At 66.8% G+C, this 54271-nt stretch carries 63 protein-coding genes and 1 tRNA gene (2 of these 64 cut by a window edge); 28 read left to right on the plus strand and 36 right to left on the minus strand.

Going from position 1 to position 54271, the window contains the following annotated elements; all coding sequences use genetic code 11:
- From sctV to KUD94_RS10180, 9 genes are all read right to left on the minus strand, one after another.
- On the minus strand, positions 1–452 hold the beginning of the coding sequence (gene sctV, locus KUD94_RS10140) for a type III secretion system export apparatus subunit SctV (RefSeq protein ID WP_218239266.1). It extends 1642 nt beyond the left edge of the window; only the first 452 of its 2094 coding nucleotides appear in the window; its start codon is at positions 450–452; its stop codon lies off the left edge, out of view.
- 29 nt (positions 453–481) lie between these two features.
- Positions 482–916, minus strand: a complete 435-nt coding sequence (locus tag KUD94_RS10145) for a hypothetical protein (protein ID WP_255568712.1) — start codon at positions 914–916, stop codon at positions 482–484.
- Positions 917–920: 4 nt separating this feature from the next.
- A complete protein-coding gene (locus KUD94_RS10150; RefSeq protein WP_218237100.1) occupies positions 921–1340 on the minus strand; it encodes a hypothetical protein in 420 nt (139 codons plus the stop codon).
- 249 nt (positions 1341–1589) lie between these two features.
- Positions 1590–2039, minus strand: a complete 450-nt coding sequence (locus KUD94_RS10155; RefSeq protein ID WP_218237101.1) for a type III secretion system chaperone — start codon at positions 2037–2039, stop codon at positions 1590–1592.
- 2 nt (positions 2040–2041) lie between these two features.
- Positions 2042–4597: an inositol phosphate phosphatase SopB gene (locus KUD94_RS10160; protein ID WP_218237102.1), complete on the minus strand. Its 2556-nt coding sequence runs from the start codon at positions 4595–4597 to the stop codon at positions 2042–2044.
- A gap of 235 nt (positions 4598–4832) precedes the next feature.
- Complete coding sequence (locus tag KUD94_RS10165) at positions 4833–5213, minus strand: CesT family type III secretion system chaperone (RefSeq protein WP_218237103.1); 381 nt, start codon at positions 5211–5213, stop codon at positions 4833–4835.
- 3 nt (positions 5214–5216) lie between these two features.
- The gene (gene sctW, locus KUD94_RS10170) at positions 5217–6329 is read right to left on the minus strand and encodes a type III secretion system gatekeeper subunit SctW (RefSeq protein ID WP_218237104.1); all 1113 of its coding nucleotides are present in this window, start codon (positions 6327–6329) and stop codon (positions 5217–5219) included.
- A 109-nt stretch (positions 6330–6438) separates the two neighbouring features.
- A complete protein-coding gene (locus KUD94_RS10175) occupies positions 6439–6921 on the minus strand; it encodes a type III secretion system chaperone (protein WP_218237105.1) in 483 nt (160 codons plus the stop codon).
- A 35-nt stretch (positions 6922–6956) separates the two neighbouring features.
- Complete coding sequence (locus KUD94_RS10180) at positions 6957–8972, minus strand: hypothetical protein (RefSeq protein ID WP_218237106.1); 2016 nt, start codon at positions 8970–8972, stop codon at positions 6957–6959.
- Positions 8973–8984: 12 nt separating this feature from the next.
- Between KUD94_RS10180 and KUD94_RS10185 the strand changes: the two genes are divergently transcribed.
- From KUD94_RS10185 to KUD94_RS10315, 27 genes are all read left to right on the plus strand, one after another.
- Positions 8985–9470 carry a hypothetical protein gene (locus tag KUD94_RS10185; protein WP_218237107.1) on the plus strand — a complete coding sequence of 162 codons (486 nt, stop codon included), beginning with the start codon at positions 8985–8987 and terminating at the stop codon, positions 9468–9470.
- A gap of 284 nt (positions 9471–9754) precedes the next feature.
- Positions 9755–10048, plus strand: coding sequence for a hypothetical protein (locus tag KUD94_RS10190; RefSeq protein ID WP_218237108.1), 294 nt, complete (start codon positions 9755–9757; stop codon positions 10046–10048).
- Positions 10049–10171: 123 nt separating this feature from the next.
- A complete protein-coding gene (locus KUD94_RS10195; protein WP_218239321.1) occupies positions 10172–10771 on the plus strand; it encodes a hypothetical protein in 600 nt (199 codons plus the stop codon).
- A gap of 30 nt (positions 10772–10801) precedes the next feature.
- A complete protein-coding gene (locus tag KUD94_RS10200; protein WP_218237109.1) occupies positions 10802–11293 on the plus strand; it encodes a SycD/LcrH family type III secretion system chaperone in 492 nt (163 codons plus the stop codon).
- Positions 11294–11331: 38 nt separating this feature from the next.
- Positions 11332–12231: a type III secretion system translocon subunit SctB gene (gene sctB, locus KUD94_RS10205; protein ID WP_218237110.1), complete on the plus strand. Its 900-nt coding sequence runs from the start codon at positions 11332–11334 to the stop codon at positions 12229–12231.
- 17 nt (positions 12232–12248) lie between these two features.
- A complete protein-coding gene (gene sctE, locus KUD94_RS10210; protein ID WP_218237111.1) occupies positions 12249–13475 on the plus strand; it encodes a type III secretion system translocon subunit SctE in 1227 nt (408 codons plus the stop codon).
- A 23-nt stretch (positions 13476–13498) separates the two neighbouring features.
- Positions 13499–13975 (plus strand): tetratricopeptide repeat protein, encoded by a 477-nt coding sequence (locus KUD94_RS14850; RefSeq protein WP_218237112.1) that lies wholly within the window; start codon positions 13499–13501, stop codon positions 13973–13975.
- 36 nt (positions 13976–14011) lie between these two features.
- A complete protein-coding gene (locus tag KUD94_RS10220; RefSeq protein ID WP_255568715.1) occupies positions 14012–14452 on the plus strand; it encodes a hypothetical protein in 441 nt (146 codons plus the stop codon).
- Between the two features lie 38 nt (positions 14453–14490).
- A complete protein-coding gene (sctI, locus tag KUD94_RS10225; RefSeq protein WP_218237113.1) occupies positions 14491–14925 on the plus strand; it encodes a type III secretion system inner rod subunit SctI in 435 nt (144 codons plus the stop codon).
- Positions 14922–15761: a type III secretion system inner membrane ring lipoprotein SctJ gene (sctJ, locus tag KUD94_RS10230; RefSeq protein ID WP_218237114.1), complete on the plus strand. Its 840-nt coding sequence runs from the start codon at positions 14922–14924 to the stop codon at positions 15759–15761. Before sctI ends, sctJ begins: the two co-directional genes overlap by 4 nt.
- A gap of 86 nt (positions 15762–15847) precedes the next feature.
- Positions 15848–16549 (plus strand): hypothetical protein, encoded by a 702-nt coding sequence (locus tag KUD94_RS10235; RefSeq protein WP_218237115.1) that lies wholly within the window; start codon positions 15848–15850, stop codon positions 16547–16549.
- The gene (locus tag KUD94_RS10240) at positions 16519–17160 is read left to right on the plus strand and encodes an HrpE/YscL family type III secretion apparatus protein (RefSeq protein WP_218237116.1); all 642 of its coding nucleotides are present in this window, start codon (positions 16519–16521) and stop codon (positions 17158–17160) included. The genes KUD94_RS10235 and KUD94_RS10240 overlap by 31 nt, the downstream gene beginning before the upstream one ends.
- Positions 17157–18542, plus strand: coding sequence for a type III secretion system ATPase SctN (gene sctN, locus KUD94_RS10245; protein ID WP_218237117.1), 1386 nt, complete (start codon positions 17157–17159; stop codon positions 18540–18542). The genes KUD94_RS10240 and sctN overlap by 4 nt, the downstream gene beginning before the upstream one ends.
- A complete protein-coding gene (locus KUD94_RS10250; RefSeq protein WP_218237118.1) occupies positions 18539–19048 on the plus strand; it encodes a YscO family type III secretion system apparatus protein in 510 nt (169 codons plus the stop codon). Before sctN ends, KUD94_RS10250 begins: the two co-directional genes overlap by 4 nt.
- Entirely contained in the window at positions 19045–19650 is a 606-nt protein-coding gene (locus KUD94_RS10255) for a hypothetical protein (RefSeq protein ID WP_218237119.1), read from the plus strand. The genes KUD94_RS10250 and KUD94_RS10255 overlap by 4 nt, the downstream gene beginning before the upstream one ends.
- Positions 19651–19664: 14 nt before the next feature.
- Positions 19665–20783, plus strand: coding sequence for a type III secretion system cytoplasmic ring protein SctQ (gene sctQ / locus KUD94_RS10260; RefSeq protein ID WP_218237120.1), 1119 nt, complete (start codon positions 19665–19667; stop codon positions 20781–20783).
- A gap of 22 nt (positions 20784–20805) precedes the next feature.
- Positions 20806–21456: a type III secretion system export apparatus subunit SctR gene (gene sctR, locus KUD94_RS10265; protein ID WP_218237121.1), complete on the plus strand. Its 651-nt coding sequence runs from the start codon at positions 20806–20808 to the stop codon at positions 21454–21456.
- A 78-nt stretch (positions 21457–21534) separates the two neighbouring features.
- Complete coding sequence (gene sctS, locus KUD94_RS10270) at positions 21535–21804, plus strand: type III secretion system export apparatus subunit SctS (protein ID WP_146912749.1); 270 nt, start codon at positions 21535–21537, stop codon at positions 21802–21804.
- 24 nt (positions 21805–21828) lie between these two features.
- The gene (gene sctT, locus KUD94_RS10275; protein WP_218237122.1) at positions 21829–22629 is read left to right on the plus strand and encodes a type III secretion system export apparatus subunit SctT; all 801 of its coding nucleotides are present in this window, start codon (positions 21829–21831) and stop codon (positions 22627–22629) included.
- Complete coding sequence (gene sctU / locus KUD94_RS10280; protein ID WP_218239269.1) at positions 22626–23672, plus strand: type III secretion system export apparatus subunit SctU; 1047 nt, start codon at positions 22626–22628, stop codon at positions 23670–23672. Before sctT ends, sctU begins: the two co-directional genes overlap by 4 nt.
- 67 nt (positions 23673–23739) lie before the next feature.
- Positions 23740–24147, plus strand: a complete 408-nt coding sequence (locus KUD94_RS10285) for a hypothetical protein (protein WP_218237123.1) — start codon at positions 23740–23742, stop codon at positions 24145–24147.
- Positions 24148–24158: 11 nt separating this feature from the next.
- Positions 24159–26093: a type III secretion system outer membrane ring subunit SctC gene (sctC, locus tag KUD94_RS10290; RefSeq protein WP_218237124.1), complete on the plus strand. Its 1935-nt coding sequence runs from the start codon at positions 24159–24161 to the stop codon at positions 26091–26093.
- A gap of 1 nt (position 26094) precedes the next feature.
- Positions 26095–28839 (plus strand): MFS transporter, encoded by a 2745-nt coding sequence (locus KUD94_RS10295; RefSeq protein ID WP_218237125.1) that lies wholly within the window; start codon positions 26095–26097, stop codon positions 28837–28839.
- The gene (locus KUD94_RS10300) at positions 28826–29863 is read left to right on the plus strand and encodes an ABC transporter substrate-binding protein (RefSeq protein ID WP_218237126.1); all 1038 of its coding nucleotides are present in this window, start codon (positions 28826–28828) and stop codon (positions 29861–29863) included. Before KUD94_RS10295 ends, KUD94_RS10300 begins: the two co-directional genes overlap by 14 nt.
- Positions 29860–30618 (plus strand): hypothetical protein, encoded by a 759-nt coding sequence (locus KUD94_RS10305; protein WP_218237127.1) that lies wholly within the window; start codon positions 29860–29862, stop codon positions 30616–30618. The genes KUD94_RS10300 and KUD94_RS10305 overlap by 4 nt, the downstream gene beginning before the upstream one ends.
- On the plus strand, positions 30615–31808 hold the full coding sequence (locus KUD94_RS10310; protein ID WP_218237128.1) for a hypothetical protein: 1194 nt from the start codon (positions 30615–30617) through the stop codon (positions 31806–31808). The genes KUD94_RS10305 and KUD94_RS10310 overlap by 4 nt, the downstream gene beginning before the upstream one ends.
- Positions 31798–33870 (plus strand): PP2C family protein-serine/threonine phosphatase, encoded by a 2073-nt coding sequence (locus KUD94_RS10315; protein WP_218237129.1) that lies wholly within the window; start codon positions 31798–31800, stop codon positions 33868–33870. The genes KUD94_RS10310 and KUD94_RS10315 overlap by 11 nt, the downstream gene beginning before the upstream one ends.
- A 112-nt stretch (positions 33871–33982) precedes the next feature.
- On the opposite strand, the gene KUD94_RS10320 is transcribed toward KUD94_RS10315, so the two are convergent.
- The 27 genes from KUD94_RS10320 to KUD94_RS10450 form a co-directional block, all read right to left on the minus strand.
- Entirely contained in the window at positions 33983–34582 is a 600-nt protein-coding gene (locus tag KUD94_RS10320; protein WP_218237130.1) for a hemerythrin domain-containing protein, read from the minus strand.
- 479 nt (positions 34583–35061) lie between these two features.
- Positions 35062–35138 (minus strand) — tRNA-Met (locus KUD94_RS10325).
- 25 nt (positions 35139–35163) lie between these two features.
- A complete protein-coding gene (gene rplQ, locus KUD94_RS10330; RefSeq protein WP_218237131.1) occupies positions 35164–35553 on the minus strand; it encodes a 50S ribosomal protein L17 in 390 nt (129 codons plus the stop codon).
- A 91-nt stretch (positions 35554–35644) separates the two neighbouring features.
- A complete protein-coding gene (gene rpoA / locus KUD94_RS10335; RefSeq protein WP_218237132.1) occupies positions 35645–36637 on the minus strand; it encodes a DNA-directed RNA polymerase subunit alpha in 993 nt (330 codons plus the stop codon).
- A 112-nt stretch (positions 36638–36749) separates the two neighbouring features.
- Positions 36750–37373, minus strand: coding sequence for a 30S ribosomal protein S4 (gene rpsD / locus KUD94_RS10340; protein ID WP_146912738.1), 624 nt, complete (start codon positions 37371–37373; stop codon positions 36750–36752).
- Between the two features lie 95 nt (positions 37374–37468).
- Positions 37469–37873, minus strand: a complete 405-nt coding sequence (gene rpsK, locus KUD94_RS10345; RefSeq protein ID WP_218237133.1) for a 30S ribosomal protein S11 — start codon at positions 37871–37873, stop codon at positions 37469–37471.
- 17 nt (positions 37874–37890) lie between these two features.
- Positions 37891–38256 carry a 30S ribosomal protein S13 gene (gene rpsM / locus KUD94_RS10350; RefSeq protein WP_146912736.1) on the minus strand — a complete coding sequence of 122 codons (366 nt, stop codon included), beginning with the start codon at positions 38254–38256 and terminating at the stop codon, positions 37891–37893.
- A gap of 21 nt (positions 38257–38277) precedes the next feature.
- Positions 38278–38391, minus strand: coding sequence for a 50S ribosomal protein L36 (rpmJ, locus tag KUD94_RS10355; protein WP_003050535.1), 114 nt, complete (start codon positions 38389–38391; stop codon positions 38278–38280).
- A gap of 125 nt (positions 38392–38516) precedes the next feature.
- Positions 38517–39836 (minus strand): preprotein translocase subunit SecY, encoded by a 1320-nt coding sequence (gene secY / locus KUD94_RS10360; RefSeq protein ID WP_146912735.1) that lies wholly within the window; start codon positions 39834–39836, stop codon positions 38517–38519.
- Positions 39837–39852: 16 nt separating this feature from the next.
- The gene (gene rplO, locus KUD94_RS10365; protein WP_218237134.1) at positions 39853–40284 is read right to left on the minus strand and encodes a 50S ribosomal protein L15; all 432 of its coding nucleotides are present in this window, start codon (positions 40282–40284) and stop codon (positions 39853–39855) included.
- A gap of 10 nt (positions 40285–40294) precedes the next feature.
- The gene (rpmD, locus tag KUD94_RS10370) at positions 40295–40477 is read right to left on the minus strand and encodes a 50S ribosomal protein L30 (RefSeq protein ID WP_218237135.1); all 183 of its coding nucleotides are present in this window, start codon (positions 40475–40477) and stop codon (positions 40295–40297) included.
- A gap of 26 nt (positions 40478–40503) precedes the next feature.
- Positions 40504–41025: a 30S ribosomal protein S5 gene (rpsE, locus tag KUD94_RS10375; protein ID WP_218237136.1), complete on the minus strand. Its 522-nt coding sequence runs from the start codon at positions 41023–41025 to the stop codon at positions 40504–40506.
- A gap of 12 nt (positions 41026–41037) precedes the next feature.
- Positions 41038–41403: a 50S ribosomal protein L18 gene (rplR, locus tag KUD94_RS10380; RefSeq protein ID WP_218237137.1), complete on the minus strand. Its 366-nt coding sequence runs from the start codon at positions 41401–41403 to the stop codon at positions 41038–41040.
- Between the two features lie 14 nt (positions 41404–41417).
- On the minus strand, positions 41418–41951 hold the full coding sequence (rplF, locus tag KUD94_RS10385; RefSeq protein WP_218237138.1) for a 50S ribosomal protein L6: 534 nt from the start codon (positions 41949–41951) through the stop codon (positions 41418–41420).
- Positions 41952–41973: 22 nt separating this feature from the next.
- Positions 41974–42369, minus strand: a complete 396-nt coding sequence (rpsH, locus tag KUD94_RS10390) for a 30S ribosomal protein S8 (RefSeq protein ID WP_218237139.1) — start codon at positions 42367–42369, stop codon at positions 41974–41976.
- A gap of 20 nt (positions 42370–42389) precedes the next feature.
- Positions 42390–42695, minus strand: a complete 306-nt coding sequence (gene rpsN / locus KUD94_RS10395) for a 30S ribosomal protein S14 (protein ID WP_218237140.1) — start codon at positions 42693–42695, stop codon at positions 42390–42392.
- Positions 42696–42703: 8 nt separating this feature from the next.
- A complete protein-coding gene (gene rplE, locus KUD94_RS10400) occupies positions 42704–43243 on the minus strand; it encodes a 50S ribosomal protein L5 (protein ID WP_218237141.1) in 540 nt (179 codons plus the stop codon).
- A gap of 11 nt (positions 43244–43254) precedes the next feature.
- Positions 43255–43575, minus strand: a complete 321-nt coding sequence (rplX, locus tag KUD94_RS10405; RefSeq protein WP_218237142.1) for a 50S ribosomal protein L24 — start codon at positions 43573–43575, stop codon at positions 43255–43257.
- Positions 43576–43587: 12 nt separating this feature from the next.
- Positions 43588–43956, minus strand: coding sequence for a 50S ribosomal protein L14 (gene rplN / locus KUD94_RS10410; protein ID WP_146912725.1), 369 nt, complete (start codon positions 43954–43956; stop codon positions 43588–43590).
- A 172-nt stretch (positions 43957–44128) separates the two neighbouring features.
- Positions 44129–45829 (minus strand): methyl-accepting chemotaxis protein, encoded by a 1701-nt coding sequence (locus KUD94_RS14855; protein WP_218237143.1) that lies wholly within the window; start codon positions 45827–45829, stop codon positions 44129–44131.
- 20 nt (positions 45830–45849) lie between these two features.
- Complete coding sequence (locus KUD94_RS10420) at positions 45850–47445, minus strand: glycerol-3-phosphate dehydrogenase/oxidase (protein ID WP_218237144.1); 1596 nt, start codon at positions 47443–47445, stop codon at positions 45850–45852.
- A gap of 72 nt (positions 47446–47517) precedes the next feature.
- On the minus strand, positions 47518–49248 hold the full coding sequence (locus KUD94_RS10425) for an ABC transporter substrate-binding protein (protein ID WP_218237145.1): 1731 nt from the start codon (positions 49246–49248) through the stop codon (positions 47518–47520).
- 90 nt (positions 49249–49338) lie between these two features.
- On the minus strand, positions 49339–49647 hold the full coding sequence (locus KUD94_RS10430) for a DUF2160 domain-containing protein (RefSeq protein ID WP_218237146.1): 309 nt from the start codon (positions 49645–49647) through the stop codon (positions 49339–49341).
- The gene (locus KUD94_RS10435) at positions 49647–50459 is read right to left on the minus strand and encodes a carbohydrate ABC transporter permease (protein WP_370625900.1); all 813 of its coding nucleotides are present in this window, start codon (positions 50457–50459) and stop codon (positions 49647–49649) included. The genes KUD94_RS10430 and KUD94_RS10435 overlap by 1 nt, the downstream gene beginning before the upstream one ends.
- Before the next feature lie 2 nt (positions 50460–50461).
- Positions 50462–51349 carry a carbohydrate ABC transporter permease gene (locus tag KUD94_RS10440; protein ID WP_218237148.1) on the minus strand — a complete coding sequence of 296 codons (888 nt, stop codon included), beginning with the start codon at positions 51347–51349 and terminating at the stop codon, positions 50462–50464.
- On the minus strand, positions 51346–52419 hold the full coding sequence (locus tag KUD94_RS10445) for an ABC transporter ATP-binding protein (RefSeq protein WP_218237149.1): 1074 nt from the start codon (positions 52417–52419) through the stop codon (positions 51346–51348). Before KUD94_RS10445 ends, KUD94_RS10440 begins: the two co-directional genes overlap by 4 nt.
- Positions 52420–52421: 2 nt before the next feature.
- Positions 52422–53522 carry an ABC transporter ATP-binding protein gene (locus tag KUD94_RS10450; RefSeq protein ID WP_218237150.1) on the minus strand — a complete coding sequence of 367 codons (1101 nt, stop codon included), beginning with the start codon at positions 53520–53522 and terminating at the stop codon, positions 52422–52424.
- Positions 53523–53717: 195 nt separating this feature from the next.
- Between KUD94_RS10450 and KUD94_RS10455 the strand changes: the two genes are divergently transcribed.
- Positions 53718–54271, plus strand: the 5' portion of a protein-coding gene (locus KUD94_RS10455) for a DeoR/GlpR family DNA-binding transcription regulator (protein ID WP_255569246.1). It continues 154 nt past the right edge of the window; 554 of the gene's 708 nt are visible here — the first part of the coding sequence; its start codon is at positions 53718–53720; the stop codon falls past the right edge of the window.

The following is a 54271-nucleotide window of genomic DNA, read 5'->3' on the forward strand; positions in this document are numbered from 1 at the left end:
GGCATCGCGTCAAGCGAAAAGCGCGCCGCCACCTCGGCCACGCGCTCGGCGCCTTTGGTGATGACCACGAACTGCACGATGGTGAGAATCAGGAACACCACCAGGCCGACGACCAGGTTGCCGCCGACGACGAAATTGCCGAAGGTCAGGATGATGTGCCCGGCGTCGGCCTGCAGCAGGATGAGCCGCGTCGTGGCGATCGAGATGCCGAGGCGAAACAGCGTGGTGACCAGCAGCACCGACGGGAAGGAGGAAAACGCCAGCGGCGAGGGCAGGTACATCGCGACCATCAGCAAGATGGCCGAGATCGTCATGTTGGTGCCGATCAAAAGGTCGACCAGCCAGGTCGGCAGCGGCAGGATCATCATGAAGATGACCGCCACCAGAAAGGCCGCCAGCACCAGGTCGTTGCGGCTGGTGACGACCTGCACCACGCGCTGCAGGCGCGACAGGCCGCCGGACGCCAGGGTATCGCCTGCCACTATGCGCCCGCCACGGCAGCCGCCGTGTCCTCATGGCTTGGCGCAGCCGCCTCCTCGCGCAGGCGCACATAAGCGCGCATGGCGCTGGCCGCCTCCTCGGCCTGACCCTGGGCCTGCAGCGCTTGGGCGCGCACCAGATGAAATGCCGCATCCATCGCGCCAGCCAGCGCAAGGCGCTCCAGCGTTGCCAGGGCGCGCTGCGGCTTGGCCGAGCGCACCTGCGCCAGCGCCAGCATGAGCAATGTACGCGCGTTGTCCGGCGCCAGCACGTCGCGCGCACTCAGGAGCACGGCCGCCTTGTCCGGCAGGCCGTGCTGCAGGTAGATGTAGCTCAGCAGGTCCATGACCTCGAGCTGGCGTGCCAGCGGCAAGGCATCGCCTTGCGCTTCGGCGGCAGGCGGCTCGCCAGCCCGGGGCGTGGTGTCAGCGGCCAAAGGCTTACCCCTGATAGAGCACGCTGCGGTACATCTGCACCAGGTCGCGCAATTGGCATTCTTCGTTCAGCAGACGCGTGGCGCGATTGAGCACGCGCAGCTGCTCGGCGTCGTGCTTGCTCTCGGAGCCCTGCAGCCGTGCCGCTGCCTCGCGCAAGCTGACCTGTATGCCCTCCAGCCCCTGGCGAAAGCGCGTGGGCGTCATCAGCTCGCGGTGCTCCATTTCGGGGCGGATGCTGCTCTCCAGCGAATCGTCGAGCGTGGGCAAAGCCAGCAGCGCTTCGACCTGCGGGCGGGCCGCCACGTCGGCCGGCGCGCTTTCCTGGCGCTGGGGCAGCGAGGGCATGTCCTCGCGCCGGGCATAGGTCACGCGGTCGATGCCGCGGTCAAAAGCCAGGCTCTGGCCAAGGGCGAAGTCAGACATGGTGCGGATCCGTTGAACAACAGGATAAGAGAGAAAACGTCTTGCTGTCGCTTGAGTAACCGCCTGCGGCAGCCGGTTCCATTGTCCGGGACACGGCGTGCCGCCTGCGCATGCAAACGGGCGCTCTCGCACCGCCAGGGTAGACCCGAAATCACCGCCGCGCAGGGCGTCGCAGCGCGTAATGTACGGCCGGCCCGCTCCGGCAGGCAGGCGGCTGCGCACGCCACAAGGCGCGGTCGCGCTTTGGCTTCAGGCGGCCCAGACACCCGGCGGCAGCGCGGCGGCGCCAGCCGGCGAGCTGGCGCCGGGCGCGCTCAGGCGCGTCTGCTCGGCCAGAGCCACCTCGGCAAAGCGGGCCAGCCCTTCCGCGAGCCCCGCCGCATCCAGGTCCTGCAACGGCCACAGGCGCGACAAAGTGAGCTGCTCGCCCAGCAGCGACCAGGTCGCTCCCTGACTGCCCTCCCAGACATGATTGGCAGCAAGCAACCGGCGCAAGACGGTTTCGGGCTGCACGGCGGGCAGGGTGCCCACCTGGGCATAGACCAGCAGCGCCGCTTGCGGCTCGTGCAGCCGCAGCGTGAGCTCCAGACGTTCATCGATGCGCAGGCCACAGGCGCCGTCGGCGTCGGGCACCAGGGGCAGGCCCAACGCATTGCCCAGGGCGCGCAGCAGTGCATCGGCTTGTTCGCGTGCGTTCATGTTCAGCTCTTGGTGTATTTGGATAGACCGAGGAAGTTGGCGGTGAGATCATCATCGCCACCGCGCCCGCCAAACTGCTCATACAGGGCGTCGACCCCCAGCAGCTTGTAGCCGGCGTAGCCGGTGTTCAGGCGCTGCATCTCGAAGTTGCCGCTGTGCGTGACGACTTCGTGAAACTGCGCGATTTCCGCCGGGCTGCGCACGCGCTCGTAGTGTGGCACCCGTCCGCTGAGCTGCATCTGCAGCTTGAAGTGCTTGATCTCGGCGTCGAGCTCGCCCGTCCGGTCCTTGCCGCTTTTGCAGTTGAACATGACTTTGAGGCCGAACATGTCAGCCAGCACCGCCAGGCGCGTGGGCATCTTGTAGGGTTCGCTGCCGGCCACGCGGTAGCTGCCATCTTGCTGGATCTGCGCAATCTGTTGTGCCAGATCACGCGCCTGTGACAGCCGCAGTTCGACGGGCGCCAGCTGTTCGAGCAGCCTGTCTGCGCGCTCGTCGTCGCCGGAGCGCTGGGCGCTCGCGAGCTCCGAGCGCTTGTCCAGCACCTGCTGCTCCAGTTCGCGCATGCGGAAGCCGACCAACCCGCCGGGCATGCCACCCTGGGCGATGGACGCGACGTCCTCACCAAGCAGCTTGCCCAGCGCCTCACCGTTGAGCCCGGCGACGTTGTCCCAGCCGCCCACCAGCCACGATGCCGAGCCCACACCGCCCGCATTTACGCCGTAGTTGCAGGCCACCGGGTTCACCTGCAACGTGATCTGGCGCGGCCGCCCCTCCTCGTCCAACACCTCGAAACTCTGCGCGCCACTCACGTCCTTCCAGGCCTGCACCTGGTCTTGCACCATGCGCCGCTCGTTCTCGTGCGCGCCCTTGATCAGCGGGCGCACGTTGTCCGGCGTGAGCAGCGAGATCGAGAGGATGTCCACCGGCACCTTCTCGCCGGTCAGCGCGCGCTGCATCAGCGCAGGGTCGGTGAGCACGGTGGCCAGCACCGTCTCGCGAGCGCGATTGAGATTGGCTTGACGGCGCATGGCGTCCACCAGTGTGGCGTCCGCGCGCACGGCGGCGAGCGTCTCGTTCAGGCTGAGCGGTCCCAGGTGCTGCTGCAGTTGCTGCGCGTCGTAGTCCGCCAGACCGGTGTCGCTCAAGGTCTGCAGCAGGCGCACGTTGCGCTCGTTCTCGTGCAGCCATTGCTCCTTGGGCAGCAGCTTCTCGACCATGGGCGCGAGTTCTTCATCGCTCATGCGGGCGATCTCGCCCGGGGTGATGCCAAATGCCGACATGACGCCATGGCGCAGGCCGTCAAACAGTACCTGGCCCTGCCCGTCCGCGAGCCGGGTGCGTGCAAGGTTGACCGCGTGGGTGTATTCAGAGCTGCTGTGCGCATTGAAACCCTTGCCCGCGTAGGCGCTGATGAAGTTGCCCGCGGGAGTGGTTTCGCTGTAGCTCAACACTGTCTCACTGCCCGATTGCAGCTGGATTTCCTTGACGATGGGCGCCCAGTCCTGGTCCTTGTTGAGCACATCGTTCATCGCATCATGAAACGCGTGGCCCAGGCTCTTGGGATCGAGCCCGGCCTGCTTGAAGACGGCCTTGAGCGTGTCTTCGATGATGGTCTGCTCATCGATCCTGGGGGTGTCGGCCGCAGTGCGGTGGCTGCTCAGAAGCTCATTCACATGCGCCTGGCGCGCGCGGTTTTGCTCGCCACCGAAAAGCCAGCCCTTCAGACCCGTGAGCGGCTTCTTGCCGACCACCTGCGCAGCGTCGCCGAGTCTGCCCGCCTGCTGCTGCGCCTGGGTGCGCAGGAAGTCCGCGCGCGCCTGGAAGATGTCGCCGCGTGCGGCGTTCAGCGCCTGGCGCTGGGCGCCGCTCAGGTCACGGCGTTGCAGCTGCGCATCGATCACGCGCACCGCCCCCTCGGAAAACTGCGCCTTGCTCTGGTACATGCCCGAGAGCGAGAGCGGCGAATCGGCCACCGTATGCCCGAGATAGCTGACGCGGTCCTGCACCTGTGCCTGCAGGCTTTCACACAGCACCTGCACCTTGTCCTGCACGCCTTCGGGCAAAGCATCGAAACCGTTCTCGAGCAGCGCCGCGAGCGTGTCCTGCAACGCATTGAGCCCATCCATCTGCGCCATCAGCATGTCGCCCGCGGCCGGGCCGGCGCTCAGCTGAGCATAGGCGTCGCCCAACAGGTCCAGGTGTTCGCGCAGCGCTTGGCCGGCGGGGCTCAACTGGCCGTCGTGAGCAGTGCGGTCGGCTTCGATGGCGTTGATGAGGGCGTTGATCTCACCTACCGTGGCATCGCGGCGCTTGCCTATCTGCTGCGCCGGCACGCCGTCCAGGCGCAGGTCGGCGAGCTTGCGCACGCCGCCGATGCCGCCATTGACCGCGCCACGTACGCCCTGCGGCAGCGACAGCGCAATCTGGTGGGCGCTCAGCGGGCCTTCGCCCGAGACGACCGATCGGCCCAGCGGCTGGCCCTTGTCCAGATCGACATCCGACATCAGGTCGGCGGGTTGCAGCTGGCTACGGTTGCCGAGACTCTCTAGTGGCATGGTGCTTCTCCTTGCTCAAGCGCCGCGCTGCACCGCGCAGCGTTGGCTCTCCTGACTTGAGTAACGGCGCCAGCGCGTCAGTTCCACCGGAGAAACTTTGGTCATTTTTGCCCTAACCCCTTATGCAGACGCCGCTGACAGCTATGAATAGCGCAGCATTCCTAAACCTTCGCTCATCCGTGCCTCCACGCCTTGGCAACCGCTGGACGCGTTCGGCGCCTGCAATCCGGGGGGTTCAGTCGCTGCGCAGGCGCTGCAACAGCGTCTGCAAGCCCTGCATGGCCCGTTCCAGCTCGCGCGCGTCCAGGCCTTGTTCGCCCAGGCGCAGCGCCAGCACCAGCCAGTCCTGGCCATCGGCGCTGAACAGGCCGGGCTGGATCGCAGCCGAACCCGCTTCGGGTTGCGCCGCACGCTTCATCGCGCGCAGCAGCAACGCAGTCGCCTCGTGCGCCGCCACGGGCTCGCTCAGATGCACCACTACCTGCTCACCCTGGCGTGCCACACCGAGAACCGCGCCCGATGCAAAGCGCAATTGCAGGCTCTCATTGGGCCCGGGGGCGAGTGCGGCAATGCCTATCCGTTGGCCAAGATCGACCAGCGCCTGCTCCATGGACATGGGTCAGTACTCCTCGCGTTCTATGGCCACGTCCAGCGCTTCCTGCACCGCGTTGAAGACCGAAAAACGCTGCTCACCATCGTTGAAGACCTGCGGCGGCATCTCGTGCAGCAAGCTCTTGACGCCGCCAATGAAGGCAATCTGCGCCGCGACGTCGCGCGCGCCGTAGCTCTCGGACAAGCTGGAAAAGCGTGTCGGCGACAGCCAGTTTTCCGCGCTCACCGCGACCAGCTCCTTCATCAGCGCGACCGCGCCCGGGCTTGCCTTCAGGCTGTACCGGGCTGCAAGCTCGGCCAATAGACTCTGGCAGCCTTCGAGCACGGTGGCGGCCACGCCCAGGTGGTATATGTCCTGCACCAGGCTTTGCAGCCGGGCGGGCTCGGCGCTCGGGCGCTCGGCCGCCAGGTCCTGGCCCAGCGCGCGCGTCAGGCGCTGCAGGCCGCGGTTGAAATCCTGCTCGCCAAAGCGCTCCACCACCAGTTGCAGGGTCTGGTTGAGCGTGGCCGCGCCTAGTACCACGTCGGCGTAAGCCTGCTGGAACTGCGCCACCTCGGCCGGCGCGTGCGCCCCCTCGGCTGCTGCGCCTATGGTGTTGAGGTCCGCGCGGATGCGCGGGCCCTGACCCATCTCCAGGTCTTCGAGTGCGTCTTGCAAACGCTCGAGCACGTCCGCCGAGGCGCCTTCGCGCCGGCCCTGGCCCAGCGCGTACTGCAGCGCCAGGTATTGCGAGCCGGGGTTGCCAAAGCTCTCGCGCGCCAGCCTGGCTGGATCGCCCTGGCCAGCGAGCATGCGCTTGGCCAGCGCCACGAGCTTTTCCGGCCCGTCGTTGCCTTCGGCGGCGTTGACATAGGCTTCGATCGCCTCGGCGCTCATCAAGGCGAGCGGCCGGGCCAGCTCCTTCTTGCGCTCTGCGGTGTGCTTGGTTTCAGCCTTTTCGGAGTGGTGCAGGCTGATTTCTTCGGCCGCGTCGGTGAGGACCGAGTCGCCCGTCTCCACCACCACCTGTTGCTGGTTCAGCATGCCGCGCATGCCGGCGCTGCCATCGGCGCCGGCGCCGGCGTTCAACCCCGGGCCAAAGCCGGCCATGCCGGCTTGCGATGCATCAATACGCTCCATCTCGCTGCTTTCTCATGCCCGCCGTCAGGCGAAGAATGCACCCGTGCGCTGGCGCCGATCGAACGCCGCCCACCGGCATTGCGAAAGGGACGCCAGGGCAGACATGCCTTCAGGCCCGCAGGAAGTGGCCCATGTCCGGCGCGCCCAGGCTGATGTCCGCGCCCTGGCCGCCGGCCGGCTCGGCGGCCAACGCCAATTGCGTGGCCACGCGCTCCCTCCAGTCTTCGGCGGCGGCGATGAACTGCTCTACCAACTTCACGAAAGCCGCCGCAGATGTCGTTTCTGCTGGCACGCTGCGGCACAGCACGATCTCGCGCAGGTGCGCATCGATCGCGAGCGTGGCACCGGCGGTATCGCCGCCAAACAGGTTGGCCTCGAGCAAGGTGCGGTACAGGGCTTCAACCCCGCGGGCCGGCACGGCGGCGAGCACGCTGCAGATCTGGATCAGGCCGGCTTCGGCGTCGCGCTCGAAGTCGATGGCCAGGCTTGCATCCACCATCAGGCGCGCGCAGCCCTGGTCGTCAAAGTGCAATGCCTGCGCCAGCCCGGCGCTCTGGCCAAGGTCCAGCAGAAGTTGGTCGCATGAGGACATGTTGGGTTTCCTTCACAAAATGGGCAGGGCGCGGATCAGGGATTCTCGCCGTCCTGGGGCGCCGGCACGAGCTGGTAGCTGTACTCCAGCGGCTCACGCATGCGCACCGACAGGTCGGCGCCGATGTGCAGGGCAAAGCGGTACTGCACCCGGCTTTGCTCCGGCTGCATCAGCACCGGCGCGCCCAGGCCTTCGGATGCGTTGCGCGGCGCCGGAAAGAACATCGAGATGTTCGATGTCTCGTGCTTCACGGTGAGCAGCAGTCCGCCATCGCCGTCACTTTCGAAGCGGTAGTCGTTGTGCTCCGCGCCCATGACGCGCCCCGGCGTGCCGTCGTCCAGGCGCAGTGGGCTCGACTGCGTGAGCATCACGGTCTGCATGCCGGCCTGCACGTTCTGGTTGGCCAGGCGGCTGGCCAGCATCAGCAGCGCATCGTTGTCACCGGTCAGGGCGCGCAGCTGCGCCACCGCTCCTGCCATGCGTGCATTGGCATCGGCCACGCCGGCATCAAGCAGCTCACGCACCTGCCCGCCATCGGCGCCGATGGCGTAGCGCGAGCGCGGCAGGTCCTTGATGAAGCCAGCCGTCACCTGCGCATGCACATCGTGCGGCGGATCCGTCTGTGGCCGCGCGACCATTACATCGATGTTCAACTTCATCGCGTCTTGCACGGCTGGCCCGCCCTGGCCAAAGCGCACGACCAACCTGTCGTCTGGCGTGACCACCACGCCGTACTGCGCTAGCAGCAGCTCGCGCACCTGCGGCGCTTGCCCTGCCCAGCCCGGCTCACCGGCAGCGAGTTCACGCGCCTGCAGCGCGTTGCCCACGGCCTCGCGCAGCAGGTGGATGTCGGTGAAGCGGTCGAACATCGTGGCACCCAGGCGCGGGTCGAAGGCGTCCGTCGCCTGGCCGCCGGACAGCAGCAGAGAAGCGCTGTTGCTCAGCTCGGAAGCAAGTTCCTCGACCACCTGGCTGTTCAGGCGCTGCGACAGCGCCTGCAGCGCGGGTCCATCCATATCCTGCATGGCGCGCTCCATCAGCCGCGCGCGAAAATCCATGATCTCGTCGGCCCCTTCGGCCTTCATGCCCAGATTCACGTGTACCTGCAGCGCCTCGTTGCCCAGGGACTGGGCACGAGCCAGCCCCTGCAGGCCTGCCGCCAGATTGCCCGCAGCCAGCGCCGTCAATGCCGCTTGCGCGCCCTGGGCGTAAGCGTTCAGCACACCTTCGCGCCGGCGGTTGGCATCGGCGGCCACCTGCGCCTGGCCAGCGTCCACGCCGAGCGCGCGCAGCCCCTGGCCAAAGGCGTGCAACTGGCTGGAGTTGAGCTCGGACAATTGGCTCAGATGGTCGGGCGTGAGGTAGTCCTCCAGATGAGCGAGCACGCGGGCGTAGGCGGCGTCCACCGCCTCGGGGAAATGCAAGCTGTGCACGTCGCTGTGCTCGCGCAGTTCGGCAAGCGCCTGGCCCATCCGAGCTACCTCACGCGTGTAGGCCTGGGGGTCGCGCAAAGGGCCGCCAGGGTCCTCTTCGGGCGCAATGTCGGCGTGGCTGAACAGGGTGGCAAAGCCGGCTGTCAATGTCTTTTCCAGCTGTTCGGCGCGCAGGCCGACCGCGCCCATTACCACGAAGGAAGCCGTCGTGGCGTCGTGGCCTGCGAGCTGGCGCGTCTCGTTCATCAGCGCGTGCAGCTCGCGCGTAGGCAACTTGTTGACCATGGATGCCAGCGGCTCGAGCTCGCCCGCGTTCTGCGCCCGGCTGCTGCGCTGCTCCAGCGCCTGCAACACCAGCGCGCGCTGCATGTGCCTGAGCTCGTCCCTGGGCAGATTGCGAAAGCCCTGCTGCTGCAATACCTCGTGCGCGGTGTTGTAGAGCTCCTGGAAGGCCCTCCCGGTGATACCCTTGTCGGAGGCCTCCTGGGCTACCACCGCAATGGCCTGGTCGAGGGGCTCGCGCAGCGCGGCCATTCCCGCTTCCACCACGCTTTGTTCCATCGCACGGCGCACGGCGGCCAGGGTCGGGTCGCCCTTGAGTGCGGAGTTCTCAGCCATGGCCAGGCCCGCATGCAGAGCTTCACGTTGCGCAGGACTCATGTTGGCAAGATGCACCGCCGCACGCTGTTCTATCAGGTCGGCGTAGGCCAGACCCCGGCTCGTGGCCGGCTGGGCGACGCTGGGCAAAGCCTGCAGCAGGCGCAGGGCGGCGGCCCCGTCGGCAACGTGGCCGCGGCCATGCGAGAGGGCGCCAAGCAGCTCACCAAGCTGGGCTCCGGTTTCCTTCAGGCCGGCGCGGAATTTGGGCGCGCTGCGCACCCCGTGCGGGGTAACCGCATTGAGCGCTCGCGCGGCAAGGCTCCCGATGGTGCGGCCTACGTCAGACAGCACGCGAGCGGCGCTGCGCGCGGGCTGGGGCTGGCCCTGCTGAACCTGGCGTCCGCCCAATTGGCCCACTGGACTTTGCTGGAAATCATGGCGCAGCGCAATGCCATGCATGGTCGCGCCGGGTTGGATGGCTGGTGGCATGTTCGTGGTGTCCTTTCGCTGGCTTGAGTAACCGCGGCACGCGCCGGGTTCCACGAGGCTGCCGCGCGGCGGCGGGCGCGGCTGCATCCGCATGGAACCAATTTCCGGGGCCGGTTACTCACCGGGCGCAGAGCGCAGCCAGCGCGCACCAGGAGTTTCCGCATGGCATCAAGATCTTCCCTCGCAGTCTTGGACGCACAAGCCCGAAAGGCACGGACCGCCGCCTTGGCAGCCTGGCAACTTGCAGCGCGCCGTCCAGCCTGATGCGCGGCGCCGGTATTCCCGCCCACTCAAAACAAAGGAGTCATCCCATGGCACATACAGCTTCTCCGGCCGAACGCGCGGCCCAGATGCAGGAAATCATCGCCAACGCCCAGCAGGCGCTGGAGCGCAGTCGGCATTTCTACGACGACCACGGCCTCGACGGTGAAAAGGCGCGCGCCTTCCTGGAGTCGCGGGTGGATGAAAAAGCGCGCGCCGAAGCGCGGCGACTGTTCGAGCAGGACATGCAGGAGATCGACCAGGAGATCCACGAGCAGCTCGCCCGCGAAGCCAGCCTGAACCCCGGCTCCGGCGCGCCGCGCAGGCCCCGCTTCATGGTCTGAAGCCGGCCGCACCCGGCGGCCGCACGACGAAGAGGCCGGAAAACACGGAACCAGGCCAGCGCCGGTGTTACTCACCCTTCAACCACTCTGGTGCTTTTCAACATTCCAATCAAGGAGCAGAACATGGCGATCGACGGTCTTGGAAGCGCAGCCATACAGGGCGCAAACCTGCAGAACATGGATATCGAGACCTTGCTCTTGTCGGTGCAATCGGAACGCGCAAGGCTCATGGACGAGCAGCTGATCAACCAGGTCAACGAGGTCAAGGCCCGCAACAACCAGATTGCCAAGCTGAACAATGCACTGAGCGCGCTCAACAGCGCCGCTGCGATGTGCTCGTCGGACGGCAAGAAGAGCATAGACAGCGACTCGAACTTCAAGAAGGACAACTACGCGCTGGAGCGCGAAGTGAATACCGCGCTGATCGACGCCGGCATTACCGATCCCAAGCTGTCCAAGAACGACGACGGCGGCGGCGGGCTGACCAACAGCGGCGGCGCGCGCCTGAAGGGCGGCTTGCGCGGAGACGTGAAAAAACCCGCCCTCGATGCGCTCATCACTACGGTCAAGGGCCAGATAGACCAGCTCAACAATTCCAACCAGATGGACATGTTGCGCTTGCAGTCGCTGACCAACAAACGCAACGAAGCCTTCGACGTCATGACCAATTTCATCAAGAAAGCCCAGGACAGCCGCTCGGCCATCATCGGCAACATGCGCTGAGCACCGGCACCAGAAGAAAGGAGACGCACCATGAGCGACGCCCAGACGACGGAGCAGGACTTGCTGCAGATGCAGGTCAGCCTGCGAACTCTGCTGCTGCACGGCGGCAATCTCGCCGGCGTGAGCGGCATCACCGAGCAAGAGTGTGAAGCGCTCTACCAGTTTGGCCACGGCTTCTACAGCCAGGCGCGCTACAACGAGGCGTTTCGCATCTTCGCCATGCTCGTCACCTACGACCATCTGGAGCCGCGCTTTCTGATGGCGCTGGCGGCTTCGGCACAGATGCTCGGCCGCTACCGCGATGCCCTGCAGCATTACAGCACCGCCACCATCTTGTTGCTCGACGACCCGGCGCCGCTGCTGTATTCGGCCGAGTGCTGCATCGCCCTGCGCATGAAGGAAGGCGCCATCGAAGCGCTGCAGATGGCCATTGAGCTGGCGGGCGACGCGCCCCAGCACGCGCCGATACGGGCCCGGGCCGAGGCCCTGCTGGCCCCGATGCAGACCAGCGCCGTCCACTGAAGGCGTTGCGCCCTACACACCGACCTACGGAGCATTCCATGCACATCCCAGGCACAGGCCCCTCGTTCACGCAAATGACGCCGCTTTCGTCGGAATCGGCGCAAGGCGCGCCCCTCAGCGGCGACAAGCAGGCGTTTTCCGACATCAGCGACCACAACCTTGCGGCGACGCAGCATCAGGGCGCGCAGCAGATGCGCGATCTGGCGCCCCCGACCACCCCGAGCGAGGGCGCAGCCAGCGCTGCCGACGCGCTTGGAAAGCTGTCCGTCCAGGACGCACAGGCGGACATTTATTCGGTGATGGCCTTGTTCACCAAGATAGCCCAGGACCAGCGTACCTCGGCACGCGAGCTGCGCCAGAGCGAAATGCAGGCCCAGGTGGACACGCTGATCGATGCCGCCGAAGAGATACGCAACGCGGCCAAGGACCGCCTGATCGGTGCCATCGTCTCCGGAGCCATGCAGATCGGCGCAGGCGCCATCCAGATGGGCGGGGCAGCGATGTCGCTCAAGGCGTCGGCCAGCGCGCTCAAAGACTTTCGCGCGAGCCAGAACCCCGCCGCCGTGACCGAGAATTTTGCCAACCACCCCAAGCTGCAAAGCCTGACCGGCGAATCGGTCGGGGCGCGCATGAGCACCGAGGAGCTGAGCAACCTCACCACCCAGGCAGGGAGCTACGCATCCGGCGCCGACGGGGCCAGCAAGATGGCCAGCGGCCTTGGCGGCATGGCCGGCGGAATCGCCGAGTACAGCGCCGCACAGCACGACGCGCAAAAGGCACGGCTGGAAGCAGCGGCCAAGGCCCACGAGGCAGCGACGCAGCAGGCGGGTGACGTGATGCAGCAGATGATGGATGTGCTGCGCGACGTGCGTGACAAGCTGAATGCGATAGAGCAGTCGCGCAGCGAAACCACGCGCGGCATTGCGCGCAACATTTGATTTGAGGAGACGGCACCATGAACGGCATTTCAATCAACCCCGGGCTGCCGCCGCAGCTGCCCGCCGCGCAGGATGCGGCCGGCCCCGCACAAGCCCAGGCGACGCAGGGCGCCGCGATCATCAGCCAGGCGACGCTGCAAGAGCTGGAAAAGACCCTGGGCGCGCAGAACCAAAAGGGCGACGGCGTGAAGAACGCACACGGCGCGCCCAACATCGCAAACCCCCTGACCAACTTGTCCGCCGACGACCTGATCGCGCTGCTGCAGGAAATGCAGAGCAAATCCCAGGACCAGCAGGTCAAGTCCGCCAAACTCGGACTGGAGAAGGCCGCGGTGGATGCCAAGCAGAACACGGAAGCCCAGGCCAAGAAGATCCAGGAGTGGGCCAAGAAGGTCGAAAAAGAGGCCAAGGCCGGCCTGCTGGGCAAGATCTTCAGCTGGATAGGCAAGATCTTTGCGGTGATCGCGGCTGCGGTGGCCGTGGTCGCCTCGGTGGTGGCCACGCCGTTTTCCGGCGGTGCGGCGGCCGCGTTGACGGCGCTGGCCGTCGTCGGGTTGGTGGCGGCGACGATGTCGCTGGCCGACCAGATCTCCAAGGAGGCGGGCGGCCCCGAGATCAGCCTGTCCAACATGATGACCAAGATGGTCGGCGGCTTGCTGCAGGCCTTTGGCGTGCCGCAGGAAAAAGCCGAGCAGATCGGCCGCGCCATGGCCGGCGCGCTCGCCATCCTGGCGCCGGCCGCGATTCTGGTCGAGCCGCAGTTGCTCGGCACCATGGTGCAAGGCATAGCGCAGCTTGCCGGCGCCGACGAGAAGACCACCATGGCGCTGACCATGGCCTTCGGCATGGCAGCGGCGCTCACCGTCGGCATCGCCACCGCGGTCGCGGGCTTCAACGTGGGGCAGATGGCCAATGCGGTGACCAACACCACCATCAAGATGGCCAACAGCCTGATCACCGCAGGTTCGCAGATCATCGGCGGCGCGACCCAGGTGGCCCAGGGTGCCACTACGATCGCCCAGGGCGCCTATGCCGAACAGGGGCAGAAGGCGCTGGCCGACAAGAAGGAGCTGGAAGCCTTCATGCTCAAGCTCAACCAGGCCATGGAGGACCAGCGTGAGGAGCTGCGCAAGGTGATGCAGGAAATCGAAGACGGCGTGCTCGCGGTCAGCCGCATGGTTCAGGCTTCGGCCGACAGCATGTCGCAGATCACCAGCAACATCGGCAAGCGCGCCGCCGTCTGAGCCAGCGCCCCGGAGACATCGCGATGAACAAGTCACAAACCCGAGCGCGCAGCGGTGCCGAGCGCTTTGCCGCCGACTTCACCCGCGGCTTCGAGGAGCTTCCCGCCTCGCGGCGCTTCACCCCCGAGCAATTGGAGGTGATCTACGCGCTGGCCTATTCGCACGTGCAGCAGCAGCAATGGCAAAAGGCCTTGGCGATCTTCGCCTTCTTGTCGCAGTACGGGCCCACGCGCTCGCACTACCTGGCAGGCCTGGCGCTGTGCCTGCAGATGCTGCAGCGCCACGACGAGGCGATCAACATCCATTCGCTGATGCTGGTGCTGTTTCCCGAGCAGTTGTCACCCATGCTGCACATTGCCGAAAGCGAGCTCGCGCTGGGCCAGCGCGCGGCGGCCGTCAAAACGCTGCAACAACTCGATGCGGCGCTGCCTGCGGGCGTTATGCTCAAACAGCGCGCCCAGGCCCTGCTGGAGCGCCTGGCGGTTACCGCCAGCGCCTGAACCGCGCAAAAACGCCCATGGGCCTATTGCTTATCGATGACCGCTGAATCCGCGCTGCTGGGCAGCGACGATATCCGTCTGCTCACCGAAATCGGCTTTCTTGCCGCCGGGCGGGGAGAGCTCGCGCGCGCCGAAGCCATCTTCGGCGCGCTCGCCTTGCTGCGCCCAGAGCGCGCGTTTGCCCACGTCGGCATCGCCCTGGCCTTGATCAACCGCGGGCGCCCTGGCGAGGCGGCGGCGCGCACCGAGCGCGTGCACTTGCCCGCCGGCCCCGAACGCGAGCTGCTGGCTGCCGTGCGCGCCCTGGCCTTGCAACTCGACCGGCGCAACGCCGAGGCCACGCGCCTGCTGCAGTCCGTCGTCCGCCCGCATGCAAACGCCCGGGAGCCGGCAAGCGATGGCGTGCGCCTGGCCCGGCGGCTGTTGGGCGAGGACGTGTCCGCCGCCCCTGCCGCACTGGCCGCCGCCCCGGTCTGAGCAGATGTAAACGCCTCTTACGCACCCGGAGCCCGCCCATGGAAATCGCGTCCGCCCACTTCGTTGCGCAACTGGCGCAAACACTTCAAAGTCCGGCGCCAGCGGCCGAGCCGCCTGCGCCGGCAGCGGGGCCCGATGCGCTGGCCGCTGCACGTTTTCAAAGCCTGATGCAAGCACCGCCGGCAGAACTGACCGCGCCCGCTGCGGCGGCGCAGCAAGCGCTGGGCAGCGCTGCGCCGCTGAGCGTGTCGCTGGGCGACCGCATTCTGTCGGGCATGCAGCACACTGCAGGCAGCGTGCAGGGCACCTGGCGCTCGGTGGCCGACAAGCTCAATTCCCCGCTGCCCATGGACACGCGCGAGATGCTGCAAGTCCAGCTGCAACTGTCGCAGGTGGCGGTGCAGTACGAGCTGCTGGGCAAGGCGATCTCGCGCAGCACGCAAAACATCGACCAACTGGTGCGCATCCAATGAGCTTTCTTCGTGCCCCCTCCTTCTGGCGCCGCGCGCTGCATGGCCTGGTGTTGTCGCTGAGCCTGCTGCTGCTGGCCTGCGGCGGGCGCGTGGACCTGATGGGCGCCGTACCCGAAGACGAGGCCAACGAGGTGCTGGCAGTGCTGCTCAAGGCCGAGGTCAATGCCGTCAAGACCCCCGGCAAGGACGGCCTGGTCGGCGTGCAGGTGAGCAGCCAGCAGGTTGGCCAGGCCTTGCAGGTGCTGCGCGACAACGGCCTGCCGCGCGAGCGCTACGCCGGCATGGGCCAGGTGTTCAAGAAGGAAGGCCTGATCTCCTCACCGCTGGAAGAGCGCGCGCGCTATGTGTATGCGCTGTCGCAGGAGCTCTCGGGCACGCTGTCCAAGATCGACGGCGTGCTCTACGCGCGGGTGCACGTGGTGCTGCCCGAGCGCGGCGTAGCCGGCGAGCCTGGCGTGCCCTCCACCGCCGCGGTGTTCATCAAGCACCAGGAGGGGCGCGATCTGGAGCTGCTGCAACCGCAGATTCGGCGGCTGGTGACCAACAGCATTCCCGGCCTCTCGCCCGAGCGCGTCTCCATCGTCTTCGTCTCCGCCCCGGCGGCGGAGGAAGCGGCCGCGAGCCCTCCGCTCGCCCAGGTACTCGGTATCGGCGTCAGCGCCGATGCGGCCGCGCGACTGCAGGCGCTGCTCTGGGGCTTGGTAGTCGTGCTGCTGCTGGCGCTGGGTGCCGCCGGCTGGCTGGCCTGGCGCTTTGCCCTGCCCGTCTGGAAGGGCGGCAAGAAGCCGGCCGGCGGTATGCCGGCGGCGCAGGGAGCGCAGCATGGCCCGGCTTGAGATAGCTATCTTTACGATAGCTGTTCGCGCTTGTACCACAAGCGTTTGAGGCCGATTTCTTTCAAACCAACGGGGACGACGTCGAAGTGGGCACGAGCGCAACACCTGCTGCATGGCACGGCCTGGAGCATCCGGCGCTGGCACAGCTGCTGCGCTTCAACCAGTTGCCCAGCCTGCTGCTGCACCCCCAGCAGATACCTGGGCTGGCGCCGCCCGAGGGCTGGGGCAGCCCGCTGGCCCAGCGCCCCGGCGTGCTGGCCGCGCTGCACAAGCGCTGGTCTGCGCGTCTGCTGCAGGGCCTGGGCAATGCGGCGGCGCCGGTGCTGGACATGAAGCTGCCCGCGCTGCCGCTGGCCCTCGCCGACGCCGGTCTACTGGCACGCCTGGCGCGCGCGCTCGGCCTGGCGTTGCTGGCGCGCGAGCTGCGCCGCGTCATCGTGCGCGACGAGGTGCTGGCGCTGCGCCAGGCGCTGGGCGCCCAAGAGCTACAGCGGCTGCTCGACGAAGACGTGCAGGTCCAGCCCGAGCTCGACGACGCGCAGCGCTGGCTGGCCCACGGCTGGACAGCGGGGCCCGAACTGCTAGGCTTCAGCGTGCTCGCGCGCGCCTGGCAAGATGCACCCGCCCCGCTCGCGCGGCGTGCCGACTGGCGCCTGCCCCCGCTATCCTTGAGCGCCCAGGCACGCGCAGACCTGCCGCTGAGCGCAAGCCAGGCGCGCGGCCTGTGCCTGCACCGACTGGAACAAATGGATCCCGCATGGCTTTCCTGCTTTACCGCGACGCACTGAGCCCCACGCGCACCCTGGCCAGCCGCGTGCCGCCGGGCACACGCATCGTGCGCGCTGCCGACGTCGCCGCGCTCGGTGAAGCGCATGCGCTGCTGGCCGAGGCCCGTGCGCAAGCCCAGGCCATCGTCGCGGCCGCGCAGGACGCGTTCGACCAAGAGCGCCAGCGCGGCTACCAGGACGGCCTGGTCGAGGCGCGCATGGAGCAGGCCGAGAAGATGATCGACACCGTCAGCCGCACGGTGGACTACTTTGCCCAGGTCGAGCAGGAGATGGTGGCGCTGGTCATGGGCGCGGTGCGCAAGATCGTCGAAGGCTTCGACGACGAGCAGCGCGTGCTGGCGGTCGTCAAGAACGCGCTGTCGGTAGTGCGCAACCAGAAGCAGATGACGCTGCGCCTGCACCCAAGCCAGGTCGATGTGGTGCGCGCGCGCGTGAACGACCTGCTGGCCGCCTACCCCGGCGTGGGCTATCTGGACATTCTGGCCGACGGCCGCCTGGCGCCCGACAGCTGCATCCTGGAGAGCGAAATCGGCATGGTCGAGGCCAGCATCGAGGGGCAGATTGGCGCGCTGCAGGCGGCCTTCCAGAAAATCCTGGGCAACCGCGTATGAACGATCTGGCCGCCCCTCCCGCCGTGCCGGCGCGCAGCAAGCGCCAGTTCGACTACATCACCGAGATGATGGAGCTGGCGCTGCAGGATACGTCGACGCTGCGCATCAAGGGCCGCGTCACGCAAGTGATAGGCACCATCATCAAGGCCGTGGTGCCGACGGTCAAGGTCGGCGAGGTCTGCCTGCTGCGCAACCCTGGCGAAGATTTTGAAATGAAGGCCGAGGTCGTGGGCTTCGTGCGCGACGCCGCCCTGCTCACGCCGATCGGCGACATGTATGGCATCTCGGCCGCGACCGAGGTGGTTCCGACCGGGCGTTCGCACATGGTGCCGGTGGGCTTTGGCCTGCTCGGGCGCGTGCTCGACGGCCTGGGGCGGCCGCTGGACGAAGCCGAGCGCGGCCCGCTGGAGGCGACCAAGTACTACCCGGTGTTTGCCGAGGCGCCCGACCCGCTCACGCGGCGCATCATCCGCGACCCGCTGGAGCTGGGCGTACGCGCGCTCGACGGGCTGCTCACCTGCGGCGAGGGCCAGCGCATGGGCATCTTCGCGGCGGCGGGCGGTGGCAAATCCACGCTCATGGCCATGCTGGTCAAGGGCGCGGCGGTGGACGTGACGGTGGTGGCGCTGATCGGCGAGCGCGGGCGCGAGGTGCGCGAATTCCTCGAGCACGACCTCGGTCCCGAGGGGCGGCGCAAGGCCGTCATCGTCTGCGCCACCAGCGACAAATCTTCCATGGAACGCTCCAAGGCGGCCTACGTGGCCACGGCGATAGCGGAGTACTTTCGCGACCAGGGCAAGAAGGTGCTGTTCCTGATGGATTCGGCTACGCGCTTTGCCCGCGCCCAGCGCGAGATCGGCCTGGCCGCGGGCGAGCCGCCCACACGCCGGGGCTTTCCGCCCAGCGTGTTCGCGACGCTGCCCAAGCTGATGGAGCGCACCGGCATGAATCAGAGCGGCTCGATCACGGCGCTGTACACCGTGCTGGTGGAAGGCGACGACATGACCGAGCCGATCGCCGACGAAACCCGCTCCATCCTGGATGGGCACATCGTGCTCTCGCGCAAGCTGGGCGCGGCCAACCACTACCCGGCCATCGACGTGCTGGCCTCGGCCTCGCGCGTGATGAACGCGGTGATCACGCCCGAGCACAAAAAGCTCGCGGGGCGCCTGCGCGAGCTCATGGCCAAGTACGAGGAGGTGGAGCTGCTGGTCAAGATCGGCGAATACAAGCGCGGGGGCGATCCGAACACCGACGAGGCGATCGACAAGATCGAGGCGATACGCGCCTTTCTCAGGCAGCGCACCGACGAGCGCTGCGGCATGCAGGAAACCCTGCAGCGCCTGGCCGAGCTGGTGGGCGCGGGGGCAGCGAAGTCATGAGCGTGTTTCGCGACCTGCTGCGCATCAAGACCTTCCGCGAGGACCAGGCCGAGCTACAGGTGCGCCACCAGCGCGAGCAGGCACGCCAGGCGCGCCAGGCACGTGAACAAGCCCAGGCCCTGCTCGAGCGCCTGCTGCGCGAAGGCGTGGAGACAGAGCTGCGCATGTACCGCGAGCTGTGCGAGCGCATCGTGCGTCTGCGCGAGATCGAAGACGTGCAACTGGCCGTCGCCGGTTTGCGCCAGCGCGAGGCCACGCAGGAGGACGCGGTGCAAAGCGCGCTCGGCCAGGAGCAGCAGGCCGAAGCGGCGCTGCAGCAGGCCCGCCAGGCGCACAAGGAGGCCACGCGCCAGAAGGAAAAATTCATCGACCTGTCGGCCAATTTCGACAGCGAACGCGCGCGCGAGGCAGAGCGTCGCGAAGACCTGGAAATGGAAGAAGCCGCCAGCGTGCGCCGCGACCGCGAGGAGTGGGACGTGAGCGAACCCGAGGAGCAAGGCGCATGAGTGGCAGCGACCGCAGCATCCACCTCGATATCGGCCTGCCGCCGCGCTCTGACCTGGGCCATGCCGCAGGCGACGGCGGCCTGCCCACCCCGGGCAAGGGCGGGCGCGACGAGCAGCAATTGCAGCAGGACGCCAGCCGCATGCAGTCGCTGCTGCAACAGGCACCGAGCGCGCCTGCTGCTGCTCCCGCAGCCATGGCGCAACACCCGTTCGAACTGTTTGGCCAGGCTCTGCCCGGCGCCGCAGCGGCCGAGCGGCCGGCGGCACCCGAGGCCAGCGCCCTCGCCGGCCTGGACGAGCGCCTGTCGCAGATGGCGCAGCGCCTGTTGGTAGGCGAAGGCCGCCACGGCGGTCAAGCGGTGCAGATGCAGCTGGCCGACGCCGACCTGCCCGGCGTGGTATTGCAAGTCTTCGAGGACGAAGGCGCGTTGGTCGCCGAGTTCACCTGCTCGCAGGAAGAAGCGCGCGAGCGCCTGGCGCGCAACGCCCCCTGGCTGGCCGAGCAACTGGCCGAGCGGCTGCAACGCGCCTCCCTGGTGCGGGTGCTGGCCGACGACCCCGAGGATCCCTGCCCCGTGGAAGCCCGCGCGGGCCGCGCCTGAACCCATCCTCCTTCATGAACGATCTGTCCTCGCCCGCATCGCCGCCCGTGCTCGAGCGCCTGTCGCGCAACGAAGCCCAGGCGCGCACCACCATCGCCCAGCGCGGCGGCGCACTGGCGCTGCGCCTGGCTGGCCAGGCCTGGCAGGTCGATCTGCTGCCACTGGCGGGCAGCGCCGCTCCTGCCCCGCAGGACTGGATGCTGCAGATCGAATGGGCCGGCGCCACGCTGTGCGTCTGCGTGCCACAGGCCAGCGTGGGCGAGCTGAGCGCCCCCTTGCTGGACGGCGCCAGCCTGGGCGAACTGCCTGCGGAGCTGGCCCTGGCGGTGCTGGAGGCGGCCCTCGTCGATGTCTTCAGCGCACTGCGCACGCTGGGTCGCGGCGAACCCCAGTTGCTGCAGGCCAGCGCCGGCGGCGCACCGGCCTCGGGCTGCCGCCATGGCGTGCAGGCCTTGCTGCGCCAAAGCGATGGCCCGGCAGCGTTGGACGCGAGCTTGCATCTGGACGCGCTCGGCCTGCTGCTGCTGGCCGGCCTGCTGGCCAGGCGCCCGCCCCGCCCGCCGGCGCTCAACGCGCTGTGGCCGCTGCGCCTGCCCGCCGAGATTGGCTGCACCCGGGTGACCGCGCAAGAGCTGGCGAGCCTCAGCGCGGGCGACGTCGTGCTGCTCGAAGTCAACCACGTGGGCGCGCAGCGCATGCTCTGGCTCAGCGCCGACGGGCGTCACGGCCTGCGCGTACAGCTGCCCGCGCCCTCTGCGCCCGAACCCGGAACCCAAGTTTCAGCAGGGGCCGAGGCACAGCCGCCGCAAGCCCCCGCGCTGATCGTGACCCATGCCTGGAGCGCCACCATGCCCACCAACGAATCCACGCCCGTCGAACCGCTGGCCGCCGATGCCGCGCCCGCATCACTCGATGCGCTGCCCGTGCGCCTGTCCTTTGATCTGGGCGAAGTCACGCTCACTCTGGCGCAGGCGCAAACGCTGCAGCCGGGGCAAACCATCGAGCTGGCGCGCCCGCTCTCGGGCGGCGTGCGCATCCGTGCCAACGGCGCACTGGTCGGCGAGGGCGATCTGGTGGAAATCGACGGCCAGCTGGGCGTGAGCGTGCGCACGCTCGCGCTCCAGAACCCCTGAAGCGCAAGCACGGCTGCCGCGCATGAACACCGGGTTTGATCCCATCACGCTGGCCCTGGTGCTGGCCCTGCTGGCGCTGCTGCCCACGGTGGTGGTGGTAACCACTTCGTTTCTGAAGATCGCGGTGGTACTGGCGCTGCTGCGCAATGCCCTGGGGGTGCAGCAGGTACCGCCCAATCTGGCGCTGTACGGCATGGCGCTGATTCTCTCGGCCTACATCATGGCGCCGGTGGGCGTACACATGGCCGACCGGCTCAGCGCCAAGCCCGAAACCCTGGGCAGCGTGCCCGCACTGGTTGCCGGCGTGCGCGAAGGGGCCGAGCCGCTGCGCGAGTTCATGGCGCGCAACAGCAAGGTGGAGCAACGCGACTTCTTTCTGCGCACCGCCCAGCGCCTGTGGGGGCCGGACCTGTCGGCCGGCATGACCGAGCGCGACTTCATGGTGCTGATGCCGGCCTTTCTGGTGTCGGAGCTGACTGCGGCCTTCCAGATCGGCTTCCTGCTCTATCTGCCCTTTGTCGTCATAGACCTCATCGTCTCCAACATCTTGCTGGCCATGGGGATGATGATGGTCTCGCCCGTCACCATCTCGCTGCCGCTCAAGCTGTTTCTCTTCGTCATGCTCGACGGCTGGTCGCGTCTGGTGCAAAGCCTGATCCTGACCTATTTGTGAAACTCAAAACAGATAGCTTCCAGCACAGGACGGACAAGCGTTAGAGGCCGATTTCATCAATATTTCAGTTGCCTGCCCATGCAAACCGTAGACGTCGTCGCGTATTTCACCCAGGCCTTGTACCTGGTGCTGTGGCTGTCGCTGCCGCCGATCGCGGTAGGGGCGCTGGTCGGTACGCTGTTTTCGCTGTTTCAGGCGCTCACGCAGATCCAGGAGCAGACGCTGTCCTTCGGCATCAAGCTGATTGCGGTCACCGTCACGCTGCTGCTGACGGCGCGCTGGGTGGGCGGCGAGATGTTCAATTTCGGCGCTCAGATCTTCGACGCTCTGGCGCTGGCAGGGCGCTGAGCCAGGCTGCCCGCAGGGAACCCGATGGACGCGCCGGTTACTTACGAAGACCTCAAGTCCTGGTTGCTGGCGCTGGCACTGTCGCAGCCGCGCATCCTTGCCATGTTCATCGCCCTGCCCCTGTTCAACGCCCAGGTGGTGCCCGGCCTGCTGCGCTTTGGCGCGGCCGGGGCGCTGGGTCTGCTGACGGTGCCGCTGCTGCATGCACAGCTGGGCAGTGCCGACCTGGCCTCGCCCGCGGTCTGGGCGCTGCTGGTCGCCAAGGAGGCCTTCATCGGCTTCGTGATCGGTTATCTCGCGGCCATTCCGTTCTGGACCTTCGAGGCCGTGGGCTTTTTGATCGACAACCAGCGCGGGGCCAGCATCTCCTCCACGCTCAATCCGCTCACGGGCAACGACTCCTCGCCCATGGGCATCCTGTTGAACCAGGCCTTCATCGTCTTCTTCCTGGTGTCAGGGGGTTTCGGCCTGCTGCTGGGCGGGCTGTACGACAGTTTCCGGCTGTGGAGCGTCACCGACTGGGCGCCGCACTTGCATCCCGATTCCGTCCCCTTGATGCTTGAGCAGCTCAACCGCCTGGTGCGCATGGCGCTGCTGCTGGCCGCGCCGGCCATGGTCGCCATGTTTCTGGCCGAGCTCGGCCTGGCGCTGGTCAGCCGCTTTGCGCCGCAGCTGCAGGTGTTCTTCGTGGCCATGCCGGTCAAGAGCGGGCTGGCGGTGCTGATCCTGATTCTTTATGCGGCATCGCTGTTCGACTACGGCAGTGACCTCGTGGAGTCCGTGGGGCGCGCCGTGCCCACGCTGAACGAGCAGTGGGGGCGCTGATGAGCGAAAAAACCGAACAGCCCACCGCCAAGAAGCTGCGCGATACGCGCCGCAAAGGCGATGTCGCCTACAGCAAGGACTTCACCCAGACCATCCTGATTCTGGCCATCTTCGGCTACATGCTGGCAGCCGGCGGCAAGATCGTGGACGACCTGCTGGAGATCATCCTGCTGCCCGCCAGCGTGCTGCAGATGAATTTTGCCGACGCGGCCAACGTAGTCAGCTCCGAGCTGCTCAAGGCCGCGAGCTGGGTGCTGCTGCCCTTTCTGCTCATCATCCTGATCCTGGGCATTTTTGCCGACGCAATGCAGGTCGGTCTGGTGCTGGCTTTTGAAAAGCTCAAGCCCTCGGCCAAGAAGCTCAACGTCATCGCCAACCTCAAGAACATCTTCTCCAAGAAGAACCTGGTGGAGTTTCTCAAGTCGGCCATCAAGATCGGTTTCCTGTCCACACTGCTGTGGCTGCTGCTGCGCGACGCCTTCCCCATCATGACCAGCATTCCGCAGGCGGGCCTGGCGGGCATGGGGCAGGTGATCGGCTCGCTGATCAAGACCATGCTGATCAACATCGGCTTGGCCTATGCCGTCATTTCGCTGGCGGACTTTGCCTGGCAGCGCTATTCGCACCGCAAGCAGCTCATGATGAGCAAGGACGAAGTCAAGCGCGAATACAAGGAGATGGAGGGCGACCCCCACATCAAGCACCAGCGCAAGCAACTGCACCAGCAGATGATGCAGGAGGGTGCGGTCAACAGCGCGCGCCAGGCCACAGTGCTGGTGACCAACCCCACGCACATCGCCGTGGCGCTGCATTACGAGGAGGGCGACACCCCGCTGCCCGTGGTGCTGGCCATGGCCGAGGGCGCGCTGGCCGAGCGCATGATGCGCGCCGCGCGCGAAGCAGGCGTGCCGGTGATGCAGAACATCCCTCTCGCGCATTCCCTGATGGAGCAGGCCAGCAGCGGCCAGTACATTCCATCGCAGCTTGTCGAACCGGTAGCCGAAGTCCTGCGGCTGCTGCAGCAAATGAAAGAACACGAATGAGCACGCCCTGCGCCATTCCCCGCCCGGCCTGTCGCGGCGCCGGCCATACCCGCTTCACGGAACACGCATGCTGACCACTTCCCACTCCAGTGCCGGCAACGCCCTGCTGGCCAGCTACGCCGCTACCACGCTGGGCCAAAGCGGGCCGCATGACGCCAGCCGGCTCCATCTCACCGTGGACGAGCGCTATCGGCTGCAACTGCGCAGCCTGGCAGACGGCCGCATCCAGGTGCGCTCGCGCCTGTGCGAGCTGCCCGAAGCCGGGCCCGCGCGCGACGAGTTGCTGCGCAGCATGGGCGCGCTCGCCTGCGGGCGCATCCAGAGCGCTGGGGCCGCCTGCGTCGTGGACGCCGACGAGCGCGCGTTCTGGCTCAGCCAGACAGTGGCCGCCAGCTCGGCCCAGGAGGTAGACGAGCTGGTCGGCGACTTCGTCAACGAACTGGCCTTCTGGGGCCAGGTGCTGTCCCGGCAATGAAGAGGCCGAACATGACGCGCGCCGGCGCGTGGCGCTGGGGCCGACGGGCGGCGGTGCTGGCAAGCCTGATCGCCGTGTTGGGCCTGGCCGGGCCCAAGGCGCACGCAAGCCCGCCGCCGTGGACGGACGACCCCTTCAACTACTACGCCGAGAAGCCCGTCTCGGTAGCCGAGGTGCTGCGCGACTTTGCCGGCTCTTTCAGCCTCGGGCTGGACCTCTCGGCGCAGGTCGAGGGCAAGGTCAACGGACGCTTTCAGGCACGCAGCCCCGGCGAATTTCTGGACCAGTTGGGCAGCGCCTACGGCTTTCAGTGGTTCACGCACGCGGGCACGCTGTTCATCAGCCGCACCAGCGAGATGAGCACCACCTCGATCAACGCCTCCGGCTCCAGCATGCCGGCGGTGCGCAAGGCGCTGACCAGCCTGGGCGTGCTCGACGCGCGCTTCGGTTGGGGCGAGCTGCCCGAGCAGGGTCTGGCGCTGGTCTCGGGCCCGCCCGCCTATGTTGCGCTGGTGCAACGCACCATGGCCAGTCTGCCGCCGCTGGGCGGAGGGCAGAAGGTAGCGGTGTTCCGGCTCAAGCACGCCTCGGTAGACGACCGCACCATCACCTACCGCGACCGCCAGCTCACCACGCCGGGACTCGCCCGCGTGCTGCGCGCATTGATCAGCGGCGGCGACGGCGGCGCCGCCACCGACGTGATCCCGATCGGGGCCGACAGCGAAGCCGTCAACCGCCTGGCGGCGCCGCTGCGCGCCAGCGGCAATCCACAGGCTGCGGCGCTGGCGCCCAGCACGCACCAGCTCACGCCCCTTGCCCCCTTGTCGGGCGACGATGCGCGCAAGCCGGCGGCGGCCACCGCCGAGGGCGCGCAGGCGGCTGCGTCCGCCAGCGCACGCCTGTCCAGGCCCTCGATCCAGGCCGACTCCCGCCTGAACGCGCTGATCGTGCAGGACACGCCCGACCGCCTGCCGATGTACCAGGCCTTGATTGAGCAGCTGGATGTGCCCACCGCGCTGATCGAGATCGAGGCCATGATCATCGACGTGAACTCCACACGCCTCGATGAACTGGGCATCGCCTGGGGCGGGCGCAAGGGCGGCATGGCCGCCGGCTTCGGCAACGTCTCGCCCACCTCAGGGGCCTTGACCATCTCTGGTGCGGCGCGTGGCGCCAACATCAGCACCAACAGCGTGGTGCTCGATGCCGGCAACTACCTGGTCACGCGCATCCGCGCGCTCGAAGGCATAGGCGAAGCCTCGATCCAGTCGCGCCCGTCCATTCTCACGATAGACCACACCGGCGCGCTGCTCGACCTGTCCGAAACCTTCTACATCCGCACCACCGGCGAGCGCGTGGCCACCGTGACTCCGGTCACCGTGGGCACCACGCTCAAGGTCACGCCGCACTACATCGAACGCGACCGCCTTGGCCCGACCATCCAGCTCGACGTGGACATCGAGGACGGGCAAATACAAGAGCGCGTGGTGGACGGCCTGCCGACCATACGGCGCAGCACCGTCAGTACCCAAGCCATCGTGGGCGAGAGCCAGACGCTGCTGATCGGCGGCTACAACACGCAGCAAACCGAGCATTCCAACCAACGCATTCCGGTGCTGGGCGAGATTCCACTGCTGGGCAGCCTGTTCTCGCACAAGGTGGACAACCGCCAGGTGCGCGAGCGCCTCTTCCTCATCAAGCCGCGCGTAGTGGCGCTGCCCGAGTCGGAGTTGCCAAGCGCCGGCCCGGCGGCGCGCATCGTCGCGCCCCCGGGGCGCGAGTTCCCGGGCCAGCCGGCCGACGCTTACATGGACGACCCCGCGCGCGACGAGCCCTCGCGTCTGGTGAACCCGCCACCCCCGCCGGCCCACTTGCCCGATCGCACGGAGCCTCCAAACAACTACGCACCAGGGGCGGATCTGCGGCCAGCGTCGGGAGAGTTCTGAGATGCGCCCGGCTGGCGCGCACACGCCCGCAGGGCACGCTGCCGGGGCCTGGCGCCACGGCGTGTCGGCGTTTCGCGTGGCTGCGCCGCTCGCCTGGCTGCTGGTGCTGCTGTCGGCGCTGCTCATCGGGCTGCGCATCGAGCAGGTGATGCTGGAGTTCGCGCAAAGCCGCAGCCTGCGCACCGCCCAGCGCGTCAGCGACCAGATTGCCTTCGGCTACCGCCTGGGTCTGGGCCTGCACGACCAGACGCAACTGCCTCAAGTGCTGGCGCGCCAGGGCGCGCAGGACAGCGAGCTGGTCGGCGGCTGGGTCGCGGCGGACGGGCGCGAGGTCGTGGCCGAGCTCGGCCAGTCGGCCGGCCGCTACGCCGCTGCACTGCCCGGCAGCTGGAGCGCACAGCTCATGGGCGCGGGCAGGCATGCGGATGCGCCCGTGGCCTCGCTGGTGCGCCAGCAGGGCGCGCAGATGTTCGTCGGCACGGCGCTGCTCGACCCCTCGGGCCAGCGCGCCGGGGTGTTGTGGCTGGTTTACGACCTGGGCGCCTTGCGGGCGGCCGCGTGGTCGGTGATCCGGCCGCTGTGGCCGTACGCCCTGGTCGTGGGCATGCTGCTGTCGCTGGCGCTTGGCGGCATCGGCATGGCCTGGGCGCTGCTCACGGGCCGGCGCCTGCAGCAGGCGAGCGCGGCGCTCGCTGCTGCCGAGCCCGAAGATGCCCGCCAGCTGCCCGAGCTCGCGCGCGCCGCGCCCGCAGGTCGGCGCGCCGGCGCCTTGCTGGCTGCGGCCGTGTTGCTGACTTTTGCCGCGCTGGCCCTGCTGGCCTGGCAGGGCCGCCAGCTGGCCAAGCCGCTGCTGCTCGAGCAGATCGACCGCAACGCCCGCTCGGTGCTGAGCATGGCGCAGGAGCAGGTGCAGCGCGCGCTCTCGCTCGGCATCCCCGCCGACAAGCTCGTTGGCGTGGACGCCATGCTGCAGGCCGAGCTCGAAACCGCGCCGGAAGTGGCCTTTCTGGCCTGGCAGAGTTCGCCCGGCAGCGCCCCGGTGCTGGTCAGCCAGACCCGGGCGGGCGCGAGCGAGGCAGCCCGGGCGCTGGCCGCGCCGGGCACGGGCGACACCGCCTTTCGCCTGGTGCGGCAAACCGTGACCGCGCTGGCCGGCGCGGGCGCGGCAGCGGGCGGCGACGCCAGCCTGAGCAGCGGCACCACGTTTGCCTACATCGATGCGCGCGTGCGGGCCGTGCTGATCGATCTGGCTTTTGCGATTCTGGTCGGGCTGGTGCTGGCGCGCGAGATGCTGGGCGCTACATGGCAGCGCTCGGTGCTCAAGCCCTATCTGGATTTTTCCGTGCTCTGGGCGCAGTGGTGCCGCCAGGCGCGCAAGCTGCGGCTGCAGGCGGACACCGCGCAGCGCCTGCACGACTGGTGGCAAAACATCCGCCAGACGCTGCAAGACCTGAGCGCACAGGCCGGCGCCGTGCTGCGCGGCGAGCAGCTCAACCGCCGCGCCATGGCGCTCACGCGCATCCGGCTGCTGGTCTTTCTCACCGCGCTCTCGGACGAGCTGCTGCGCCCCTTCTTCACCGTGTTCGCCTCGGAGATGCAGCCGCCGGGCCTGGACATTTCGCCGACCACGGTGGCCGTGCTGCCGGTGGCGACTTTCATGCTCACGCTGGCGCTGGCGCAGCCGCTCGGGCCCTGGCTGGCCCGGCGCGTGGCCATGCGCCAGGCGCTGTTTCTGAGCTCGCTCGCAGGCGCTGCGCTGCTGCTGGCCACGGCCTGGGCGCAGGATGCCGCCATGCTGATGCTGCTGCGCGCGGGCAGCGGGCTGGCCTACGGTCTGCTGCTGATCCTGGCGCAGACCGCCATCGTGCGATTGACCGACAACCGCAGCCGCGGGCGCGGCCTGGTGGAGGTGGCCGCCGCCATCGTCGCTGCGGGCGTCTGCGGTCCGGCGCTGGGCGGCCTGCTGGTGCAGCGGCTGGGCAGCACCCTGGCTTTTGCCGCCTGCGCGCTCTGCCTGGGCCTGGCGGCGCTGGTCAGCATCGGCCTGCCCCGGCTGCAGCACGAAGGCAGCGACGCCCCGCCGGCCCTGGGCTGGCGCGGCATGGCGGCGATCCTGCGCAACCGCCAGGTGATGGCGGTGACCTGGTACGCTGCGGTGCCGGCCCGCCTGGCGGCGGTGGCGCTGCTGGTGGTGGTCACGCCGCTGTACCTGCAGGCACAGGGCGAGAGCGCGGCAGTGTCCGGGCGCGTGCTGCTGGCCTACTTTCTTGCGTTCATGATCGTGGCGCCGCTGGTGGCGCGCTGGTCCGATCTGAGCGGGCAGCGCCGCTCCTGGGTCGTCTGGGGCTGCGCGCTCTCGGCGCTGGCCTGTGGCTTGATGGTGCTGGTCGGCGGCGCCTGGGGGGCGGCGCTGTGCTGTGCGCTGCTTGGCGTGGCGCAGGCCTTTCAATCGGCGCCGCAACTGGTGCTGGTGACCGAGGCCTTCGAGGCGTCGAGCGCGCAAGCGCACGGCGCCAGCCCGGCGGGCGCACAAAGCGTCACCCCGGCGCAGGCGCTCGCGGCGTTTCGCTTCCTCGAGCGCGTGGGCAGCATCCTCGCGCCCTTCGTGGTGGCGCTGGCGGTGGCGCGGCTGGGCATGGATGGCGCGGTGCTGGTGGTGGGCGCGCTGCTCGCCCTGGGTGCGCTGGGTTTGATGACGGGTTTGCGCGCCGCGCAGACCGACGGAGCGAAACATGCAATGGCTTGAAGCCCGGCAGCGTCCGGGCGTCGCCCTGATCCTGGCGACCCTGCTGGCGGCCAGCGTACCAATGCACGCGCCGGCGCAGACGCCGCAGCCAGCCGCGGCGCCGGGCTACCACATCGTGATGGTGCTGCCGCACCAGCCCGAGAACACCGAGGCCGGCTTTCAGGACTACCTGCTCAAGCGCAAGCTGAACGTGAAGATCGACACCGTGGTGTATTCCGGCCGCGCCGAAGACGCTGCGGCCACGGTCGAGAAGGTGCGCGCGCTGGCGCCCGACCTGATCTACACCTGGGGCACGGGCACGACTCTGGCCATGGCGGGCAAGCACGACGCCGGGCCGGACCAGCACATCCGCGACATCCCCATCGTCTTCACCGAGGTGACCGACCCCGTGGGCTCGGGCCTGCTCAGGCAGACCAAGCCGCCGGGGCGCAATGTCACCGGCGTGAGCCACGTGGCACCCGTCGCCGTGCAGTTGAACGCGATGCGCGGCTACCTGCCCTTCAAGCGCCTGGGCTACATCACCAACCCGGCCGAATCCAATACCGTGGGCGTGGCCGATGAACTGCGCCGCATGGCGGGCAGCGAAGGCTTCGAGCTGCTGGAAGCAAAAGTGCCGCTGGACGCAAGCGGCCAAGCCCAGGCCCAGGCGCTGCCAGCGCTCATTCGCGGACTACGGGAGCGCGGCGCCGACCTGCTCTATGTCGGCCCCAGCACCTTTCTTGCTTTCACCCATCGGGACTTGGTATCAAAAACCGCGATTGCCGAGGGTCTGCCTACGTTCTGCGCTACAGAGAGCATAGTACGCAAGGCGTCTTGCATGTTCGGCCTGTTTGCCAACGGCACCAACGTGGGGCGCTTTGCCGGCTACAAGGCGGCGCAGATCCTGGTGGACAAGACGCCTGTGGAGCGCATCCCCGCCGAGTCGCTGCAGCGCTTTTCGCTGCTGATCAACATGGGCACGGCCAAGGCGCTGGGCCTGTATCCGCCGCTGGCGCTGCTGAACGTGGCCGAGGTGGTGCAATGAACCCGGGGGCCGAGCAACTGCCTCGCCCGCGCCCCGGGCTCGCCGCCTGCGTGGAGCTCGCCTGGCGCTGGTGGCTGGCGGCGATGCTCGGCCTGCTGCTGCTCGTGGCCATGCTCGCCGGTCTGCAACGCAGCCAGGCGCAGGGCCTGCGCGAAGCGCGGCTCGAGATTGCGCTGCAGTCCCTGCGGGAGCGGCTGCAGACCAACCTGGCGCTGGGCTTTGATCTGGCCGGCAGCCACCAGGCCCAGGCCATGCTGGAAGACCTGCTGGCCGACGACCCCACACTCGTCGCGGCCGAGGTGTTCGACGCCAGCGCCATCTCCCTCTTCAGCACCGACCGCGGCGCCATCGGCGAGCCGGTTCCTGCCGAATGGCTGCTGGCCAGCAGGCAGGCACAGAGCGGCGCGGCGGCGGATGCGCAAGCCGGGCCGCCGGCCGCCTGGCGCGTCGTCGGCGCAGAAGACTTCACGCTGGGCCTGGCGGTGCACGGACCGTTTGGCGAGCTCGCGGGCCAGGTGTGCATCACCTCGGCGCTGGCGCCTTCGCCCTCGCCTTGGCCGGTGCTGGCGGCCGCGCTGGCGGCGGTGTTCGGCCTCACACTGGCCGCCCTCGTACTGGCCAGGCTGTTGCTGCGCGCGCTGGCGGCCGCGCGCGATGAAGCTCTGATGGACCAGGCCGCCGCCCGGTTGCAGCAGACCGAGCTGCGCGTCGCCGGCGCGCTCGATGGCCTGACGCAGGCGCGGGAGCCGCTGTGAAACCCCGGAGCCGTTTGCCGGTGTACGCCGCGCGGCGTTTTGCCTTGCGCGGTCTGGCGCTGCTGTGCCTGGCCTTTCTGGCGGTGAGCTGGGTGGCGGTGCGCCAGCTGCAAGGCATGGCCGTCCAGGAGGCCGAAGGCCGCGCCCGCCTGGTGGCAGACGGCATGGCGCAGCAGGTGCAGCATGCGGTGCAGGTGGGCGTGCCGCTGAGCCAGCTGGTGGGTGTGACGGCCTTGTTCGAGCACCGCCTGCAGGCTTTCGACGACCTGCTCGCGGTCAGCCTGCAGGATAGTCGCGAGCAGGTCTTGCACCAGCGCGCGCGCGGCCAGGCGAACGCGGCCACGCTGGCGGCGCAGGCTCCCGTCACCGTCAGCGGCGTGCCGGTGGCGCGCATCCGCGTGCTGTGGCGCGAGCCCGCCACGGGCACGCTGTTGATGCACTGGGCCCTGCCGCTGGCCGCCCTGCTCGCCTTCACCGGCGCACTCGCGGCCGAGGGCCTGCGCTACAGCTTGGCCGGCGAAGTCCTGCGCCGCGAGCGCATCGTCGCCGCCGCCTGCAGCCGCCTGGGCGCGGGGGATTTCGCGTTTCGCCTGCCCCGCCTGGGCCGGCGCGAGTTTGATGCGCGTCTGCCCTGGCTGCGCGCGCAACTGCGCCATGCCAACGAACAGTTCGAGCGCCTGCAGCGCCTGACGCAATCGCTGCGGCGTACCGAGCCCGACCAGACCAAGCGCGCTCTGCTGGACGAAGGGCTGACCCGCGTCGAAGGGCGCGACCGGTATGCGCAGATGCCCTCGCTGGTGTTGTCCGACCTGCCAAGCCAGGCCGCACGCGCGCGCTGGCGCGGTCTGTGGCTGGGCCTTGCGGCCTGGCTGCTGGCGCTGGCCGGCGCCGGCCTGCAATCGCCGGGCGTGTTGGCGTTGGGGCCAGGACTGCTGGTCTTGCTGGCGCTGCTGGCCGCGCGCCGGCCGGGCGGGCGCGGCCGGGCGATCTGGCTGGGCCTGCTGCTGGGCGGCGCGGCCCTGGGCCCGGGGCTGTGCCTGCTGGCGCTGCAGGTCTGGGCGCCGCAGACCGTGGGGCCGCTGGGCGACTGGGGACGCGCCGCCCTGGCGTTTTGCGCCCTGGTCGCCGCAGCGCTCCCGTGGCTGCCCACACCGGGGCGCCAGTCCGCGCGAGGCAGTGATGCCGCTTAGAACACGCATCACCTTGCTGGCATTGATCGCCGCGCTGGCGCTGGCGCTGATGGTCGGCGCAATCGCCTGGCAGCGCGACCGGGTCTTGAACGAGCGCTACCACGGCGTACTGCTGCAATCGCAAGCCATCGCCTGGAGCCGGCTGCAGGACGAAGCGGGCGCGGCCCTGCGCGCAGGTGTTGCCGCCACGCTGCAAGATCCGCAGCTGGAGCGCGCCTGGCAGAGCCGGGACAGACAGGCGCTCAACGCGCTGGTGCGCCCGCTGCTGGAGCAACACCCGGGCTGGCGCGCCGACTGGTTCGACGAACAAAGGACTCTGGTGCAGTCAAGCTCGAGCAGCCTGCTGCAGGACGCCATGGTCGATGCCGGCTGGCTCAGCCGCGCGCTTTCGAGCAGCGCGCCGCTGCCGGGTCTGAGCCAGGCTTCGCGCGAGCGCTACTACCTGGTTGTCACGCAGAGTTTTGGCCCCACCGGCGCGCGCGGCGTGCTCGCCCTGGGCCAGGACCTGGGCGAGCTGCTGCCGCAGATGGCGCACGCGATAGAGGGCGAGAGCTTCGTCGTCAATCTGCGCGGGCGCGAGGTCACAGGCACGCAGGCTGGTCTGGCGCAAGCCGAGGGCCTGGCGCAGACCGTGCGCCACGCGCGGGTGCTGGAGAGCCAGAGCGCAAGCGGCCGCTATTGGCTGGGCGCGGCCCTGCCCCTGATCGGGCCGGACGCGCGCCCCATAGGCTCGCTGCTCTCCGTCTGGGACACCACCGCCGAGCGCCGCACCGACCGGCGCATGCAGGCGCTGGCCGCGGCCGGCGTCGTGCTCTTGATCGGGCTGCTCGGCTTTGCGCTGTCCTTCGTGCTGCGCCGCGCCTTGCGCCCGCTCGATCGCTCCGTCGGCGTGCTGCGCGCGCTGGCCCAGGGCGAGCTGCGCGCCGCGCCCGACGAAGACGACCAGGAGCTGCCCGATGAAGCCGGACAGATCGCGCGCGGCGTGGCGGCGCTGCGCGGCGAGATGATCAACCTGCGCATGCTGCGCGACGAACGCGCTCGCGTGCGCCAGCAGCAAGAGCAGCTGATACGCCGCGAATTGCGCCAACTCGCAGGCAGCCTGGACGAGCAATCGCGCACCGAGGTGCTGGCCGCGCTGGAGCCGGTGCAGGACACCGAAGACGACAACGCCCTGGCCGGCCTGGCCAACACCCTGGGGCGCCTGTCCGGCTTGGTGATGAGCCAGCAGGACAGGCTGGTCGACCTGCTCAAGCGCCTGCGCAAGGCCATGGCCGAGCAAGAAGTCCTGATCAGCCTGCGCCAGGAGCTGGAGATCGCGCGCACCATGCAGTTGTCCATCCTGCCGCGCACCGAGCCAGACACCCGGGCGGTCCACGTCGCGTCGCTGATGATTCCGGCCAAGGAAGTCGGGGGCGACTTCTACGACTACTTCCTGCTGGAGGACAAGCGCCTGGCGCTGGTGATCGCCGACGTCTCGGGCAAGGGCATACCGGCGGCCTTCTTCATGGCGATTTCCCGCACACTGCTCAAGAGCATCGCGCAGTTTCTGCGCGAACCGGCCGACATCATGGCCAGGCTGAACGACCGGCTCTGCGCCGAGAACGAGCAGATGATGTTCGTCACCACCTTCCTGGGCGTGCTGGACCTGGGCACCGGCCGCCTGGACTACGTCAACGGCGGACACAACCCGCCGCTGCTGCTGCGCTCGGCCGGCGAGGTGCAGATGCTGCCCCAGGGCCAGAACATCGCCCTGGCGGTGATGGAAGGCATGCCCTTCAAACCGGGGACGCTGGCGCTGGCGCCGGGCGACACCTTGCTGCTGTACACCGACGGCGTGACCGAAGCGGCGAACGCCGCCGGCGAGCTGTTTGGCGAGGCGCGGCTGGTGCAGGCGGTCAGCGCCCGCAGCGCCACGGGCGAGGCCCTGCCGCAAGACATCCTGCAGGCGGTGCGCGACTTCGAGTCCGGCGCAGCGCAAGCCGACGACATCACCGTGGTCGCCGTGCGCTACCTCGGCGCGGCGGCCGGCGCGGGCAGCGCCCACGACGTGCCTGCGGCTTGAACAAGGTCTTGCGGCAGCCGGATAGCCGGCGCGCTGGCCGCCTTGTCACGGCAATCGCGGGCCTTGCAGCGAGTGGCCGAGAGCCCCGTGCGCCACGGGGCGGTTCACCGGCTCAGCGGGCGGCGGCCAGCTCCTGGCGCAGGCCTATCGGGCTGGGCGTGCAGTGCACGATGCGCTGGAACAGCCGCTCGTGCTCCGGCGAGCGATCGGCGTCGCCTGCGAGCGGATCCTGGTTGGCCATGAAAGCCTCGTCGATGCGCGCCCAGTCCTGCGCCGTGAGGACCTTGATTGCCGCAGGGAGGATCAGCGTCTCTTCCAGCCGCATGTGCTCGAGGTAGAAGGTGATGTAGCTGTTGAGCGCCTGGGTGAAGGCCGCGCGCCGCCCTTCGCCCATCAGCTCCCAGGCCAGCAGCTGGTGCTGCAGTTCGCGCACCGTACGCTCGCCGTTCACGTGCTCGCGCTCGAGCCGCTCAAGCAAGGGCACATGCTCGGGCGCGCGCTCGAGCAGGGGCGCAAACAGGAAGCGCGACTCCTTGGGATGGTGGTCTTGCTCGGGTACCTCGTCGATGTAGAACAGCATCGCCCGCATGGCGTCGAAGAACGCCGGCGCATCGTCTTCGGGGCCGCGCTTGAGCATCATGCGCAGCGAGCGCAGCACCGCGGCGATGGAAAAATGCTCTTCACAAATGATGCGCAAGGCAAGCGGCTCCATGGCAAGGCCCCGAAAGTGTGTGCAAAGCGCCAGTATGGCGAGCGGCCCGGGCAAAGACCATGATCCAGGTCAAGAAGCAAAACAGCGGGGGCGCCCGTATTGCGGCAGCCTCCGGGAGCCCGCAATTTGCGGCAGTCGGATCCTCGATGTTTCGCCTGACCAGTGGTTCGAACACGCACCAGGCGCGCGGCTGAGGCAGGAGCCGGAGCTCATTCGCTACGGAAGAGACGGGGCACGGGTGCCGCAGGCGCTTGTCGACCTTGGCGCCGCGCCAACAAAATCTTCTGTTCTGGCCCAAGTCGCAACATACGAACCTGCAAGCCTTGGCCAAACACCCAGCGCACATACCCAAAGATCAGACGCCGAAACGCGCAACGGGAAGGCCCCGGCGCGCGCGCGAAGTGTGCACGACCTGAACGCAGACACAAAAAAGCCCACTGACGTGGGCTTTTGAATTCAAGCCAGGCGCTTGATCTGATTGGTTGCGCGGGAAGGATTTGAACCTCCGACCTTTGGGTTATGAGCCCAACGAGCTACCAGACTGCTCCACCGCGCGGTAAGCTGGCTATTGTAGCAGGATTTCAGGCCTTGGCTTCGTCGCTGGACGCGGGTGCTGCGCGGTCCACGAGTTCCACGTAAGCCATGGGAGCGTTGTCGCCCACCCGAAAGCCCATCTTCAGAATGCGCGTGTAGCCGCCCGGGCGGGTCTTGAAGCGCGGACCGAGGTCGGTGAACAGCTTGGTGACGCTGTCGCGATTGCGCAGGCGCGCGAATGCCAGGCGGCGGTTGGCCACGGTGTCCTGGCGTGCCAGGGTGATCATGGGCTCAACCACGCGGCGCAGTTCCTTGGCCTTGGGTAGCGTGGTCTTGATGGCCTCGTGCTCGATGAGCGAGTTCATCATGTTTTGCAGCATTGCCTTGCGATGGGCGCTGGTGCGGTTGAGTTTGCGCAGTCCGTTTCCGTGACGCATGGTGCTTTTCCTTCTTTACGCTTGTTATGCAGGGGGCCGTATCAGGTACCTCCCGCGGCACTGGGCGGCAAGGGCGCCACCCGATTCTCAATCAGCGCTTCTCAAGTCCTGCGGGCGGCCAGTTTTCCAGGCGCATGCCCAGAGTCAGGCCACGCGAGGCGAGCACTTCCTTGATCTCGTTGAGCGACTTGCGACCCAGGTTGGGGGTCTTGAGCAGCTCGTTTTCGGTGCGCTGAATCAGGTCACCGATGTAGTAGATGTTCTCGGCCTTGAGGCAGTTGGCCGAACGCACCGTGAGCTCCAGCTCGTCGACCGGGCGCAGCAGCACCGGATCGAACGTGGCCGCGCCGGTGCGCGCAGCAGAGGCGCCGGCCTCGAAGGGGTCGCCGCCGTCGAGCTGGGCAAACACCGCCAGCTGTTCGACCAGGATCTTGGCCGAGGTGCGCACCGCCTCTTCGGCCGTGAGCGTGCCGTTGGTCTCGATGTCGAGCACCAGGCGGTCCAGGTCGGTGCGCTGCTCCACGCGCGCGCTCTCGACCGTGTAGCTCACCCGGCGAATCGGTGAAAAGGAGGCATCCATCACGATGCGCCCTATCGTCTTGTTGGGCTCGTCGCCATGCCAGCGCTGGTTGCCGGGCACATAGCCGCGGCCCTTCTCGACCTTGATCTGCATGTCCAGCTTGCCGCCGGCAGACAGCGTGGCGATCGGGTGCTCGGGATTGATGATCTCGACGTCGTGCGGCGTCTGGATGTCGCCGGCCACGACCACGCCTTCGGTGTCCTTGCGCAGGGACAGCGTGACTTCGTCGCGGTTGAAGAGCTTGAACACCACGCCCTTGAGGTTCAGCAGGATGTTGATCACGTCTTCCTGCACGCCGTCGATGGCCGCATACTCATGCACCACGCCGGCGATAGAGACCTCGGTCGGCGCATAACCATCCATGGAAGACAGCAAAACCCGGCGGATGGCATTGCCCAGCGTATGCCCGTAGCCGCGCTCGAACGGCTCGAGCTCGACCTTGGCGCGGTTGGCGCTGACCTGCTCGACGTTGATGGTCTTGGGTTTGAGCAAATTGGTTTGCATGCGGACTTCCTCTCAATGCCCCCGGCTCGTTACACCGGTAAGGCTGATGAAGCGCCAGCACCGCGATGCCTCGCGGTGTGGAACGATTGCAAAATGCTTGCAGGACAGCGGATCAGCGCGAATACAACTCGACGATCAGCGACTCATTGATGTCCGCGCCGAACTCGTCGCGATCGGGCACCTTCTTGAAAACGCCCTCGACCTTGTCGGCATTGACTTCGACCCATGCGGGGATGCCGACCTGTTGCGCGAGCTGCAGCGCCTCGCCAATGCGCGCCTGCTTCTTTGACTTTTCGCGCACCGCGATCTGGTCGCCTTCCTTCACGAGGTAGGAAGCGATGTTCACCGACTGGCCGTTGACCGTGATCGCCTTGTGCGACACGAGCTGGCGCGCCTCGGCGCGGGTGGAGCCGAAGCCCATGCGATAGACCACGTTGTCCAGGCGCGATTCGAGCAAGGACAGCAGGTTGGCGCCGGTATTGCCGCGACGACGCTCGGCCTCTTCAAAGTAACGGCGAAACTGCTTTTCCAGCACGCCGTACATGCGCTTGACCTTTTGCTTCTCGCGCAGCTGCAGGCCGTAGTCCGAGGTGCGCGAACCCGAGGTGCGCCCGTGCTGGCCGGGCTTGGAGTCGAACTTGGCCTTGTCGGCGATCGAGCGGCGCGCGCTCTTGAGGAACAGGTCGGTGCCTTCACGGCGGGAGAGTTTGGCCTTGGGGCCGAGGTAGCGTGCCACGGGGGTTTCCTTGATTGGGGGATCTGCTGCGGGTCGGGCCGCAGGAGCCACCTTCGCGCCAGGCGATGGGTGGCGGTGGGCTTAGGGGAGAAAAATCAGATGCGCCGGCGCTTCTGCGGACGGCAGCCGTTGTGCGGCACCGGCGTCACGTCGGAGATCGAGGTGATGCGGATGCCCAGGGCGCCGAGCGCGCGCACCGAAGAGTCGCGGCCGGGGCCGGGGCCCTTGATCTGCACGTCCAGGTTCTTGATGCCCTGCTCCATGGCAGCGCGGCCGGCCATTTCCGAAGCCACCTGCGCGGCAAACGGCGTGGACTTGCGCGAGCCCTTGAAGCCCTGGCCACCGGAAGACGCCCAGGACAGGGCGTTGCCCTGGCGGTCGGTGATCGTGATGATGGTGTTGTTGAACGAAGCGTGCACGTGGGCCACGCCGTCGGAGACGTTCTTGCGGACCTTCTTGCGTACGCGCTGTGCGGCGTTGCTGGCGGGAGACTTGGCCATATGGATCTTTCAATACCTTATTTTTTCAGCGTTGCGGCGCCCTTGCGCGGGCCCTTGCGGGTGCGCGCATTGGTGCGGGTGCGCTGGCCGCGCACCGGCAGGCCGCGACGGTGGCGCATGCCGCGGTAGCATCCGATGTCCATCAGGCGCTTGATGTTCATCGTGGTTTCACGGCGCAGGTCGCCCTCGAGCGTCAGCTGGGCCAGCTGGTCGCGAATCTTCTCGAGATCGGCGTCCGTCAGGTCCTTGACCTTGGTCGAGTAGGCGATGGCGCAGGCGTCGCAGATCTTGCGTGCGCGCGAGCGACCGATGCCGTAGATCGCCGTCAGGCCGATTTCGGCGTGCTGATGCGGCGGGATATTGATACCAGCGATACGAGCCATTTGCGTCCTCTAATCGTTCAATCAACCTTGGCGCTGCTTGTGGCGCTGGTCGGTGCAGATCACGCGCACCACACCCTTGCGGCGGATGATCTTGCAGTTGCGGCAAATCTTCTTCACGGAAGCCGACACTCTCATTTTTTTCTCCTGGGCAATGCGGGCGGCGCTCTCAGCGGGAGCAGCGCCAACTCTTCAAAGTCTCCGGCCTGCCGCCTTGTGCGTTTTGCAGAACCGGGTATTGTATACGATCACTTCCCATCCGGCTAGCCGTTGATGGTGGTGCGGAAATTCGCCTTCTTCAGCAGCGATTCGTACTGCTGGCTCATCAGATAGCTCTGCACCTGGGACATGAAGTCCATGGTCACGACCACGATGATCAACAGCGAGGTGCCGCCGAAATAGAACGGCACGTTGTAGCGAAGGATCAGGAACTCCGGCAGCAGGCACACCAGGGTGACGTAGATCGCACCGACGAAAGTCAGACGCAGCAGGATCTTGTCGATGTACCTGGCGGTGTTCTCGCCTGGGCGGATGCCCGGAATGAAAGCGCCGCTCTTCTTGAGGTTGTCTGCCGTCTCGCGGCTGTTGAACACCAGTGCCGTGTAGAAAAAGCAGAAGAAGATGATCGCGCCCGCATACATCATCACGTAGATGGGCGAACCCGGCGTGAGCGTGCTTGACAAGTCCTTGAGCCAACGCATGGACTCGCCGGTGCTGAACCAGTTCACCACGGTGGCCGGCAGCAAGATGATGGACGAGGCGAAGATCGGCGGGATCACGCCCGACATGTTCAGCTTCAGCGGCAGGTGCGAGGACTGACCGCCGTAGACCTTGTTGCCCACCTGGCGGCGCGCATAGTTGACCAGGATCTTGCGCTGACCACGCTCGACGTACACCACGAAGTAGGTCACCAGCACCACCAGCGCCACGATGAACAGCGAGATGATGATGCTCATCGCGCCCGTGCGCACCAGCTCCAGCAGACCGCCGAGCGCGCTCGGCAGACCCGCGACGATGCCGCCGAAGATCAGCAGCGAGATGCCGTTGCCCAAGCCGCGTTCGGTCATCTGCTCGCCCAGCCACATGAGGAACATGGAGCCGGCGGTCAGGCTGACCACCGCGGTCACGCGGAAGCTGAAGCCCGGCTCTATCACCAGGCCGGGTGTGCTTTCCAGCGCCACGGCGATGCCCAGCGACTGGAACAGGCACAGCCCGAGCGTGCCGTAGCGCGTGTACTGGGTAATCTTGCGCCGCCCCGACTCCCCTTCCTTGTTCAGCGCTTCGAACGTCGGTATCACGTAGGTCATCAACTGCATGATGATGGCCGCCGAGATGTAGGGCATGATGCCCAGCGCGAAGACGGTGAAGCGCTCCAGCGCACCGCCGGAGAACATGTTGAACAGGTTGAGAATGCCGCCCTGCTGGCTGTTGAACAACTGCGAGAGCTGGTTCGGGTCTATGCCGGGCACGGGAATGTGCGCGCCGATGCGATAGACCACCAGGGCGAGCAGCAGAAATACCAGCCGGCGACGCAGGTCGCCGAACTTGCCGGTCTTTGCCAGCTGGGCCGCGTTGGTAGCCACGATGCGCCCGACTCCCTCAGGCGACGCTGCCGCCGGCGGCTTCGATCGCCGCCTTCGCGCCCGCGGTTGCGCCGACGCCGGTCAGCTTGACTGCCTTGCTCAGGCTGCCGCTGTTGATCACCTTGACCACGCGCACGATCTGGCCGACGAGGCCGGCCTGCTTGAGCGTGGGCAGATCGACCTCGGCGGCGCCCAGGCGCTCGAGTGCAGCCAGAGTGACTTCAGCGTTGTACTTGAGCGAGGCGGACTTGAATCCACGCTTGGGCAGACGGCGCTGCAGTGGCATCTGGCCGCCTTCGAAGCCGACCTTGTGAAAGCCCCCGGAGCGCGACTTCTGACCCTTGTGTCCGCGACCCGCGGTCTTGCCCAGGCCCGAACCGATGCCGCGGCCCACGCGGCGCGGCGCATGCTTGGCGCCGGCAGCGGGCTGGATGGTATTGAGTTTCATGATCGGCCTTTCAGACTATCTTCACCAGGTAGGCGATCTTGTTGATCATGCCGCGCACCTCGGGCGTGTCCTTGAGCTCGCTCACGCTGTTGAGCTTGCGAAGACCCAGCCCGCGCACGGTGGCGCGATGGGATTGCTTGGTGCCTATGGGACTGCGTACCAGTTGCACCTTGAGAGTCTGCTGTGTAGTCACTGTATGCCTCGATTCGGTTGCCGGCATCAGGCGGCGAAGAGGTCTTCGACCGACTTGCCCCGCTTGGCGGCGATTTCCGCCGGCGTCGTGGAGCGTGCCAGCGCGTCGAAGGTGGCGCGCACCATGTTGTAGGGATTGGACGAGCCATGGCTCTTGGCCACGATGTCGGTAATGCCCATGACTTCAAAGACCGCGCGCATCGGGCCGCCGGCGATGATGCCGGTACCCTTGGGGGCCGGTGCCATCATCACCGTGGCGGCGCCATGGCGGCCAACCACGTTGTGGTGGATGGTGCCGTTCTTGAGCGACACCTTGACCATGCGCCGGCGCGCTTCTTCCATGGCCTTCTGCACGGCCGAGGGCACTTCCTTGGACTTGCCCTTGCCCATGCCGACGCGACCATCGCCGTCGCCGACCACGGTGAGGGCGGCAAAACCGAGTATGCGACCGCCCTTGACGACCTTGGTGACGCGATTGATCGCGATCATCTTCTCGCGCAGACCGTCGTCGCGCTCGTCGTTTTGCATCTTGGCTTGAAACTTTGCCATTTTCCGCTCCGCTCAGAACTGCAGACCCGCTTCGCGGGCTGCTTCCGCCAGGGCCTTGACCCGGCCGTGGTAGGCATAACCGGCGCGGTCAAACGCCACCTTCTCGACACCTGCCGCCTTGGCTTTTTCGGCAATGCGCTTGCCGACCACGGTGGCCGCGGCGGCATTGCCGCCCTTGCCTTTGCCGCCCAAGGCTTCGCGCACTTCCTTCTCGGCGCTGGACGCACTGGCCAGCACCTTGGTGCCGCAGCCGGAAATGACGCTGGCGTAGATGTTCAGATTGGTGCGATGCACGGTCAGGCGCACGGCGCCCTGCTGGGCGATGCGGATGCGGGTCTGGCGGGCACGGCGCTGACGCTGCTGTTTCTTGTCTAGCATGATGGTGCAGCTCCTTACTTCTTCTTGGTCTCTTTGATCACGACCGTCTCGTTGGCGTAGCGGATGCCCTTGCCCTTGTAGGGCTCCGGCGGGCGCACGGCGCGGATCTCGGCGGCCAGCTGACCCACGACCTGGCGGTCGGCGCCCTTGAGCACGACCTCGGTCGGCGTCGGGCAGGCCACGCTGATGCCTGCGGGCATGATGAAGTCCACCGGGTGGGAATAACCGACGTTCAGGTTGAGCTTGTTGCCCGAGGCCGTCGCCTTGAAACCCACGCCGATGAGCGTGAGCTTCTTCTCGAAGCCTTGGCTGACGCCAACCACCATGTTGTTGACCAACTGGCGCACGGTGCCGCTCAAGGCATTGGCTTCGCGGCTTTCGTCGGCCGGCGAGAAGCTGAGCTTGCCACCGTCGTTGGCCACCTTGACCAGGGCGTTTTGCGGCACGGACAGCGTGCCACCCGCGCCCTTGACCTGGATGTGGTCGGCGGTAATGGAAACATCCACTCCCGAAGGAATGGCAATTTGTGCTTTGGCTACGCGAGACATTGCGGTATTTCTCCTTTGCGCGTCACGCGACGTAGCACAGCACTTCGCCGCCCACGCCGCTGGCGCGCGCCTTGCGGTCGGTCATCACGCCCTGGGGCGTGGTGACGATGGCCACGCCCAGGCCGTTCATGACCTGCGGAATGGCGTTGCTGCCCTTGTAGACACGCAGGCCGGGGCGGCTGACGCGTTCGATGCGCTCGATCACCGGACGACCGGCGTAGTACTTCAGCGCGATCTGCAGCTCGGACTTGCCGCCTTCGCTCTTGACCTGAAAATCCTCGATGTAACCCTCGTCCTTCAGGACCTGGGCGATGGCCACCTTCACCTTGGAGGCGGGGGCCGACACCGTGGTCTTGGCGACCATCTGGGCGTTGCGGATGCGGGTCAGCAGGTCGGCAATGGGATCACTCATGCTCATGGTTCAACTCCTGCTTGTGCTTACCAGCTCGCCTTGATGACGCCCGGGATGTCGCCGGCAAAGGCGAGTTCCCGCACCTTGGCACGGGCCAGGCCGAACTGGCGGAAGGTGCCGCGCGGGCGTCCGGTCATCTCGCAGCGGTTGCGCTGGCGCGTCGGATTGGCGTTGCGCGGCAGCTTCTGCAGCCCCAGGCGCGCGGCATCGCGCTCTTCGGTGCTGCGCTTGGCGTCGGCGGCAATCGCCTTGAGTTCGGTGTACTTGGCGGCGTACTTGGCAGCCAGCTTCTCGCGCTTGCGTTCACGCTCGATCAAACTTTTCTTGGCCATGCGCTACCTCAGTTCTTGAAGGGGAAACGGAACGCCGCCAGCAGCGCCTTGCATTCGGCGTCGGTCTTGGCGGTAGTGGTGATGCTGACGTTCAGACCACGCAGCGCATCGACCTTGTCGTACTCGATTTCCGGGAAGATGATCTGTTCCTTGACGCCGATGTTGTAGTTGCCACGGCCGTCGAAGGCGCGGCCCGAGACACCGCGGAAGTCGCGCACCCGCGGCAGCGCCACGGTGACGAAGCGGTCCAGGAACTCGTACATGCGCACGCCGCGCAGCGTGACCATGCAGCCGATGGGCTGGCCTTCGCGGATCTTGAAGCCGGCGATGGCCTTCTTGGCCTTGGTGACCACGGGCTTCTGGCCGGCGATCTTGGCGAGGTCCGCCACGGCGTTGTCCATCACCTTCTTGTCCGCGACGGCCTCGCCCACGCCCATGTTGAGCGTGATCTTGGTCAGGCGCGGCACCTCCATCACGGAGCTGTAGCCGAACTTTTCCTTGAGTTCGCCCGCGATCTTCTCGCGGTAGAGTTTTTGCAGTCGTGCCATCTGTATTTACCTCAGGCGGTGGCGATTTCGGCGCCGTTGGACTTGTACACGCGCACGCGCTTGCCGTCGTCCTGCACCTTGATGCCCACGCGATCGGCCTTGCCGGTCTGGGCGTTGAAAATGGCGATGTTGGACTGGTGGATGGGCATGGCCTTTTCGACGATGCCGCCCGTGGTGCCCTTCATCGGGTTGGGCTTGACGTGCTTCTTGACCAGGTTCACGCCCTCGACCAGCAGGTGCGTCTCGCTGGCGCGCGCCGTCACGGTGCCACGCTTGCCCTTGTCGCGCCCGGTCAGGACGATGACCGAGTCACCCTTGCGAATCTTGTTCATGGGAGGCCTCTTTCAGATCACTTCGGGAGCGAGCGACACGATCTTCATGAAACGCTCGGTGCGCAGCTCGCGCGTGACCGGGCCGAAGATGCGGGTGCCGATGGGCTCCAGCTTGGCGTTGAGCAGCACGGCGGCGTTGCCGTCGAACTTGATGAGGGCGCCGTCGCTGCGGCGGATGCCCTTGGCGGTGCGCACTACCACCGCGCTGTAGACCTCGCCCTTCTTGACGCGGCCACGCGGAGCGGCCTCTTTCACGCTCACCTTGATGATGTCACCGACGCTGGCATAGCGGCGCTTGGAACCACCCAGCACCTTGATGCACTGCACGGTCTTGGCGCCGGTGTTGTCGGCAACCTCTAAACGAGATTCTGTCTGGATCATTGCAATATTCCCAACTTGCACCGGCTCGGCCGGACAGTCTTGGGCCCGTCGTCCGCCCTGGCAAATCACTCTGCCGGGGCTTGCCGCTGGGCAAGAAAAGGCTCGTGCGTAAAACACGAAGCCGCTGATTGTAGCGGCATTTTTCGGGTCGTCAAATACCCATTCCGATCTTTTACCGGCGGCCCTGGTCTGTCACGCGTCGGCGCCAGGGAGTCATGCGTGTCAGCACCCCGCCATCATGCCCACCTTGGGCAGCCGCCACACCCGTGTCCGCCTGAATCTCCCGCGCAGATGTCGGCAAAGATGGCAGTGGCGCCGCGCCGTCTGCGTCTGGCACCTTGAACACGGCCACCACTTGCGCCAAGCGTTGCGCCTGGTCGCGCATGGCGGCGGCCGCCGCGCTGGACTGCTCCACCAGAGCAGCGTTTTGCTGCGTCATTCGATCCAGCTCCGCGACCGCACGGTTGACCTGGCCCAAGCCATCACGCTGTTCGGCGCTGGCGGCGGTGATTTCGCCCATCAAGTCGCTGACCCGCCGAACACTGGAAACAATGTCCTGCATGCTTTGTCCCGCCTGCGCGACTTGCCCCGACCCGGTCTGCACATCCTGAACGCTCGCATTGATCAAGCCCTTGATCTCCTTGGCGGCTTCGGCGCTGCGTTGAGCCAGTGTGCGCACTTCTCCCGCGACCACGGCAAAACCACGGCCCTGCTCACCGGCGCGCGCCGCCTCGACAGCGGCGTTCAGCGCGAGAATGTTCGTCTGAAAGGCGATGCCATCAATCACGCCGATGATGTCCGCGATCTTGCTGCTTGACCCGGTGATCCGCTCCATACTGGTGATGACCTGAGCAACCACCTCGCCTCCATGCTGGGCCACATTGACCGCCTGGCTTGCCAACTGGTTCGCCTGCACCGCCGTCTCCGACGACTGCGTTACCGTGGCGGTCAACTCTTCCAGGCTGGAAGCTGTCTGTTGAAGATTCGCCGCCGTCTGTTCCGTGCGCACCGACAGATCGTTGTTTCCCGTGGCAATGTCGTGCGCTGCGGCATTGACCGAGTCAACACCCTGACGCACTTCGCTCACCACTTCGCGCAGACGAGAGGCCATGTTTCCCAAGGATCGCAACATCGATCCAAATTCGTCACCTCGGACTGCCTGGGTCACGGCCACGAGATCGCCATGGGCTATGGCGTCCATGCCCCCTCTCGCCTGGCGCAGAGGCTCCGTGATCGAGACGACCAGCAGGCGAGCCAGCCACAGCACGAGAAGGAGCACCACCGCCGCACCCACCCAGGTGGAAATGATCAAGGCGTGGCGCCTGGTCCGCGCCTGCTCCCGGATGTCGAGGCTGTGCTGCGCCAGGATCTTGATGAATTCATCCTGATCCACAAGATAGCGCTGCACCAGCGGTGCCAACTGCTCGTCGGCGAAATTCTGGGTTTCCGCGACGTCGCCTTCGCCCTTGAGATCCCAGGCCTTCGCCGTTGCAGCCGTCACCTTGCCGTAGCCGTCCTCGATTTTGGTCAGTGCCGCCTTTTCAACCGGATCCACGGTGGAGGCAACTATCGATTGCCGCAGGCGATCGGCGTTCGCGGTCGCCTTCTCGATCTTGATTTCGTACTGCTGCGCCAAAACGGCGTCCGATGTCACCGCCGCCCCCATGACGAGCATGGTGGCAATTTCCGTGGACCCCCGCCATCGAGACGCCTGGGCGATGCGCTGCTCGATCTTCGCCACGCTGTCGACGGTCTCGTCCATGACGTGAATCATGCGATTGAGCGCCAATCCAGCCCCCGCCGCCAGGATCAGCACCGTCGCCAGCAGCACGAACCAGAGCTTGCGCCCTACCTGAACATCATTGAGTCTCATGGGTCAGCTCCGCCATGCACCTAGGGAACGGCGGCATATTGAGCCGCCAGCAATTCGAAGGCCTGCAATCCGACATCCTCCCGATTCAATTCCTGCTGGAGCACGTGAGCCACGTGCGGCGCGACCCGACCTGACAATCGGGCATCCAGAAACAACAAACGCACGCGGCGCGCCAACACGTCTTCCACGGTGCGCGCATATTCTTCGCGCGCCGCATGGCGCACCATCGCCTCTGTCAGGCCAGGCGAAATTTCGACGTCGGCGCCAGGCAGCGCCTGGACTCTGGCTTCGTCGCTCCCGTAAATGTGCATGCCCTGCGGCCGATGCAGGCCGGCGCACTGGCTGACCGGCAGAGCACCAGCCAACGCGAGCGAGGCCGTCACCCCGGCGGGCCTGCATGGCAGCAAATCGGCCTCCATGCATTTTTCCAGCACGTCCTCGGCGATGGCCCGATAGGTTGTCCACTTTCCTCCGGTGACCGTGACCAACCCACTGCTGCTGGTGAGCACCGCATGCTCGCGGCTCAATGCCTTCGTGTTTTCGCCGTCGTCGCTGGAGGGTTTGACTAGCGGTCTCAGCCCGACCCAGATGCTGCGCACGTCCGCAGCAGTGGGCGCCTTGCGCAGATAGCGCGCCGACTCGGCGAGAATGAGGGACACCTCCTCGAATCTGGCGCGCGGCTCGCGGTCCATGTCATGCCGCAGACTGTCGGTAGTGCCCAGGATCACCTTCCCCAACCACGGCACGGCGAACATGACGCGGCCATCCCTTGTCTTGGGCACCATGAGCGCATGATCGGACGCCAGAAATTCCCGATCGACCACAAGGTGGACGCCCTGACTCGGAGCCACGATGGGCGCGCGCTTCTGACCCACGATCTCCCCGTCCCTCTGACGCAGGCGATCCACCCAGACGCCCGTTGCATTGACGACGCAACGAGCTTGAATTTTGTAGCGGCGACCGGTCTCCGCATCCTCGCAGACGACACCGCGGACTCTTGATTCCTCATAGAGGAGATCGATGACGGGACAGTAATTGACCACGAGGGCGCCGTGCGCCTGCGCGGTGCGCGCGAGCGCCAGCGCCAGGCGGGCATCGTCGAACTGGCCATCCCAGTACTTGATGCCCCCTTTCAGGCCGTCGGGTGCCACGGTGGGCAGATCCCGCAACACCTGGGCACGGTCAAGAAATTGCGTGTGCCCCAGCCCCGCGTTGCCCGCGAGCACATCGTAGGCGGTGAGGCCCGCACCGTAAAAAGGTTTTTCCCACCATTGGTAGGAGGGCATGATGAACGCCAGGGGCTGTGCAAGATGGGGCGCATTGCGCAACAGGATGGCACGCTCGCGCAAGGCTTCACGCACGAGAGAGATGTTGCCTTGCGCCAGATAGCGCACGCCGCCATGCACCAGCTTGGTCGCGCGCGAGGATGTGCCCTTGGCGAAATCGTGCGATTCCAGCAGCACGACGCTCAATCCCCGCGCCGCCGCATCCAGCGCTACGCCCAGTCCTGTTGCTCCGCCACCGACCACGATCAAGTCGCAAGTCTGGCGTTGCTCCAGTTGTTCCAGCAACCAGCTGCGTTGATCGGGCACGGGGAGCGTTGACGAAGCGTTCATGATGGAGCTTGAGCGGCCCAAGGCCCGACCCATTCGCCGGCGCCTTGGGATGTCCAAGAAGTCAGACAAGAATTACCGGGTCTTCCCGTCTTTCCACGCCTGCAGCAAGGCGTCGTAGTTGATGGTTTCACCCTTTGGTTTTTCGTTGGCCAGCTTCTTCCACGGCGCGTGCGCGTCGCTCAGCCACTTGCCGGGATCGCTCTTGGGGTTGAGTTTGGGCGCGCAATGCTCCATTCCGGCGCGCTGCAAACGCGCCATGACATCGTCCATTTCCTTGGCCAGGTTGTCCATGGCAGCCTGCGGCGTCTTCTCGCCCGTGACGGCCTGGGCCACGTTCTTCCACCACAGCTGGGCAAGCTTCGGGTAGTCGGGCACGTTGGTGCCGGTGGGCGACCATGCCACGCGCGCCGGGCTGCGGTAGAACTCGACCAGACCGCCGAGCTTGGGCGCGGCGTCGGTCATGGCCTGGGACTGGATGTCGCTTTCGCGGATCGGGGTCAGGCCCACCAGGGTCTTCTTGAGCGAGGTGGTCTTGGCAGTCACGAACTGGGCGTACAGCCAGGCGGCCGCCGTCTTGTTGGCGTCATGGCCCTTGAAGAAGGACCAGGAGCCGACATCCTGATAGCCGTTTTGCATGCCCTGCTTCCAGTACGGGCCGTTGGGGCCGGGGGCCATGCGCCACTTGGGCGTGCCGTCGGCGTTCACCACTGGCAGGCCGGGCTTGGTCATGTCGGCGGTGAAGGCCGTGTACCAGAAGATCTGCTGCGCGATCTGGCCCTGGGCGGGCACGGGGCCGGCTTCGCCGAAGGTCATGCCCATGGCTTCCTTGGGCGCGTACTTCTTCATCCAGTCCACGTACTTGGTGAGCGCATAAACGGCGGCAGGCGAGTTGGTAGCGCCGCCACGGGCCACGCTGGCGCCCACGGGAGTGCACTTGTCGTCAGCGACGCGAATGCCCCATTCGTCGATGGGCAGGCCGTTGGGCGCTCCGATGTCGGCAGCGCCGGCCATGGACAACCAGGCGTCGGTGAAGCGCCAGCCCAGCGACGGATCCTTCTTGCCGTAGTCCATGTGACCGTAAATGGGCTTGCCGTCGATTTCCTTGACGTCGTCGGTGAAGAATTCGGCGATGTCCTCGTAGGCGCTCCAGTTCAGCGGCACGCCCAGATCGTAGCCATACTTGGCCTTGAACTTGTCCTTGAGGTCCTGACGGGCAAAGAGGTCTGCGCGGAACCAGTACAGGTTGGCGAACTGCTGATCAGGCAACTGATAGAGTTTGCCGTCGGGTGCGGTGGTGAACTTGGTGCCGATGAAGTCGCCGATATCCAGGCCCGGGTTGGTCCACTCCTTGCCCGCTCCCGCCATGTAGTCGGTGAGGTTCATCATCTTCCCGTAGCGGTAGTGCGTGCCGATGAGGTCGGAGTCGCTGATCCAGCCGTCGTAGATGCTCTTGCCCGACTGCATGGAGGTCTGCAGCTTCTCGACCACGTCGCCTTCCTGGATCAGGTCGTGCTTGACCTTGATGCCCGTGATCTCCTCGAAGGCCTTGGCCAGGGTCTTGGATTCGTACTCGTGCGTGGTGATGGTTTCGGAGACAACCGAAATTTCCTTGACGCCCTTGGCCTGCAGCTTCTGGGCGGCGTCGATGAACCATTTCATCTCCGCCATTTGCTGATCCTTGTTCAGCGTGGAGGGCTGGAATTCGGCGTCGATCCATTTCTTTGCTGCAGCCTCGTCGGCCCAGGCGGCCGTGCCCGCCAGCAGCGCGGCCGCCAGTGCGACCACTTTCATCTGTACTTTCATGTTTCGCGTCTCCTAGTGAGCACTCCCCGAAGAACGAAAAGCACCCTGACCACGGGGAGGAGCGGGCCAGGGGACTGGTGGTGAACCGGCTCAACCCTTGCGCATGACCCCGGCCAGCAGGCCCATGGACACGACAAAGCTGATCCAGACACTGGGCACTGTCTCAAGGGAGAGGCTCTCCTGCATCCATTCACCCAGGCCGACCCAGGCGAGATTGACGTAGGCCGCGAGGAGCAGGCCGATGAACAGGCGGTCGCCGCGTGTTGTGGCGATCGGCAGCCAGCCCTTGCGCAGTACCGACGGGGATTTGATCTCCCACAGGGTCATGACCATGAGCATGAGCAGCACGCAGATGAAGAACACCGCAGTGGGAGTGGTCCAGACCATCCAGCCAAACATCACACCCTCCCCATGGCAAAGCCCTTGGCGATGTAGTTGCGCACGAACCAGATCACCAGCGCGCCGGGAATGATGGTGAGCGTGCCAGCGGCGGCGAGCGTCGCCCAATCCATGCCAGAGGCGGAGACGGTGCGTGTCATCGTCGCCACGATGGGTTTGGCGTTGACGCTGGTGAGCGTGCGCGCCATCAACAATTCGACCCAGGAGAACATGAAGCAGAAGAAGGCCGCCACGCCCACGCCGGCCTTGACCAGCGGCAGGAAAACGGTGAGGAAGAAGCGCGGGAAGGAGTAGCCGTCGATGTAGGCGGTTTCGTCGATTTCACGCGGGATGCCGCTCATGAAGCCTTCCAGTATCCAGACGGCCAGCGGCACGTTGAACAGCATGTGCGCGAGGGCCACCGCAATGTGCGTGTCGATCAGGCCCAGCGTGGTGTAGAGCTGGAAGAAAGGCAGCAGAAACACCGCGGGCGGCGTCATGCGGTTGGTAAGCAGCCAGAAGAAGACGTGCTTGTCGCCAAGGAAGTGGTAGCGCGAGAAGGCATAGGCGGCCGGCAAGGCCACCGCCACCGATATCACCGTGTTCAGGCAGACGTAGATCAGGCTGTTGATGTAGCCCGAATACCAGGAAGGATCGGTGAAGATGGTGTGGTAGCTGGCCCAGGTGAGCGCCTGTGGCCACAGGCTGAACTGCGAGAGGATTTCCTCGTTGGTGCGCAGACTCATGTTGGCCATCCAGTAGATGGGCAGCAGCGCGAAGATGAAGTAGGCGATGAGGAAGAAGGGCCGCCAGCTCGGGCGCCAGGTGCGCATGCTCATGGTGCACTCCCTTGCCTGTCCTTGGTGCCCACGCGCTGCATCCAGTTGTAGAGGATGAAGCAGAGCATCAGGATGATGAGGAAATAGATCAGCGAGAAGGCGGCCGCGGGGCCGAGGTCAAACTGGCCGACGGCCTTCTGCGTGAGGTATTGCGACAAGAAAGTGGTTGCGCTGCCGGGCCCGCCGCCCGTGAGCACGAAGGGCTCGGTGTAAATCATGAAGCTGTCCATGAAGCGCAGCAGCACGGCAATCATCAGCACCGCACGCATCTTGGGCAGTTGGATGTAACGAAACACCGCCCAGCGGCTCGCGCCGTCGATGCGCGCCGCCTGGTAGTACGCATCCGGAATGCTGCGCAGGCCGGCGTAGGCGAGCAGCGCCACCAGCGGCGTCCAGTGCCACACGTCCATGGCAAGCACGGTCAGCCAGGCGTGCGTGGCGTTGCCGGTGTAGTCGTAGTCGATGCCCAGCACCTGCAGGGTATGGCCCAGCAAACCGATGTCGGCACGCCCGAAGATCTGCCAGATGGTGCCCACGACGTTCCAGGGAATGAGCAGCGAGAGCGCGACGATGACCAAGGTGACCGAGGCTTTCCAGCCCTTTTCGGGCATGGACAGGGCCAGCACGATGCCAAGGGGGATTTCGACGGCAAGTACCGCCAGCGAGAAGCGGATCTGGTTCCAGAGCGCGTCGTGCAGGTCGGCGTCGCGCATCACGTTGGCGAACCACTCGGTGCCTACGAACACGCGCCGGTCGGGGCTGATGATGTCCTGCACCGAGTAGTTGACTACCGTCATGAAGGGGACGATGGCCGAGAAGGCGACGCAGACAATGACCGGCAGCACCAGCCACCAGGCCTTCTGGTTGACGGGTTTTTCTGTCATGCGACCAACTCCTCGTTGCGGTACAGGCAGGTGAACGCACTCAGCAGTACCAGGCCGGTGACGGTGCCAGGCGCAGGCGGCACCACATCGGCGGCGCAGCGCGCCTTGAGCCGCGTCTCACCAATGCGGCAGCTGAGCATCCAGTGCGTGCCCTGGTCTTGCGTGTGTTCGACGATCGCGGCGGCAGCGCCGGGCGTGTCGCTGGCCGCAAGAGTCAGGTGCTCGGGGCGAATACCCAGTTTGAGCGGTCCGTCGGCCAGATTCGCGGGCGCTGCGCCCAATGCGTGCTGCGCGAGCCAGATCTGGCCGCCGCGCACGGCGACGTCGACGAAGTTCATGCCGGGCGAACCGATGAAGTGTCCGACGAAGGTGTGCGCGGGGCGCTCGAACAATTGCTCGGGTGTGCCCGCCTGCACCACGCGGCCGCGCGCCATGACCACCACCTGGTCGGCAAAGGTCAGGGCTTCCACCTGATCGTGCGTGACGTAGATCAGCGTGAGCTTGAGTTCGTGGTGAATCTGCTTGAGCTTGCGTCTGAGCTTCCATTTCAGATGCGGATCGATCACGGTGAGCGGCTCGTCGAACAGCACGGCGGCCACGTCGGGGCGCACCAGGCCGCGCCCGAGCGAGATCTTCTGCTTTTCGTCGGCCGACAGGCCGGCCGCGCGCCGGTCAAGCTGGTGGCTCATCTCCAGCATTTCGGCGATCTGGCCCACACGCTCCTTGATGCGCGCTAGCGGCACCCCGCGGTTCTTCAACGGAAAGGCGAGGTTCTGCGCCACCGTCATGGTGTCGTAGATCACGGGGAACTGGAACACCTGGGCAATGTTGCGCTGCTGGGGCGAGGCGTGCGTGACGTCGACACCATCAAAGCGCACCGTGCCGCTGGACGGCGCCAGCAGGCCGGAGATGATGTTGAGCATGGTGGTCTTGCCGCAGCCCGAGGGGCCGAGCAGCGCGTAGGCGCCGCCGTCCTCGAAGCTCATCTTCAGCGGCAGCAGCGCGTAGTCCTCGTCACCGCGCGGGTCGCTGCGGTAGGAATGGGCCAGGTCCAGGTCGATGCGGGCCATGCTCAGCCCTCCTGTCCGGTGCGGGCCGGGGCATGCATGAGCGCGCCGGAATCGTCAAAAACATAGACGTCGGCAGCGCTCAGGTACAAGGTGATGGACTGCCCCAGCGTGAAGTGGTGCACCCCGGGCAATTGGGCGACCAGCTCGCCGACGGCGGAGCTGGCATAGATGTAGGTATCGGAGCCGGAGATCTCCGCCAGTTCCACCCGCCCGGGCAGAGGCAGTGCCTGCGCCTGAGCGCTCAGGTGCAAGGCGCTGGCGCGCACGCCCAGGGTGACGGTCTTGCGGGTCTGGCCGATGCCATCGCGGGCCTGCGCCAGCTTCAGCGTCAGGCTGAGGCCGCCGGGCAGGCGCACGCCGTCCGGCAGGCGTTCGCCGGTGATGAGGTTCATCGGCGGGTCGCTGAAGGCGCGCGCCACCTGAACGGAATCGGGGCGGTGAAACACTTGGGCAGTGGGGCCGTATTGCAGCAGCCGCCCTTCATGCAGTACGGCGGTGTAGCCGCCCAGCAACAGGGCTTCGCCCGGTTCTGTAGTGGCATAGACCACGGTCGATTCGCCAGCGGCGAACAACTGCGTCAGCTCTTCGCGCAATTCCTCGCGCAGCTTGTAGTCCAGATTGACCAAGGGCTCGTCCAGCAGCATCAGCGGCGCCTGCTTGGCCAAAGCCCGCGCCAGCGCCACGCGCTGCTGCTGGCCGCCGGAGAGCTCTGCCGGCAGGCGCTGCAGCAAGGCTTCGATATGCAGGCGCTCGGCCAGTTCGCTCACCCGCGCGTCGATCTCGCTGCGGGCGGCTCCGCGCAGGCGCAGCGGCGCGGCAATGTTTTGCGCCACGGTCAGCGAGGGGTAATTGATGAATTGCTGATAGACCATGGCGACGTTGCGCTCGCGCACCGGCAGGCCGGTCACGTCCTTGCCATCTACCAGCACACGTCCGCCGCTGGGCGCATCCAGCCCGGCCATCAGACGCATCAGGCTGGTCTTGCCTGCGCGCGTAGCCCCTAGCAGCACGGTCACGCAGTGTTCGGCGAGAGCCAGTGTCAGCGGCGCGATCCACGTCTCCTGCCCGACGCGCTTGCTCACCTGCTCTAGCACCAGTTGCATTGCTTCCTTCCCCGCAGGCCGACGTGCCCGCATCTGAAGTGTTTCGCTATTTTTCTATTATTTTCTAATTTGATCGAAATGCATGGGTAATTACCCCTAGATTTGTTCGTTTTCGTTCGCATTACAGTCTCGGGGGTGAAGGATCTGAACCCCCGTCAAGTCAAGCTGCTGGAAGCCGTGCGTGTTCGCGGCGCGATGCAGGTGGAAGCGCTGGCCCATGAGTTGGGCGTGACGCTGCAAACCATACGGCGGGATGTGCAGCGCCTTGCCGACAAGGGGGTGCTGGCGCGCTTTCACGGCGGCGTGCGGCTACCGGGCTCGACCACAGAGAACCTGGCGCATGCGCAGCGCCAGGCGCTGCACGCCGACGCCAAGCGCCATATTGCAGAGGCGGTAGCGCGCGATGTGCCCGACGGCAGCTCGCTCTTGATCAACATCGGCACTACCACGGAGGCGGTGGCGCAGGCGCTGCTGCAGCGGAACAACCTGCGCGTGATCACCAACAACCTGAACGTGGCGACGGTGCTCTGCGGCAATCCGACGCACGAGGTGATCGTGGCCGGCGGCGTGGTGCGCGGGCGCGACCGGGGCGTGGTCGGCGGCGCGGCAGTCGACTTCATCAGGCAGTTTCGCGTGGACATCGGCATCATCGGCATCTCGGGCATTGAGGTCGACGGCAGCCTGCGCGACTACGATCTGCGCGAGGTGCAGGTAGCGCAGACCATCATCGCCCAATCGCGCGAGGTCTG

It is taken from the genome of Comamonas sp. NLF-1-9, assembly GCF_019195435.1.
GTDB lineage: Bacteria > Pseudomonadota > Gammaproteobacteria > Burkholderiales > Burkholderiaceae_C > Comamonas_C.

Coding starts and splice junctions, on each gene's coding strand:
- KUD94_RS10150 (WP_218237100.1), bottom strand. CDS start 1,340: ATGTCTGACTTCGCCCTTGGCCAGAGCCTGGCTTTTGACCGCGGCATC.
- KUD94_RS10155 (WP_218237101.1), bottom strand. CDS start 2,039: ATGAACGCACGCGAACAAGCCGATGCACTGCTGCGCGCCCTGGGCAAT.
- KUD94_RS10160 (WP_218237102.1), bottom strand. CDS start 4,597: ATGCCACTAGAGAGTCTCGGCAACCGTAGCCAGCTGCAACCCGCCGAC.
- KUD94_RS10165 (WP_218237103.1), bottom strand. CDS start 5,213: ATGTCCATGGAGCAGGCGCTGGTCGATCTTGGCCAACGGATAGGCATT.
- sctW (WP_218237104.1), bottom strand. CDS start 6,329: ATGGAGCGTATTGATGCATCGCAAGCCGGCATGGCCGGCTTTGGCCCG.
- KUD94_RS10175 (WP_218237105.1), bottom strand. CDS start 6,921: ATGTCCTCATGCGACCAACTTCTGCTGGACCTTGGCCAGAGCGCCGGG.
- KUD94_RS10180 (WP_218237106.1), bottom strand. CDS start 8,972: ATGGCTGAGAACTCCGCACTCAAGGGCGACCCGACCCTGGCCGCCGTG.
- KUD94_RS10185 (WP_218237107.1), top strand. CDS start 8,985: ATGCAGAGCTTCACGTTGCGCAGGACTCATGTTGGCAAGATGCACCGC.
- KUD94_RS10190 (WP_218237108.1), top strand. CDS start 9,755: ATGGCACATACAGCTTCTCCGGCCGAACGCGCGGCCCAGATGCAGGAA.
- KUD94_RS10195 (WP_218239321.1), top strand. CDS start 10,172: ATGGCGATCGACGGTCTTGGAAGCGCAGCCATACAGGGCGCAAACCTG.
- KUD94_RS10200 (WP_218237109.1), top strand. CDS start 10,802: ATGAGCGACGCCCAGACGACGGAGCAGGACTTGCTGCAGATGCAGGTC.
- sctB (WP_218237110.1), top strand. CDS start 11,332: ATGCACATCCCAGGCACAGGCCCCTCGTTCACGCAAATGACGCCGCTT.
- sctE (WP_218237111.1), top strand. CDS start 12,249: ATGAACGGCATTTCAATCAACCCCGGGCTGCCGCCGCAGCTGCCCGCC.
- KUD94_RS14850 (WP_218237112.1), top strand. CDS start 13,499: ATGAACAAGTCACAAACCCGAGCGCGCAGCGGTGCCGAGCGCTTTGCC.
- KUD94_RS10220 (WP_255568715.1), top strand. CDS start 14,012: ATGACCGCTGAATCCGCGCTGCTGGGCAGCGACGATATCCGTCTGCTC.
- sctI (WP_218237113.1), top strand. CDS start 14,491: ATGGAAATCGCGTCCGCCCACTTCGTTGCGCAACTGGCGCAAACACTT.
- sctJ (WP_218237114.1), top strand. CDS start 14,922: ATGAGCTTTCTTCGTGCCCCCTCCTTCTGGCGCCGCGCGCTGCATGGC.
- KUD94_RS10240 (WP_218237116.1), top strand. CDS start 16,519: ATGGCTTTCCTGCTTTACCGCGACGCACTGAGCCCCACGCGCACCCTG.
- sctN (WP_218237117.1), top strand. CDS start 17,157: ATGAACGATCTGGCCGCCCCTCCCGCCGTGCCGGCGCGCAGCAAGCGC.
- KUD94_RS10250 (WP_218237118.1), top strand. CDS start 18,539: ATGAGCGTGTTTCGCGACCTGCTGCGCATCAAGACCTTCCGCGAGGAC.
- KUD94_RS10255 (WP_218237119.1), top strand. CDS start 19,045: ATGAGTGGCAGCGACCGCAGCATCCACCTCGATATCGGCCTGCCGCCG.
- sctQ (WP_218237120.1), top strand. CDS start 19,665: ATGAACGATCTGTCCTCGCCCGCATCGCCGCCCGTGCTCGAGCGCCTG.
- sctR (WP_218237121.1), top strand. CDS start 20,806: ATGAACACCGGGTTTGATCCCATCACGCTGGCCCTGGTGCTGGCCCTG.
- sctS (WP_146912749.1), top strand. CDS start 21,535: ATGCAAACCGTAGACGTCGTCGCGTATTTCACCCAGGCCTTGTACCTG.
- sctT (WP_218237122.1), top strand. CDS start 21,829: ATGGACGCGCCGGTTACTTACGAAGACCTCAAGTCCTGGTTGCTGGCG.
- KUD94_RS10285 (WP_218237123.1), top strand. CDS start 23,740: ATGCTGACCACTTCCCACTCCAGTGCCGGCAACGCCCTGCTGGCCAGC.
- sctC (WP_218237124.1), top strand. CDS start 24,159: ATGACGCGCGCCGGCGCGTGGCGCTGGGGCCGACGGGCGGCGGTGCTG.
- KUD94_RS10295 (WP_218237125.1), top strand. CDS start 26,095: ATGCGCCCGGCTGGCGCGCACACGCCCGCAGGGCACGCTGCCGGGGCC.
- KUD94_RS10300 (WP_218237126.1), top strand. CDS start 28,826: ATGCAATGGCTTGAAGCCCGGCAGCGTCCGGGCGTCGCCCTGATCCTG.
- KUD94_RS10305 (WP_218237127.1), top strand. CDS start 29,860: ATGAACCCGGGGGCCGAGCAACTGCCTCGCCCGCGCCCCGGGCTCGCC.
- KUD94_RS10315 (WP_218237129.1), top strand. CDS start 31,798: ATGCCGCTTAGAACACGCATCACCTTGCTGGCATTGATCGCCGCGCTG.
- KUD94_RS10320 (WP_218237130.1), bottom strand. CDS start 34,582: ATGGAGCCGCTTGCCTTGCGCATCATTTGTGAAGAGCATTTTTCCATC.
- rplQ (WP_218237131.1), bottom strand. CDS start 35,553: ATGCGTCACGGAAACGGACTGCGCAAACTCAACCGCACCAGCGCCCAT.
- rpoA (WP_218237132.1), bottom strand. CDS start 36,637: ATGCAAACCAATTTGCTCAAACCCAAGACCATCAACGTCGAGCAGGTC.
- rpsK (WP_218237133.1), bottom strand. CDS start 37,873: ATGGCCAAGTCTCCCGCCAGCAACGCCGCACAGCGCGTACGCAAGAAG.
- rpsM (WP_146912736.1), bottom strand. CDS start 38,256: ATGGCTCGTATCGCTGGTATCAATATCCCGCCGCATCAGCACGCCGAA.
- rpmJ (WP_003050535.1), bottom strand. CDS start 38,391: ATGAGAGTGTCGGCTTCCGTGAAGAAGATTTGCCGCAACTGCAAGATC.
- rplO (WP_218237134.1), bottom strand. CDS start 40,284: ATGAAACTCAATACCATCCAGCCCGCTGCCGGCGCCAAGCATGCGCCG.
- rpsE (WP_218237136.1), bottom strand. CDS start 41,025: ATGGCAAAGTTTCAAGCCAAGATGCAAAACGACGAGCGCGACGACGGT.
- rplR (WP_218237137.1), bottom strand. CDS start 41,403: ATGCTAGACAAGAAACAGCAGCGTCAGCGCCGTGCCCGCCAGACCCGC.
- rplF (WP_218237138.1), bottom strand. CDS start 41,951: ATGTCTCGCGTAGCCAAAGCACAAATTGCCATTCCTTCGGGAGTGGAT.
- rpsH (WP_218237139.1), bottom strand. CDS start 42,369: ATGAGCATGAGTGATCCCATTGCCGACCTGCTGACCCGCATCCGCAAC.
- rpsN (WP_218237140.1), bottom strand. CDS start 42,695: ATGGCCAAGAAAAGTTTGATCGAGCGTGAACGCAAGCGCGAGAAGCTG.
- rplE (WP_218237141.1), bottom strand. CDS start 43,243: ATGGCACGACTGCAAAAACTCTACCGCGAGAAGATCGCGGGCGAACTC.
- rplX (WP_218237142.1), bottom strand. CDS start 43,575: ATGAACAAGATTCGCAAGGGTGACTCGGTCATCGTCCTGACCGGGCGC.
- rplN (WP_146912725.1), bottom strand. CDS start 43,956: ATGATCCAGACAGAATCTCGTTTAGAGGTTGCCGACAACACCGGCGCC.
- KUD94_RS14855 (WP_218237143.1), bottom strand. CDS start 45,829: ATGAGACTCAATGATGTTCAGGTAGGGCGCAAGCTCTGGTTCGTGCTG.
- KUD94_RS10420 (WP_218237144.1), bottom strand. CDS start 47,445: ATGAACGCTTCGTCAACGCTCCCCGTGCCCGATCAACGCAGCTGGTTG.
- KUD94_RS10425 (WP_218237145.1), bottom strand. CDS start 49,248: ATGAAAGTACAGATGAAAGTGGTCGCACTGGCGGCCGCGCTGCTGGCG.
- KUD94_RS10430 (WP_218237146.1), bottom strand. CDS start 49,647: ATGTTTGGCTGGATGGTCTGGACCACTCCCACTGCGGTGTTCTTCATC.
- KUD94_RS10435 (WP_370625900.1), bottom strand. CDS start 50,459: ATGCGCACCTGGCGCCCGAGCTGGCGGCCCTTCTTCCTCATCGCCTAC.
- KUD94_RS10440 (WP_218237148.1), bottom strand. CDS start 51,349: ATGACAGAAAAACCCGTCAACCAGAAGGCCTGGTGGCTGGTGCTGCCG.
- KUD94_RS10445 (WP_218237149.1), bottom strand. CDS start 52,419: ATGGCCCGCATCGACCTGGACCTGGCCCATTCCTACCGCAGCGACCCG.
- KUD94_RS10450 (WP_218237150.1), bottom strand. CDS start 53,522: ATGCAACTGGTGCTAGAGCAGGTGAGCAAGCGCGTCGGGCAGGAGACG.